The sequence below is a fragment of the Clostridium sp. UBA4548 genome, from assembly GCF_002387895.1.
Lineage (GTDB): Bacteria > Bacillota > Clostridia > Clostridiales > Clostridiaceae > Clostridium_J.
In genome coordinates, this window is the sequence record NZ_DGLI01000051.1 from 1 (window position 1) to 57,671 (window position 57,671).

Sequence of the window (57,671 nt, forward strand, 5' to 3'; positions counted from 1 at the left end):
CAAAAAATAGGGTCTAGTTCAAAAGGCACGCTTTTTATTTGTTGTGTAGCTTCAATTGAAGTATTTTGAACTTTACTATTCAACTGCTTCTTGAAGATGGAAAGTTGCTTTTTGAAATTTAGTTGTTGGCATAAAAAATACCTTCCTTTCCTTTGGCTAGAGTATAATTGTGGATTTTGGGCGACAAAAAAGACACCTGTTGTGTTTGTACCGTAATCAGATTTACGTGCAAAGCACCACATGTGTCGTTAACTCAAGCATATTATTTAATTTCTTAGAGATTATACTATAAAATTTTCTAATAAGTCAATGTAATTACTTCTAAACTTTAAGTAGTTAATTAACTAAAAAATTAAAATCTATTGTAGCATTTGGGAAAGGGATGTATATCTTGAATTTCATCAAAGGTATAATGTTTTGTTGCAAATTGTGCATGATATAAGTATTCAAGTAAGTATATTTCTCCATTTTCTACAGAGCAAAGAATGCCTGAAACTCCTTGGCCATTTGCTAGAGAAACCCCTACAGGTTTGTTTATTAAAAACTCTAATTTTATTTGCCATGGCATGGTGATCACCTCCTGATAAATAGTATATTCACCTTTAAGAGAAGGGGAACCAATCAGGAGGCAAAACTAACAAAAGGAATACTCGTAGCTATTAGAAAGGAGCATAACTTTGTTGTGACCACCATTGATCAAGTAAATTTTCATATTCTCTAGAGAAGATTTCTAAATGTTGCTTTTCCCAACTTGCTAAAATTTTATAAAGTTCTTTAGCTTGTTTAATAGAAGTATTTTTTGCTGAGTTTTCATAAAACTCCACAGCAGCTTTTTCAGTTTGAATTGCTATGCCGAATACTGAAACAGCAATGGTTGCACTTTCCCTATCAAGGTTATCCCATCTAAAGATCCTTGGTGATGGAAGTGGCTCTATAATTGATAAATTAAAATCATCCTCTTTATCATCCTTTATTTTTTCAAAAAGAGTCTTAAGCCAAGTAATATGTTTTACTTCTTCTTCAGCTAAAGAAAGAAATTCATTTTTAACTTCTTCAGCGATTCCTTCCTTTGCAGCAGCTAATTTATAAAACTCTGCTCCCTCAACCTCATTAATTATTGCTTGTTTTAATATTTGAAGTTCTTTAATATCCATAGAAAAACACTCCTTATTTATTATAATAATCATTATTCTTTAATAAATTATATCTCTTAAACTTATTATATCACTATATAATGAATTTACAAGATAATTATCCAAGATAAACCAGTTAAGAACAATAAAATTTAGTTTGTTTCACCTGTAATTATATTATTTCACCTAGGACTAAAATTAACCTTTTCATTGAAAAATACTGTATAATAAACATAAAACATGCAAAAAAATGGGGTTGATTATCATAAAGTCTGTCTATAATATTGGTAAAAAGATTATTACAATTTCTGAAATACAAGAGTACTTTAAAATAGAAAACTACTTAAGTCTGGTTGAACTAATAAAAACTGAAGTGGCTAAGGGAACTTTAAGTGGGGTTGACAAAAGTAAGTTTAATGGAATGGAACCACCACTTTATAATAAGTATAGGATTAAGCTCAAAGAGGAAGATTTATCTCACCTTGAAGAGGAAATAAATTATAGTTTCCCATTAAATTTTAATAGGGAGTACTATCTTAAAAATCTTAAGAAATATGAAAATCATAGAGAATATGTAGAAGCCCTCATTGATTATTTTAGAAATAAAAAAAGTGAGCTACAAATTCCAATGTCCATAAATGAAAGAAGCTTTAGAATTTGGGGACTTGAAAAGTTCTTAAAAGAAGGTTGTGGACAAAGCATATTACATAATGTAGGTTTGAGTATAAGTGACTTAAATATTTACACTACTCCAGAGCCCTTTGTTTATTATTCTTTTAGAAAAAACCAAAATCAAAGGGTTTTAATTCTTGAAAACAAGGACACTTGGTACACCATGAGAAAGCTAATGCTAGAAGGACAGCATAGTTTTTTGGGGGAAGCAATAGATACAATTATTTATGGTAGTGGTAAGAATATAGAAAAATCCTTGGAGGATTATGAAGCTACTGTAGAGGAATATCTTTTTAACCCTTCAAAACTTTTATATTGGGGAGATATTGATTTTGAGGGTATTGGCATCTATGAGAGATTAAAGCAAAGATACTCTGCTACCTTTAAAATAGAGCTTTTTAGAAATGCTTATATTTCTATGGTCAATCTAGCAGAAGGAAGAGTTTTGCCTCCATGTAGTGAAAAGCAAAATAAAAATATAGATGTGGTATTTTTGAAAGAGTTAGAGCCCTATGAACATAGGATTTTAAAGCTGTTAGAAGCAGGGGTTTACATACCACAGGAAATAGTAAATTACAGTGAGCTTAGAGAGGAATGAATTAATGTACGATTTTTTAAATAACTTTCATAAGAGAATGGAAAAGCTTTCTTACTCCTTTTTAATTGATAGTAAGGTTTCCACTTTGACTACCTTTAAAGATAAGTTTACACCCTTAGAGCTAATAAACTTAGTTTATAGTTTAATGTGCTTTGTACTGGATAAATCCCTTAAGGATGAGGAGTGTACCCTGAGCTCCATGTCAAGTCTTTTAGAGGATTTAGTGGTTGGTTATTATGATAAGACCCTTCAGGAGGAAGAGGCTTACAATATTACTCATTTTATTGTTTACAAGATTTTAAGAAATGATGGAAAACCTTTTGTTTTCACTACTTTAGATTACTCCACTGGGGAGAAAAAAACCTTTGATTTTCATCTTCTTCAGCAAAAAACTTCTAAGAAGGATAACAATAAAAGTACTTTTCACTTAACGCAAGAGGGGTACAGACTTTTACTTGGGGCCCTAGAGGTAGATGAAAAAACTCAAATTGATATAAATCAAATGGTATTAGAACTCAGCTTGAAGAAAAAGAACTTTGCACAAGGACTTTTAGCCATTGAAAATATAAATAACCTTATAACTGCTCAAATTAATGTGGTAAACAATTTTATATATAGAACCAGAGAAAATATTTTTTCCATTGAGCAAAGGAGTTTTGAAGAAAACTTTTTAAAGAATATTGATGTTTTAAAAGAACAGAATAATAAGTTTGATGAACTAAAGGAAATTATCGTCTTAGAGGAAGAAAGACTCAGCTTAGCCACCAGTGAGCTTCCTAAGGAAACTTATGAATCCTTGAGGCAACTAGGAAAAATAAAAGAACTTTTAACAAATATTTCTTATAAAGCTTCAGAGTTAATCACTGGTCATTTCCAGTTTAAAGAGGAATACAAACGGGCTTTAGAGGAAGCAAGTTTTTATTATAATAATAAGAGAATTAGCATAAAAGAAGATTTAGTAAAGCCACTAGAGAAAAATCCCGCAGCTTTAGGAAGTATTTATAAGCTTTTTAATCCACTTCTTAATGTTAAATTACCTAAAAGCTTTAATATTAACTATATGCTAAAAGAACAAAAACTCCTTACAAAAGAAGAGGAGGAAGAGGAAACTTTTATGGATATAGAGGAAAGTGAAGATAAAGACCTAGTTGAGAAGCAGAAAAATAGGGAAGAGTATAAGAGCATTGTAACCACTGTTTTAGAATTTTTAGTTAGTAATAAAGATACTGACTTAAAAGCTTTAGTTCAACTTTTTGAAAACAAAAGCACTGAAGAGTATTTGAAACTTGTTCCTTCAATTAGAAAGTTTTCAGAGGTTTTTATCGAACTTTTAAGAATTGGAACCATAGATGTTCAGGAAATGATAAGGGAACAAGAAAACACTTATGACAATGAAGAAATTGAGTTTGATTTAAGAAAACTATTGGTTGACGATATACAACATAAATATAGCCATAGTTCATTTAACACTATGAATTTTTATAAGTGCAGTAATGGAGAAAAAATTACAATAAAAGAAAAAACAAATAACACTTCACAACAGGAGTTTGTAACAATAGAAACTTTAAATTGCCCAAATATTATTATGAAATTGGAGTAAAAAAATCATGTATATATTAGAAGATATAAGGAAAGCAATGAGATTATATAATTATCTTTTAACCCATGGAGAATTATCTGCAAAAGAGGATAAAGAATTATTTCAATGCTTTAGCCATAGTAAAGTAAGAGAAATCCTAGAAGCTTTTGAAGAAGAAGCTAAAGTAAGGATTAAAAAGTTTGATGACACAATTTATTTTATCCCAGAGGTGGACAATGACTTTTTAGGGTATAAGAGATTAGAATTGAAAAAAGAAATATTTCCAAAGGGTGAAATGAAAAACATAGATTTATTTTTAGCTATGTACATAATGATACAACTTACTTCTGAGTTTTACGGAGGCACTGGGAAAAAAGTAAGTTTAAGAGACATAATTCAATTAGGTGAGTTAGATGAAAAGATAACGGAAAGACTAGAGCTTTTTAAAGATATGGAAGATAAATCATTGGATGAAAGCACAGAGCTTGCAATGACAGATATAGCAAAATACTGGTTTAACCTAATTAATGAAGATGATGCCACAGCCTTTAGAACAAGAAGATGGTATATAAGTCAAGTGATGAATTTCATGAAAAAAGAGAACTTAATTAATATACAGGATGACACCGTGATTATACCTACCGCTAAGTTTAATAGATTAGCCACTAATTACTTCTTAGATTTTCAAAGACTTGAGGACATCAATAGAATACTAAGGGAAAGCACTATGATGGGGGAGTAGCATGCCAAAGTTAAATAAAACTAGGATAATAAATTTAAATTACAATGATGGTAAAAGAACCATTTATGATGAGATTTTTGATTATGGACAAGGTAGGAATACCTTATTTTCCATGGAAAACGGCATAGGCAAAACTGTGCTTATACAATTCTTCCTTCAGCCTTTTATAAGAAATAAAAGAGAACTGGCAGGAAGAAGCTTCGAGGATTACTTTACAGGTAATGCACCCACTTACATACTCCATGAAATAGCTTTAGAAAATGGAGAAAAACTTCTTGTAGGAATGATAATTAAAAAGGATAACTCCGAAGAAGATAAAAATAAGCTGAGAATTCTCACCTTCTTAAATAGGTATTCCATAACAAGTGATTTTGACTTAATTAATGCACCCTTTGTAGAGGGTAAGAGGATATTAAAGTTTTCAGAAGCTGAAGAGAAAATAAAGAAATACAAAAGTGGGAAGTTGAATTTTAAGTATTTTAACTTCAATGATAGCAGTAAAAAAAGTGAATACTTTGAAGAGCTAAGAACTTATAAACTAAATTATAAGGAATGGGAAGATATTATAAGAAATATAAACAATGATGAATCTGGACTTTCCAATTTATATGACAAGCATAAAACCGATGAAGCTCTTGTAAGAAATGTGATAGTACCTCTTATTGAAAGTAAAATAAATGGAGAAAAAAATATTATAGAAGCCCTTAAAACAAATTTAAGTGCTTACATAGAAAATTATAAACAAAATAAGGAATCCTTTGACCAGGTAGAGGTTTTAAAACAATTTACCTATGAAATGACTCCAGTATTAGAACTTTTAAAACAGGGAGGATTAAAGGAAGAGGAAAAACATAGCTTATATAAAACTCTTTCATATATTAATAATGCTTGTGAAAAGGAGCTTTCAAAAAAATCCAGAGAAAGGTTTCAGCTAGAAGAACTTATTGAGGAATTAAAAGGAGAGCTAAAAAGAGTTTCCTACGAAGAATATTCCTTAAATTACTATAAACTTCAAGAAGAACAGGAAGTTTTAGAAGTAACCCTAGAACAACTTAGGGACAAATTTAATAATAAGGATGGAAAAAGAAAAGAACTTCTTAAAGAGAAATTTGTACAAGAAGGAGCAGAGGTTTACGAGGAGATTTTAGACAAAGAAGCAGAGCTGGCACAGGTTAGAGAAAGAATAGCTAACTATGAAAAAGATGACTCTGAAATTGCTCAAAACATAAGAAATTACAAATTTTCCCTAAAAGGGATTTATGAATTAGAGGTTCAGGAGTTAAAGGAAAGTGAAATTCAGTTTTTAGAGGAGAAGGAAAAGCTGAATAAGAGTCTTAAGGAAAATGAAGAGCAACAAGGTGAAATGTCCTTAAACCAAAAAGAAAATCTAATAGCAATTACAAAGGCCGAGAGTGTTGTAGAAAACTTTGAAACCTATGAAGCAGATTTTATAGTGAAATATGCGGATTTTGATTTAGTAAGAAATCCTTTGTTAAAAGAATATGAGGATAAGGAACTAGAAGACTTTAATGAAGCCATTGAAAACAATATATGTGATAATTTAAAGGCAGAAGAAGAGCTAAAAAAAGAGAAGTTAGCCTTAGAAGTTGAAAAAGAAAACCTAAGAAAAGCTATTGAGGAAATTAGTGAAGATTTAAGCTTAAACAAAGAAAAACTAAGCTCTAAGAAGAATGAGTTAGGCACTTTTGATAAGGAAAGTAGTAAAATTATCGAGGTTTTAAGGATTAAAAATCTTCCTCTAAATATAGCAGGAGAAAAGGAGAAACTGAAACAGTTAATTATTAATGAAACTCTTAAGCTAGAGGAAACCCTCACTGGTGAGGAAAAGAAATTAAGAAATATAGAAGACACTATACATAGGTATGAAACGGGGCTAATCCAGCTACCTAAGGAGGTTTTAGAAACCTTTGAAAATAAGGGGATTTCCTTTGAGTATGCTTTAAATTGGCTTCAAAATTACAAGGGAAGCAAAGAAGAAAAGGAAGCTTTAATAAAGGAAAATCCCTTCTTTCCCTATGGAATCCTTTTAAGCAACAAGGATATAACCTTATTAAAAGGTGAGAGCCTTGAGGTGTACACCTCTATTCCTATTCCTATAATAAATAAAAGTTATTTAAATAAGAGCATAAAGGTAGAAAAAAATCATGATGTGCTAACCCTTGAAAATGCAGAATTTTTACTAGCTTTTAACAACCTTTTAATAGATGAAGAAAAAAGAATTCAATTAATAAATAGATTAAAAGGGGAGGAAAACCAGCTACAGGAAGAAATCCAAAATATTAAAAAAGCCATAGATAGAAATAAGGGCTATAGCTTAACCTTAAGGGAATACCCATACCTTGGGAATGAAAATGAAATATTAGAAGAAGAAATTAAGACCTTAGAGGAAAGAATTTCAAAACTTCAAGAAGAGTCAAGAACAAAGGGTGAAGCCTTAGTAAATAACGAAAATAAAACAAAGGCTGCAGAGAAACAGCACAGTGACCTTGAGAAAAGTTTAGTTTATCTTAAGGAAAAGAAGGATAAATTTAACCACTTTAAAAAAGAATATAGTAACTTTAAAGATAATAAAGTTAAACTTCAAAGTCTTAAGAAACTTCAGGAGAATTTTAAGAAAATAGAAGAAGAATTAAAGGTGGAAAACAAAGACCTATACAATTCACTAACAGAAATGGCAATTAAATTAGACAATCTTAAGAAGACAATTAAAGATGCAACATCGAAGTTAGAGCTATACAAAAGTGCTAAAGAAGGCGTAGTTATCAAGGAAGAAAAAAATATCCTAGAGGGAAAACTTTTATCCTGTGAGAAACAACTAGGAGAAGATAAAAAGAGAGATAAAAAGGACGAGGAAACCCTACTTAAGGACTTAGAAAAGCAAAACTCAAGACTTAAGAGAATCATAAGTGATGGCGGTTTAAGTCAGGAGTACAAGAAAATAAGTTTTTCAGAAGAAACTTTAGAAGTAGTAAAAAGCAAAATCAAAGCCTTAGAAGGCGAGCTAAAAACTTTAAACGAAGAAACAACTAAGGTAGATAAGAACATAGGCATAATTGAAAGTAATAAGAGTTTTCAAACGGAAAATATGGAGAAGTTAGGCTATAATAATCCCTTGACGAAAGAGGAAATAAGGGATTCTAACTTTAAAGGACGAGAAAAAAAGATTAAAGAAGATTTAGGACAAAATGACTTTATAATAAAAGAATATACTAAAGAAATAGAAAAACTAAGAGTTTTAAAACAAAAGCTTGAAGAGTACAAAGGAAATTATAATGAGGAAGATTATAAGGAGTTTAACTTTGAAAACCTACAAGCAGCAAGCAAAATAGTCTATGAGTATATAGCCTCTTATAACATTCTAAAACAAGAACTTCAAGGCTTAGAAGCTCAAATAGTTAAGGACATAAATAGAATTTATGAAACCTACAGGGATAAGAATAGACTCATTAAGGAGAGGATTTTCAGCTACCTGAACAAAGAAAATAAGCTGGAAAGCTCCAACGAAATAGAGTACTTCCTGGAAACTGTTCAAAGGAAAATCAGTACCCTAGAATTAGAACTAAACCATATTAAAGCTGAAGAAGAAGTTGTAATAAATGATATTTTAAGATATGCAAAACATATTTTAGATGAGCTTAAAACCATAGATAAGAAATCTACTATTAAGCATTTAGGAAAAACAGAAAGACTACTGCAAATAATCCTTCCAGAAGAAGTAGAAGAGGAAGGCTTAAGGGAATACATCAAAGATAAGGTTAACTTTTATGGAACTATGGAAGATTACAAAGCTTTACTAGATAGCGACATTGAAAGTTCAGAGCTATTAAGTAAGCTTATAGGAAATCTAAATAGAATCAGAGTAGAAATTAAAAAAATTGAGAAAACAGGTCTTACCAGAAAAAGCTGGAAGGATGTGCTGTCACAAAACTCTGGAGGAGAAAAGTTTGTATCCATGTTTATACTTCTTTCAAGCCTTATGTCCTATATGAGAAAAAGAGAAGGGGACATAGATAACAAGGAAGAAAAGAAAGTAATAATAATGGATAACCCCTTTGCCAAAACCAACGCAGAGCATCTGCTAGAACCCATGTTTCAAATAGCTGAAAAGTATAACATTCAGCTACTTTGTTTCTCAGGAATAGGAGGAAGCTCAGTTTACAATAAGTTCGATAAGATATATGTGGCTAAGGTAATTTCTGATAAATTTAGAAATAAGGAAAATGTATCCTTCAAAGCAGGAAGTGAAGAAACCTTAGAAATGTCGGACTTTACTATAGGTAAAGAACAGATATCTATGTTTTAGTTGGGGGATGCCATAAAGAATCACAAGAGCATTTATACAGTTGAAGGATTTATAAGTTAACATAAAAAGGGTCTCATACATTATGTATAAAGCCCTAAATAATATGAAAGCTATGGATAACAGATAAGTAAATACCTGTTACCCATAGCTTTATTCTTTTAGGTTAACTCCATAAATAAGCACACAATCTAGTTTTCCGTTTTCTTCTTTGCTAGCCATTAGGGTTATCGCTTTTATTGAAGTAGAAATTCTTTACAAGTTATTGAGGGAGTTTATTGGTTATGTAAATAAACAACTATTTATTTTTGTGTAGTAATCGTTAACAAAGTGTTTATTTGTAGCTGTTTTTATTATGTGGTAATATATAGTAAATTTATTTTTAAGTTAATCTGTGATAATGACTACTTAATTGAAAAACTTTATTTTACACTGATTAGCTACAGGGGTTAAAGTAAAACTTATGGCATGCATCTTTAAAAACTTTTAAGGGAAGTTGAACATATTTATGCATTAGTTAAACTTTAAGTCAGCTTCTTTATAAATCCAGAAGGGGGATATGGGTTAATGAAAAGAAAAAATCTATCAATTATTTTAATTATTGTAATTTTATTAGTAGCAGTTGGTGTGTTTGGAGTTATGAAGCATAATAAAACGCTACAAGCTTCTAAGACTGTTAATGGAAAAATTGACATTGGAGGTTATGGACTAAATGTAAAGGTTGAAGGAAAGGGAAAGCCTATAGTGATTTTTGAATCCGGGTTAGGTGGAGGTTATAGTGATTGGGCAAGGGTGCAACCAGAAATTGCTAAGATTACAAGAACCTTTTCCTATGATAGAGCAGGTCTAGGTGGCAGTGATAAAAGTAAACTGCAAAGAACAGCTTTAAATCAAGTAAAAGAACTTCATGGACTTTTAGAAAATTGTAAAGCTAAGGGCCCTTATATAATAGTGGCACACTCAATTGGCGGTCTAAATGCAAGACTCTTTGCAGATGTTTACCCAAATGAAGTTGCAGGAATTGTTTTTGTGGATTCTTCCCATGAAGATATGCTTAATATCTTTACAAGTAAAGCACCAGAAGAATATGAAGCTATGAAGGCTCAGTTTTCATCTCCAGAAGGGACTTTTGAAGATCTACTAAAAAGCACAGATCAAGTAAGAGAAGTAAGAAAAAAGGATGCTCTAAGAAACATACCAATTATAGTACTTTCAGCAGATAAAAGTGCTATGGAAATTCAAGATCCAATAATTAATGAGTGGCCTAAGCTTCAAGAAGATTTAGCTACCTTATCTGATAAAAGCAAGCACCTTACTATAAAAAATGCCAGTCACATGCTTCAAAATGATAATCCACAAGCTGTAATAGATGCAATTAAAGAAATTATTGAAACAGTAAAAGAGTAATTCAGTGGATAATAAGAGGCTTTTTATCATAATATCCATCAAACTCTGAAAAGGACTAGGGGGATTCTATAAATTAAAGTTTTTACTATCAAATGAGTTCCTTTAACAACATTTTGGAAGCTTCAAGTCTGCCATCTACTAAAGTGGCAGTTGCTCAGTCTAGATAAGTTGCTTTGGTAGCAGTCTAAATCTGCTTCCAAAGTTGTTAACAAAATGAACTTGTTCATTATTTAATTTTATGGAGAAGTTCCTTCAGGATAATTGAAGGAACTTTTCTACATTTCTTTTACAACTGTATATCCATAAAGTAAAGTGGTGAAGCATTTAAAAGTTAGTTTAATTCCTTTAGGTTAACTTTATAAATAGGCACACCATTTAACTTACCATTCTCTTCTTTACTAGCCATTAAGGTTATGGCTTTTACTGGAATAGAAATTCTTTCATACTGGGTTAAGTTGTTAGCCACTATAGAATTTGGAGGCAGTTCTACTCTGCGACCCAAAGTTATATGGGGCATAAAAAACTTATCATAAAAGGGGAGCTTAGCTTCTTTTAATAGAGTGGAAAGTTCTTTGTGAAGCTGAGAAAGCACTGGGTTTTCTTCTATTCCAATCCATAAAATATTTGTCTTCTTTCTTGTAAAAATACCTAAGTTACCTACTAACAATTCAAAGGGATTTACCTTTAAAACTATCTTATCTAGCACCTCTTTTATTTTTTCAATTTGAAGATCATTAGCTTCACCTATAAATCTTATGGTCATATGAAAATTATTCTTTGTTGTAAAACTGCCATGAGTGCAGTGTTTTTTTATAGAGCAGGTTATTTTATCAAAATAATCCTTAACCTTATTTTCAAAATCTATAGCAATATAAACTCTCAAGATTTTATCTTCCTTTCCTTTAAACCATATATTCTAATAAAGTTTGTGCACTCATAATTAAGGTTTTATTGAGACTATCATTAGTAAGATGAATCTTTATTAATGGAAAATATCTATGATAATTATAATTCATATTTAGGAAAGGATGAAGAGGATTTTATAAGTAAGCTGTTGTTAAGGGATATATATTTAGGATTAAATAAGGTGAAATTAAGTATTGGAATTTAAAGTGTACTCTCTGTAGCTACTAATTGAATCATTGAAAAAGAAGGAAGTTTTTGCTTTATAGGAAATCAGAATTATATAAGGGGACCCAAAATTAAAATAGATTAGGTTTATCATTTGGTGAATTTGGTATATAATATCTATATAAATAGGTTTTTCAGGAGGTATTGTATATGGAAAATAAAGAGACTAGTTTATATGATATTTTTCTAAACTATTCCTATAATGATATTATGAAGTTATTTCAAAAATCAAAGACTAAAGAAGAACAAGATTTTTATGTAAATTTAGCGAATATGATATTGCAGAGAGAACAGAAGAAAGTTATAGGTAATAAGTAATAAGTAGTAAAATTACAGTAATTTTACTACTTATTTTTATAAATATAATAAAAACTTCAAATGGAAAAAAGTTTCATTTGAGATATTCTATATATTAGGCTCAGTTCTTAAGATTTCCTACATATTCTTCAAAAATTTTATTATATAACTTAAGGTGTAAAATTCTCTATCAACCTTTGTAACAATTAACTTTAGTCCTGTAATTATTGTTTCTTCAGTAAAGTTTTCTAGTAGAAGCATAATATTTAAGGTATTTAAGCCCCCGTCTTTTGTATCAAGAACTCGTGATTTCTTTACATATTTGTTTTCCATAGCTGTTAAAATAGCAGCTCTTAATTCTTCACTGATTTCAAGTTTAGGCATTTCTTCAAAAATTCTGATGCCAGGAGTGTTTACGGTTAGTTTTTTAGCTTTGCTTATATCAGTAGATAAAAATATTGTATTTATAAATTTGGCATCCTTGAAGTTAGCACCTTCTAATTTAACTGAGTCAAAAATAGCATTTTCAAATACTGCATTTCGAAAATCACTGTCTTTTAAATTTGTTCCAATAAATTCTGCATATTTAAAGCTGCATTTAAAGAATTTAGTGGATTTAAAATGTGCTCCTCTAAAGCTTACAAAATCAAAAATTGAGGCTGTAAAGTCGCAGTTATAACAGTTGCTTCTCTCTAGATTTTTGTACATGAAATTTTTATCTTTTTTCTCTATATTATTGTAGTTGAAATTTCCAGTAGTGGTTTTATTTATAGACATAGTTCTATTCACCTAATTCCCTTCTCGGTATTTTAAATTTAATAGCTTTTTCAATTTCTTCAAGTCTAAAGCTGTCTTTTGGGTCAATGAATAGGCAGGTATAGCCTTCCTCTCCAGCTCTTCCCGTTCTACCAATTCGATGTATATAGCTTTCTACGCTTTCAGGTATGTCATAGTTATATATATGGCTGACTCCGCCTATATCAAGGCCTCTAGAAGCCACATCTGTTGCTATTAAGTATTGGAAATCTCCCTTTTTAAAGGCTTTCATTATTCTTTCACGTTTTGATTGAAGGATGTCACTATGGAGCTTTTCACAGTTGTAGCCTCGTTTATATAGTGCTACCTCTAAATCATCTGCTCTTCTTTTAGTTCTGCAAAAGATTATAGCCATATATGGATTATCTTCATTGAGCACAGTGCACAGAGCATCTTGTTTTCTTCTATCTGTAGTTTCTACCACCTGCTGCTTAATAGCCTCAAGAGTTACTTCTTCTTTATTTATTGTTACTGTTGAAGGTTCTTTCATGTATCTATAAGCCAGTCTTTTGACATCTGAATTTAAGGTTGCAGAGAAACAAAGGGTTTGGTGCTTTTTAGAAGTTTCTTTAATTATTGACTCTACCTCATTTTTAAAGCCCATTAAAAGCATCTGATCTGCTTCATCTAGTACAAAGGTTTTTAATTTACTCAAATCTATGGATTTTCTTTCAAGATGATCAAGAAGTCTTCCTGGGGTTGCAATAATAAGATGGATACCTGTTTTTAGCTTTTTAAGCTGAGATCCAACATCCTTGCCACCATAGGCAGCTAATATATTAATATCCTTAGCTTGCTTAAGCTTTAGAGCTTCCTCAGTTATCTGAAGGGCAAGCTCTCTTGTAGGAGTTAAAATCAAGGCCTGAACTGCATCCACCTTAGGTGAAATATTTTCAAAAATAGGTAGCAAAAACGCCAGGGTTTTTCCTGTGCCAGTTTGAGATTCCACTATAACATCATGTCCATCTTTTATAAGACTAATGCTTTCGGCTTGAACTGGTGTTGGCTCGGTGATACCGTTATTTTTTAATAACTTTACTATATCTTCACTGATTCCTAATTGATTAAAATTCATTATTTTCTACCTCTCTTGTTATAGGGTTCTATTTTAAAATTGTTGCTCCCACTCAATGGAAGCTCAATTATAACCTTCTACTTGACATATCTTTTAATCATATACTATCCATTAGGATTATACAAACAATTTATAAGGCAACTGAAAATAAATAATAATTTAAAGCTGTGAAAGGTATTTTAAGTTAGATAAGGAACCTATTGATGCAGTATGCTCAAAATAGGTGAGGATACTAACTTATTTATTTTTTGAAGATGCCTAAATACACAAATTAAAAAAACTTGCTTTATCTAACAATATATGTTAGTATTAACTTGTATTTAAATTTATAGTTAACAATTCAATAAAATATATTTCGGTTTAGTACTTTAAATGTATAATAGTATGATGATATGGAAATTTTATTAGTGAATTAGTTTGATGAGTTTAAAAATAATAAAATTTCGGAGGTACAGTGAGATGACTGGTACAGTAAAATGGTTTAATTCAGAAAAAGGTTTTGGATTTATTACAGGAGAAGATGGAAATGATGTGTTTGCACATTTTTCTCAAATAAAATCAGAAGGTTATAAGTCTCTTGAAGAAGGTCAAAAGGTTTCTTTTGATGTTGTTAAAGGACCAAAAGGACCTCAAGCTGAAAATATTACATCTATCTAATTTAAAATAATTTAATTAGTGTATATTTCAACCCTCAAATAGTATTCTATTTGAGGGTTTTTTACGTGGATTATGATAAGAGAAATCTAATCTTAAGTATAGGGTGTAAATGTAGAAAAAGATAATAAGAAGGTTAAGTGCTTACCTTGAGAGGTCTTATATATCTTTGAGAACACAGGTAGGAAACTGGGTAAAGAAATGCAGTTTAGTGATAAGATAATATTATGAAGTGAGTTACCTAAGTTGTATTTGGTGACTCACTTTTATTTATGAATTAAGTAGAAGGTTGTTCAAGGAACTGTATGGATGCTATTATAAAGGTGTGCTAATAAGGATTTTAGGTATCTGAAAATAATTATTGCTTATTTTTGAAGATGCCTTAAGGGGGATAGCTATGAAATATACTTATATGAAAGATTATAAGGATAATGATAAAATGCGTAAAAGTCTCAATGAATTAACTGAAAAGACTTTTGGCTTTAATTTTGAACAGTGGTATTCTAATGGTTTTTGGGGAGAAAAATATATTCCACATTCTTTGGTGGATAAGAATAAGGTTATAGCAAATGTGTCTGCTAGTATAATGAGTTTTGAACTAGATGGTATAAAGAAAAATTATATTCAAGTTGGTACAGTTATGACAGATAAAGATTATCGAGGTCAGGGCCTCAGTGGTTACCTTATGCAAAAGGTAATTCAGGAGTATAAAGAAAACTCAGAGGGAATATATTTATTTGGAAATCATAGCGTCATGAATTTTTATCCTAAGTTTGGATTTGTAAAAAGTAAAGAATATCAGTATAGCAAAGATATTTATTCAGTAAATAATGTAAAGAAGATACAGCAGGTGAATATGAATAACCGAGATAAATGGGAAGCTTTTTTCAATGCTGTAAACAATAGTATAAGTAATGATAGGTTTACCATGAAGAACCCAGGCTTAATTGCATTTTGGACAAGATGGAGTAATTCCGTTTATTACCTTCCTGAAGAGGAGGCATATATTATAGCAGAAGTTGAGGGAGAAGACCTTTTTATTAAACAAATAATAGCAAGTCATAAAGTTGACCTTGAATTAGTAATTAGCTCTTTTGGTAGTGATATAAAAAGGGTGACTCTTGGATTTACGCCTTATAACGAAGCTGGGTATAACATAAGTGAATACCACAAAGAGGATTGTACACTATTTATTCTAGGAAAAGATTTAGAAATCATAGAAAATAGAAAGCTAATATTTCCAGCTTTATCGCATGCATAAGCTATATTATAAATTAACCTTATTTGTAGCTTCCCTTAATTTATAGGAGGATTAAATGTATAGAACAAGGAAATGTTTTAGGAACCTTTAATAAGTTAGTAATATAGCAATAAAAGGATGAAATTAATGGTGTACAAGGTTTTATAAATGAATTTAAAAGCTACATATAATACAAATCATAATAGTTGGGGGATGAGAAAATGGCAATAGAGCAAATGAGCGACTTTTTTACTGCTCGTGTTGAGGGTTATGATGATCACATGATTAAAACCGTGGAAGGATGCAAAGAAGGATATATAAAAATGGCAGAACTGCTGCCAAAAGAGGCAAATGAATTATTGGATTTAGGTTGCGGCACTGGGCTAGAGCTTGATGAGATATTTAAGATTAAACCTTTAATTAATGTAACTGGCATAGATTTGACTCAAGCAATGCTGGATAAACTAAAAGAAAAACATACTGACAAGAATTTAGAACTGATTAATGAGAGCTATTTTCATTATGATTTTGAAATTTCTAAATATGATGCTGCAGTATCCTTTCAAACCTTACACCATTTTTCACATGAAGATAAGTTAAAATTATATATAAAGATTTTTAATGCATTAAAACCTAATGGAGAATACATTGAGTGTGATTATATGGTAGAAAGCCAGGAGGACGAGGACTTTTATTACAGTGAAAACAAACGAATACGAGAAGAACAAAATATACCTGAGGGTGAATTTTATCATTATGATACCCCATGTACAATTGATAATCAAATAAAGCTTCTAACTAAAGCCGGTTTTAAAATTGTAAAAATGAACTGGAGGATGGAAAACACTACAATAATTGTTGCTAAAAAGTAATTATATATGGGAAGAATTAAATGGAGCTTTGGCCTCATACTTATTTATGAAGTAAGTATGAGGTTTTGTACTTTATATAGAGATGATAAAATATATTTAGGAAAAAGAATGGAGGAATTTTATATGATGGTAGATATCTTTAGTGCATAGCAAAGGCTATTGCATTATTAAATAATGAACAAGGAATTTGTAGAGTAACTTTGGAGGCAGATTTGGATTGCGTATAAAGACAGCACCTTTGAAGCTTTCAAGATATTGTTAATAATGAAGTGAAATAGCCTTTGCTAATCCTAAAAATTTATATTGGGAGGCGCAAAATGAGCTGTTTTAAAAAACATCAATGGGAGTTAGTTCCTGAAAATTTACCTGTTGTAAAAAGGAACTGTCCTAAGTGTAATGAAAAGACAAATTATATAAGTAGTGAAAAATTTAGAGTAAATGCAAATAAAAACAACCTTGATATTTGGTTAATTTATAACTGTGAGAAATGCAAATCAACTTGGAATATGACCATATATGAAAGAGTAAAACCCAGTAGTATTAACAAGCATGAATACGAGAAATTTCTTTCAAACGATAGAGAATTAGCAAGAGAATACGCCTTTAATTTAGGTGTATATAGTAAAAATAAAGCCGAAGTGATTCTAGATAATATAAACTATAAACTAATTCAAAGAGAATCAGAGGCATATTATATAAAGAAAAATGAGCTTGTTATTGAAGTTGCTTGCAGGTATCCAATAGAAGTGAGGGTAGATAAGATTTTAAGTGATGCACTTGGAGTTTCAAGAAGCAAAATAAAAGAAATGCATAAAAAGGGAATAATATTTATTAGTGATGATAAAAACACATTAAATATGAAAGTAAGACATGGAGTGGAGATACATGTTTTAAAGGGTGTAGAAAGTATAGAAATTTTAGAGGCTATAGTATAGGCTTTTATATATTAATTGCAAACAGTTATTGAAATTATGTGGAAACCTTGATAAAATTTGTATAGTGGTATTTGAGAAAGGGGCAATGCTTTATGACAATGGATTTTTGTTATGCATAGCAGGGGCTATTGCATAAGTATAGATAAATAAGAAGTACAAAAATAGCCTTTGCTAATCCTAAAGCAATATTATATTTAGGAGGAGCATAAAATGAGCTATGCAAATGCCAGGGATATTTTCCCTGATGAGATATTAGAAATAATTCAAAACTACGTGGATGGTGAATTCATTTATATACCTAAGAAAGATGAAAATAAGATGGCATGGGGTGAACTCACTAAGAGTAAAGAAGAACTACTAAGTAGAAATACTGAAATATATAAAGATTATTTAGAAGGAATGTGCACACAAACTCTTTCAGAGAAGTATTACTTATCACGTAAAACCATACAAAGAATTATTTTAGAAAAGAGAAAATGTCAAAACATAGAATGTGCTACCTAGGTTATTTAGGTGGCACATTTTCACATTAGCATAAGATTAATAATAAGGATAATAAATAGAGGATTTTACTTGTTTATGTATAATACCTTGATAAATGGGAGGTGGAGAAAATGAATAACCTTAAATTTTATTACCAAAGCTCTAAGCAAAGACTATCTTAATGTTAAGTCTACAACTTTGTTTAGAGATATAATTATAAAGTAGATAAAAGGGCTTAACATATGGAAGTCTTTGTAGTTAATTCATAAAAATAATATGAGTTAAGGAGAGACATTGAGATGAAATATGTTAGAGCAGAAAAAATTTTACCAGAGTCAATAATAGAAATTATTCAAAATTATATAGATGGTGAATATTTGTATATACCTAGAAAAAAAGGTAATGAGAGATCTTGGGGAGAAAAAAGTGGAACAAAAGATTCCTTAAAAGCTAGAAATAAAGAAGTTTTTAAGAATTATAAACAGGGATATAGTATTAAGGAGTTATGTGAAAAGTATTATCTTTCTGAGAGTAGTATAAGAAGAATAATAAGAAGTGGAGAACTCACTTCTAAAGAAAAACAGCAGAACTTGTAGTCTGCTGTTTTATATTGCCTAGGAAATGAATTTTTAGTGGTGAAATAATATTTTAGAAGCCTTGAAATAGGGGGGCAGTCATAAATAGAAAAACAAGACATACTGTGTAGGTAGCATGCAGGGGTTACATAACGATTTTAAGTCGTATATAGAAAAACAAGTAGACTCAGTTTCTCTAAAAGGAGTTAGAAATTCATACACTTCTGCTATCTCTATACTAATGGGAAGAATTATAGTTTAATAATTAGATAATGAACAACTTCATTTGGTATAGCTGTTTTGGAAGTAGATTTGAACTATCATGTTGCAATTTAATATTCAAACTCAGTATAGAACCGTTTGTGAATATGAATAGACAACGAAATCATGTTATAATTTGTAGGTAAAAGTAGTTAGTAATGTAAACAACTGGGGTAAATGTTCATGGGGAGATAAAGCAAAAATAAGACACCTGTTGCAGTGAAGTTTTTACATAAAGGGGGAGCAGACATGAGAAAGTATTTAAAGAAGATAAGAAAAGAACTGGGGATTTTTATATTTTTAACATTTTTAAGTTATTTATTTTATTCATTAATTCCATATTACACAAAGATTTTATTTGAAGGAGAATACAAAAAAACAATAATTGGTTATACAGTGTGCCTCAGTGCCTTTGTTATACTAGCTTATTTTTGTAATATAACTCAAACTAAGTACAAGTTAAAGTTTGATAAGGTGCTGAAGGAGGATTACTTCAATAAAGTCATAAGCTTAAACTATGAAGACTTTTCAAAGAAGAAAGTGGGAGAATATATATCCTTTCAAGCCAATGACATCACAGAAATAGGCAATGATTATTTAGCACCTTTAATGGGAATTGTTACTCAAACCATAAGGGTAGTTACATATTTTGTTATTATAACCTTATCATTAGATCTTAAAGTAGGGTTAATGTTAATTGGGGTGTCATTTCTTGGAGTGTTGTTTCCAAAATCCTTAGGAACTGAAACCGCTAAAAGGCGAAATAACTATTTGGATTACCAAAAGAAATATTATTCAAAGATTGAAGAAATATTCAATGGCTTTAAGGTTATTAACTTTAGAACTAGAAATAACATTAGAAAGGAGCATAATGATAATTTAAAAAGAGTTTTAGAGGAAAGGTATAAATATGGAAAAGCTAATGGATTAATGTGGGCTTTAAATGGTTTGGGCTCTGAAAGCTTAAATTATATTACCTTTCTATACTTAGGATATTTGACCTTTAAAGGCAATATTTCTGCGGGGTTTGCTATAGCAACCTTTCAATATGCTCAAAGCTTGATGGAACCAGTACATGAAATACTTTATTATATGAACATGACTAATTCTTCAAAGGAGCTAGTTAATTCCTTTTTAACCTTTGTTGAAGGTGATAAGGAGGAAGATAAAAACACACCTATTAATGCCTTTAAGGAAATCACAATGAATAATTTAAGTAAAAGCTACGAGAACTTTAGCTTACAAAACATAAATTTTAAATTAGAACAAAACAAAAAGTATGCTCTAATTGGGTTAAATGGTTCAGGGAAGAGCACCTTGTTTAATATTCTATCAGCATATATTAAAGATTACTCTGGTGAATTTAAAGTTGATGGCAAAGCCATAAAGGAAATTGAAACAAGCTATTTAATTGGAACTATGAATCAAGAGTAATATATATTTTCTCAAAGCTTTCAGGATAATATTACTGTTTTTAATAGTTATGAAAATGTAGATAGTAATCCTTTCATTAGTGATGCTGAAAAGTTAAAAGAAAGTAATAATTGCAGGGTTTTAAGCGGAGGGGAAAAGAAGTTAATAGCCTTATCAAGACTAATTAACAAAAATACCCCAATAATCTTATTAGATGAACCGTTCTCAGCGGTGGATGAAAGCAAAAAGGAAGATCTACTCAATAAAATTTTATCCCTAGACAAAACTGTTGTTATGATAACCCATGACATAGGCGAAAATCTAAAGAGCTTTGATGAAATTTTATTTATGGAAGGTGGAAAGCTAATTTACACATTGCCTTATGAGGAGTTAAAGGATAAAAAAGAATTCAAGGTGCTACAAAATGCAGTAAATATATAAATTTGGAATAATATGGGGTATAATTAATTAGGCATATGAAAATAAATAACAAGTGAAAGATATGAAGGATATTTTCAGTTCACAAGCAAGCTTGTGCGGCAAGGAAGCAGGGGCTATTTATAGTTGGACTATTAATAGGTTCTGTGGACGTAATATAACACAAAAAGGACCAGGATACAGACTTATTTATTTTTAAAAGATGCATTAAATAGAGTTTTGGGGGTAAGGGTATGATTAATAGTGAAATCATAATTAAAAGACTTAAAGAAGAATTAGAACCTCTACAATATGTTCACGCCATGTGGCTTGAGGGGGCAGATGCTATTGGACAAGCAGATGAGTATTCTGATATAGATATTTACATTGATATTGAAGATGAACATGAACAGGAGGCAATTCATAAGGTTGAAAAAATACTTTCAAGAATTTCTGAAATAGATTATAAATATGTAATGAATCATGGTCATCCTAAGCTTCGTCAGAGGATTTACCACCTTAAGGGCAGCAGTGAATATCTTATGATTGATTTCTGTTGGCAGCTACATAGCAGGGATAAAGAGGAGTATGTATATATAAAAGGTAACACAATTGAAGCAGCTAAAGTGATTTTCGATAAATCGGAGGTTATTAGGTATAAAGATTATAAGGAAGAGGACTATAGACGGTTGAATGTAGAGGACCTGGAGGAATGCAAGTACCGCTATAGCCAGCATTGCAGAGTTACAAAATATATTCATCGAGGGATGTATCTTGAAGCTTACGCTTACTACAATAAATATGTATTAGAGCCATTAATCCATGTGCTGCGAATGATATATACACCTGCTCATGCACATTACTATCTAATTCATATTTCTCAGCATCTTCCTAAGAGTGAAGTGGAAAAACTCCAATTTTTTGCACAAGTATCATCACTTAAAGATATTGAGAATAAAATTCCACAAGCTAAAATTTGGTTTTCAGAATTAGTGGGAAGATTAAAATATTTAGGAATGGAATAAGAGAATTTTACAGAGAATATGCCAGGATATATAATGAGCTACCTAAGTTTTTAGGGGGCTCATTTTTATTTATAAATTAAGTATTAGGTTGTTGTAGTAAAAAATTCCATGCTATGATATTTATGAAGCTTGATTTAGTGATTAGTGAATAGATCATAGAATCTACCAGGTGGAATAGTTTTTATTGAAAGGAATGATAAGTGTAATGTCTAAAAGTACAACTACACATTTATATAACCAAGACTCACAAAATGTTTTTACAATAGAATGTAAAGATGTAGTATTAAGGGAATTTCAAACAGAGGATTTTCATGCAATATATAATATTACTTTACAGCCTGAAATCATTGAATTCTTGCCAGATTGGATATGGCCAAAGGAAGGCATAAGAAATTGGGTAAGTGAGTATGTAATTAAAGAAAACCAAAGATGTTTTGAAGTATTTCCTAATTTACCAAATTCCAATGAATATATTCTTCGATTAGGAATAGTGTTAAAGGAAACAAATGAGTTTATTGGCTGGATAACTTCTGGGCTAAAAGAGGAACTACCTCCGCCAAATAGAGAAATAGGATATGCAATATCCAAAGATTACACAGGCAATGGATATGCCACTCAAGCAGCGAAAGGGCTAATAAAATATTTATTTGAGAACACAAATATTGATGTGTTAAATGCTACAGCATTAACTTATAATACACCTTCAAACAAGGTATTAGAGAAAAGTGGGTTTAACTTGTTGGGAACCACAAAGATTGAGGGACACGATTATTACTATTACAAACTTTGTAAAGATCAGTGGAAATTCGAATAGCTTTAAATCTCATACTGGTGTCAAAGTGGTTAGAGATTCCAAAATAGATAAAAATCGCATAATATATAAAGCAATACCAACAGGGTGATAGATAAAGTATATGGGGGAGCTTGTCGTAATGGGAAAGTTAAATTTATAAAAAATATAAAAAATATATTTTCAATGGTATATATTGATAATATATTTAAATGTTGACATGATAATTGCGTTGTAGAGTTATAAAATATTCCAAACTAACTCTTAGAAAGGTAAGCAAATTATGAATGATATAAAAGAAAAATTAATACTTGATTTAAGAAGGATTAGAGAAAATAAGGATCGTATAAATCCAGATGAAAACATACAAGATTATGTTGACTTAATGCTTAAATACATTGGAGATACCAATTTTGAACTTCGTGAAAGATTAATTACCAGCATGTTGTGTAATTGGATCATAGATGACTATATCACAGAAGAAGATATTAAAAAAATATTTTACACTGTAATTAGAGAAGAAAACTTGTTATATGGAATTGGAAAAGAGAATGATGATTCTGTTTATACAAGAAGTATTTCTGTACTACTTGCAGCATGTATTTTGTTTAGACATTTACAAAAGAGTATTTTTAAACAGGATGAATTTGTTCTTATTAAAGATAAATTAATAGAGTATTATTCATTGGAGAAAGATTTTCGGGGATATGATCACAAAAATGGATGGATTCATACTGCTGCTCATGGTGCAGATGCACTGGGAGAATTGGCTTTATGTATAGAAACAGATGAATTAGTTCATAAAGAAATTTTAACAGTAATAAAAAAGGTTATCTTAAATGGGAGATATACATTTACTAGATTAGAGGATGAACGTATTGCTACAACAATTACTAAAATACTTAGTAGAGGGTTAATACCTTATGAATATTTTAAAAACTGGTTAGAAGGATTATGTGCTTGCTCACCAAATTTTGAAAATTGGGATAAGGAAATAAGTTCATGTTCCTCTACAAAGAAATTTTCTCCTATACCCTATAGAAAGTATAATAATATTAGAAACCTTATTCGTTCCCTGTATTTTAGATTAATACATGAGAAAGATAAAACAGAAATAACTGATGCTTTAATAGAAATTGAAAAAAGATTAAATGCCTTTATCGAAGATTAGATTACCCATTGTTAAATCATGAAATGTGATTCTACTAAAGGTAGTCCCATGTCAGAGAGGAAACATAATGATGAATCCCAATGAAGAAGATATTAAAAGCATTCTGCAGTGAGCAGATGAAATTATTTTTGAATCTATCAGAGCAATACTTATAAAAATACTTAAGGGGTCAAAAGAAAAAATTATTAGAAAGAGAACTTCAAAGACAGTTAGATAGTGTATATTTTGAAAGATATATGTTGTCAACTTTTAATAATGTAAAACCATTAGCATTAATATTAAAGCTAATGGTTTTACTATTAATGGTGACATATAAGGATTGTCTGATAAGTTAAAAGATTATTATAGTGATATCATTAAGTTATAAAATAAGTATTTGAAGGAAAAGGAGAGAATAATTTTCTTCTTAATTGCCTTTAGAAACCGAGTTAAGCTTATCTAGTGGCAAGTAATAATCAATGTATTGCCTGAGTACAATGCCAGTTGTTGGGATGCCGGGTGTTACCTCTTGGCAAAGCACTTCTGAACGTATTAAGACTTCAGGCTCATTTATTCCAAATAGTAACCTCATGGCTGTAGAACTGCTGAATCTGGGATTTATTTCGAAAATTACTGGATTGCCATCTTTAAGGCGTAATTGAATATTTATAGCCCCATAGGCTCCCAGTGTACTTGCAACCATGGCACAATAATCAGCAATGGGGTGATAATCATCAGAAACTGCAGCAATAGAAACACCCTCAAGCAAATACCGCCTTAAAGCGATTTTGGAAATCACCTCTCCCTTTTGATTTATGCAAATTCCTACGGTAAACTCCTGATCCTCATCTGTAAGATATTCTTGTATAATTAGGCTTTTCTTACCCTTTATATTTTCAAGGAGCTGCTCCTTATCCTTAACTAGAACAACACCTACTGAGCCACGTCCAAAACGGGGCTTCACTATCAAGGGAAACCCAGTACTTTCAATAAAAGAGGAGAGTGTACCAGCATCTTCAGGATACCTGATAGTTGCAGGAGTTTGAAAACGGTGGTGTGATAAATGGCACATGGTGAGCCACTTATCGGTACAAAGCTCTATCACTGCAGGAGAATTTACAAACACCTTTGCTCCTGTTGATTTTTCAAGAGATTCTCTATTTTTTGAATAAAAGGGAAGCTCCGCTGTAGAGCCGATAAATATGGCTTTAATCTCATGATCGATACAAAGATTTTTAATAAATATATAATAGCTTTCTTCATCTGCTACCTTTGGAGCGATAAAGCTTTTGTGGGCAAAGAATAAACCTAGAGAATATGGGTTAGAGTCAATTGCTATTGTTTCAACAGGAAGCACAGATTCTTTCAGTGACCTAATAATACCATGCCCGTATACGGAACCTGCACCTGTAACCAATACACTGAGAGTACCATTAATTTCATTCATATTTTTGCAAACTGCTGACAATGTAATCAACCTCCTGTTCTGTTAATCCTGGGTGAACAGGTATCGAAACTACCATTTCTGCAGCTATTCGGGCATTTGTGAAAGAACCAAGGATTTCTCCCTGCTGATACAGAGGCTGGTCGGGGATAGCTGTGGGATAATGGATACCATAGCCAATACCCTGTGTTTCCAGGAATTCTATGAAGCTTCTGCGATTGTTGACCCCAAGGGTATATTGGTGATATACATGGTCAAAACCCGGTAAGCATACAGGCTTAATAAAAGCGGGGTTAGTTATCTCCCTTGAATATCTCTCTGCAATAGCTTTGCGTCTTTCATTGAAGTAAGGCAGCTTTCGTAGCTGTTCTATGCCGATTGCTGCATGGATATTGGTCATCCTGTAATTGTAGCCAAGTACATCATGCCTATATTTGGCTATCTGTCCATGGTTTATGAAACTCCTGGCCTTATGAGCCAGATCTTTGTCACAGGTTACAACCATGCCACCTTCTCCACAGGTCATGTTTTTTGTAGGATAAAAGCTAAAAACCCCACAGTGGCCAAAGGTTCCTACTTTCTTGCCATTGATGGATGCACCGTGAGCTTGTGCACAATCCTCTATCACAGGCACCTTGTATTCATTGGCTATTGCCATTATCTCAGCCATAGGCGCAGGATAGCCGTAAAGATGAACTATTAGGATTGCTTTTGCATCAGGATGTTTTTTTATGGTATCTTCCAGCGCTTCAGGCGAAATGTTGTAATCCTGCAGATTAATGTCACAAAACACAGGAATAGCTTGCGCATAAAGTATGGCATTTGAAGTTGCAATAAATGAGAAAGGTGTGGTTATAACTTTGTCCCCTGGTTTAATATCTAAAGACAGCAGTGCCACATGAAGGGCTGTGGTGCCTGAAGAGGTGGCGACGCAATGCTCGCTGCCCTGGAATAGGGCAAAGTCTCGTTCAAACCTTTCTACATATTCTCCATGGGCTAGCTTTCCACTTGAAAGAACTTCACTCACAAGTGTTTTTTCCTCTATACCAAGTAAAGGTTTAGCTAAAGCGATCATCATTACACTCCTCATAAATTTTTTTGCATAGTTCTAGATTTAACCGGTGACCGGATCTGAAACCTATCACATGTCCCTGTAACCTTTTCCCAAGTAGACTAAGATCTCCGATAAGGTCAAGGACTTTATGCCGAGCAGGTTCATTGGGACATTGCCAGGACATGTACTCAGCCCCAGATTTCACTACCAATACATTTGAGCTGACTTTCCCAGTTAGGTTTACAACCTCTTCAACCTCTGACTCAATTATATAAGAACGAGCATCTGACAGCTCTTTAGCAAAGGTTTCAGGAGTTATGTCCATTTCAGCTACTTGAGAAAACTCAGGCACATTGGGATAGTCAAGGACATAGGTTAGTTTAAATCCATGGTAGGGAAGAGCTATAAGAAACTTTTCATATTCCATATCCCCTAAACTTTCACGCTTATATACAATAATGGGCTTAAGTATTTTTATGGTTTCCTTCTGGGCATTTTGCTTTACTATCCCAGCTCCTGTCAGGGCTCTTTTGAACTCTTTACTACTGTAGTCCTCTGTTACGGGCAGGCTGGCCTGTTCCAGCTCAATAAATACGTTGTCTAGTCCTAATCCTGATATGGCTGCCAAGGCATGCTCTGTGTGTTCAATGCGAACATCTCCATCAACAAGAGAAGTCCATCTGTAATCAACCTTTGCTTTTTCAAATGAGCATTTTACTTTAGGGCAACCAGGCAGGTCATTACGGATAAATATTATACCAGTACTTGGCGGGGCTGGATAAAAAGTTACCTTTGCATCAGTTTCCCCAGCAATGCTGGTACCCATTACAGAAACTCTTTGTTTAATAGTTTTCTGATTATCCATTTCAATTTCAATTCCTTTCAACTAAATTGCAAAAATCAAGAATTTGTCTGGCCCGTTCCTTATAAGTATGTTTTAAATAAACCTCCCGCTGACCATTGCGCGCTATCTCTTGCCGTGCTGCGGTATTTTTAAGAAAATAATTTACCAGGTTAACTGTATCTTCTGGGGAAGAGGCACAGGATAGGTGAACATTATTTGTAAACAGCTTGGTGACAGATTGTGTTGGTACCGTAAGCAAAAAACCGCCGGAACCCAGCACTTCAAAAGTCCGAGAGGTTAACATGTCATGGTCATTTTGTAAACCTAATATAATTCTAGCTGAATTATATACTTTATTTGTTTCCTCATAAGGTAGTTCACCTTTAATCATATGAGTTGGGATCTTAAAACCCATTAACTCCTCATTAAAATGGTCCCAGCGCTTACCCCAAATAGCAATGTTATAGCCCTTTTCCACCAAAGGCTTAAGTAATATCTGAACGCTATTCTTACGATATGACTTCCACTCTCTTCCTCCATTGCCTATTAAAACTACATCATAATCATATTTACTGCTTGGACGTTCATTCTTATTGAACTGAGGATTGCAGCCAAAATCCAGATGCTCGGCAGGAAGCCCAAGCTCCCTGTATTTATTTACACTACCAGGATGTATGGTCATAACTGCATTAGGTTTATAGGTTTCAATACACCTGAAGGAACACTTTTCCGTCCATCTTGGATCTTCAGTTGCCCAATAGACATGTTTTACCTTATATTTAGAAGCTCTTTTCGTAAGCTCGTCTATATGCTCACGGCTATACCTGCGATAAGCCCATCCCATTGTTATCATAATATCAGGCCTAAAGTGGTCAACTGCCTCTTCTATAGATCTTCTACTTAAATCCCTCAGGATAAAAACAGGGCAGTTCAGGTCTCTAAAGCCCTGGGGCAGCCCAAGAGTATATTTAGAACTATGGGCAAAAAACAGTATTCTTTTCATAATTACACCTCTTTCAATAAAAGCTTGCGTGTGCCCTTTGGCCCACAATTAAATAACATATCAACTATAGACAAATTGGGTATAAAATTGCCCCAAAGTTGCGGATATGCTATAGGTTCATAATCCAAATACTCTAATTTAATACCTTGTTTTTCAAAAATCTCTGGCTTAATATATGCCTTTCCTCCAATACCGGACAGGTAACTGTCAGCAGAAAAGTGTCGGCAAATTGCAGCTATTAGTTCATTTTTTCGAAGCTCAGAAAATTGAGGTAAATCTGATGTAAACACAAGCTTTGTTTTAAGTTCAAGCAGTTCATGTACCAGCTTGATAAAACCTATGTTAGTATCTATAAGATATCCGGTATCTTGCAATACCTGCTCCATTATGGGGAAAACTTCTTTGAAATAAGGTGCCTTTGCATAGTTTACTTGGAGTGCCATAAGATGATTGCTTTTAAAGCCTGGTATCACAGTAACTTCATTAAACCGCTGCAAGCCCATGCCTTTGCGTTTCACCGGTACAGTTAGCAGCTGAGTCCCTTGGGAAGTTTTGATAAGATTCCTATTATCTAGTGAACTGCCTGTTTGAAACTGAGCAGTATCTAAAATAAAAAAAATATCACACTGCGCCATCTTAACAAAATACCCAGGCCAGGGAATATAATTCGGTTGATGACCTGCTAATTTCATTGCCTTACTCCTTTCAATAATGAACAAGTTCATTTTGTTAAGATTCATTTTAATGAAGCACTTTGGAAGCAGATTTTTACCGAACAAACGAAGTTTGTTACATCAAAGCAACTTATATCCGCTGAGCAAACTGCAAGTCTGCTAAGCAGACACCTTAGAAGATGGCAGACTTGAAGCTTCCAAAATGTTGTTAAGTTATTTGTTATGGTTTACTTCATACAAATAGCATTCCCTGAGTACACCATGCCCTCCATAGCCTTCTTTGAAACGGAACAGCCCTGTATTGACTCTACTTCCTTTTTCCTCAGTGGAAATACCCCAATCTAAATATGAAAAACCATTTTTTATTCCCCATTCCATCATATGACCAAAAATAAGGTTTAAGGGTCTAAGGTGCTGAAAACCATCGTGGTGGGCAATATAAAAACAGTTTATAACTCTGTCGTTCAGTAAAAATGCCAAAACACCCGCTGCAGGAGTTACTCCTTCATATGCTGCAAAGAGTTTTATCCTGTCTGGATAAAGGGTTTTTAGATGTTTGATTTCATCTAATGTATGTGCGGGCTTTGCATTATGATTATGTTTAAGTTTATATTCCAAAATAGGCCAAAAATCATTTATATCGGCATCTTCTACCACTGATAATCCACTTTTCAATGCCTTCTGATAGTTTCGAAAAGCTGAGTCACTCATTACCCGCTTTACTAAAGATTCCTCACCTTTTTTTAGCTCAAGTACTGTGGCTAGCTCTGTATACTCAAGCCTAAACCCAGAAAACCTTAAAGCAAAGTCAAGTTGGCCCGAAAGCTCCTTATGATAAACCTTCGGAACAGGCTTTAGTCGTATATAGTCAAAACCAGCCATGGTGCTGTATTCCACAAGGGAACTTACGAGCTCCAAGGATTTTTTAGTACTTAGACTGGACTTTATTATGAGTCCTCCATGGGAAGCGCCAGGATGGGAAATCAGGATTCTTTTATCCTCTTGTTGTACTACGGCAGCAGGAAGAACAGCAATGATTCTCTTATCCTCCATAAATATTAGGGAATGATCTGAAAATCTGCTTGAAGGATGATAACCAAGGAATTTTCTCTCCTGCATAAGAGTGCCGTTAACTGAGGAACCCACAAACTCCTCCCACTCATCCTGAAGTTCTTTTGAATAGTTCTTTACAATTAACATAATTTCACCACACTTTCTTGATTATAATTCTTATGGTATTCATCAGTTGATGATGATTTTTTCTCCTCCTTTTTCAAGAGAGTCAAAAATGCAATCAATTATTTTTGCCACAAATTCTATATTTTCTCTGCCACTAATAGGTTCCTTGTTTGCTCTAATGCATTCCATAAAATGAAGACACTCCTGTGTCAGAGGTTCCGAATTGTCTTCCACTGCCAAAAAATGTTCTTGCTCACCCTTATGGAGGATTTGGATTTTTCTATGGGCAGTCTGCGTATCGTCAAATACCAATTTTGTTTTCGAACCAACCAGTGTCATTTTCCTGGTTTTTTCTCTATGAATAAAGCTAGCAAATATAGACGCTATTTTACCATTGGGGAAACCCATCAGTATGTTGATAACATTGTTGTAAGGACTCTGAGTATATCTTTCACCATGGGCAATTACCCATATAGGGTCCATCCCGATGAGGTGGCGGGAAAGATAAATATCATGAATTGCCAGATCATGAAGAACATCTACTTTTGGAGCTTGAGAAATGGAACTGGTTCTGGACATGTTGAAGTAACATAAATCATCAGTAATATCTTTTTCTTCCAGAAGCTCCTTTATCTTTTTCACAGCAGGATGGTAAATGAGTGTATGGCCCGCCATTAATAGGGTATTTTCAGCAGCAGCCAATTCAATTAGATCATCACTATCTTTCCTGTTAATTGTCACGGGCTTTTCTACGAGAACAGCTTTGCCTTTGCTTATTGCTTCCTTGGCCAATATGTAATGACTTTCAGGTGTTGTGGCTATAATAACCCCTTGTACCTCACTGTCATTGAATATATCTGTTTTATTTTTAGTGAACTTGGTCTGAGGGTAAACAGCAGCTGCCTGATTTAGCTTTTCATAGTCTAGGTCGCAGGCCCACTTCAATTCACAGTCCTCTATTGCATTTACAGTTTTTAGATAATTTTTTCCCCATCTTCCACAGCCTATCAAAGCAAGCTTCATCATTCCAATCACCTCTCAATTACATACTAATTAAATGCCGGATCACCATGTATTAATATATTCATCACTAATAGAATTTGTTACTTACATTGAGGATCCTCACCTGGTAAAACCAAAAAAATAAAAGGGGCTAGTAACTGAGTTCAGAAGGTTCAAGAGGAAGCATTACACTTCTAGACTTAAGAGATAACATCACCAAAGTAGATGTTTCAGCAGCTATGGATGTGGTTATAGCATCCGACGGAGATTTGAAATCCAAGGATGCAGCTCAGATTGCTGAGAGGAATGTTACTGATCCTGTGGTGAGGGGAGCCTTTGTAATAGCAAACGAAACTAATAGGTGATTTGTGATATAAGTTACGGCTTAAGTGATAATTAAAAGGTATAATAAACAATTAACGGATGTTTCAAGTATTGTTGGCTTATATAATAATGTAAAAGTTTATAAATTTAATTTTATCACGAAGGGAAGAAAGATATGAAAGTTGCAATTTTAGTAAACGAAGATACCATGGATAGATGTACTGGAAAAGGATGTTTTAACGCCTTTAATAAAAGAATTGATTCCTTTAAAGGTTATGATAATGAGGTAGAACTAGTAGCATTTACCCATGTAGGGGGAGACTTAGAACGTAAAATTGAAAAATTAATCAATAGTGATGTTGAAGTAGTACATCTTTCAACCTGCCTTAGAGCAAGGTATGAAGGCTATGATAATTTAGCTAATCGCCTTGCCCAGCATTTTAAAGTTGTGGGATATACCCATGGATCAGAAAATCGCAAGAATAGAGCTACAATAAGTTTGGAGCAATGCAAGGAATGCAAACTATAAATATGGTGAATCCTACCACAAATGATGATGGTTATTAGAGATATGTTTTTGCATAGGGCCAGGTGGTATGTGGAGTGTTTATAGAGAGAGTTTCTTATGTTTCCTTGGACTTATATTTTTAAGGAAATTTCTTGCATATGAATTGTATTCACACATATGAAGGATGCCTGCATATATTGGCAATAGTATAAAGTTAAAGGGATGTTATAATATGTGGAATAGTAAATACATTCAGGATGAAATTGAAAGATACTTACCACCTATGGCTGAAATTGTCTTACTGAATAAGCCTTATAAAAGTCCAGCAGTAGGTATGGCAGATTTGGATGGAGACGGTGAAATAGAATTAGTTGGTGCATATTATTGGCAAGGTGAAATTTATATTATTGTATTAAAATGCTCTTATAATGATTGGTATGTGGCAGATACAAGAAAAGGCAAGGGCTATAATATAACATATTTTGGAGTGGCTCCAATAATTAGTAGGAAAGAAAATAACTTAATAGTGGGGTGGCAGGTTGGAACAATATGGTCAGATCTTAGTGTTTATGAATGGACAAATAAAGGTTTAAAGGATTTAATTAATGGAAACAAATATTTTAGTAGGATAGAAGTAGAAGATATAAAAGGCACTGAAGGCAGTGATGGACTGTATGAACTAGCCCTCTGGAGTCATGATACTGGAGATGCTTATAAGATAGATATATATAGGTGGCTGAATGGTAAGTTTATATTGGCACAAGATTTATATCCACAATATTATAAGAAAGTAGTTAATTACTATAAGAAGCTGTTGGAAAAAAAGGATTCAACTACTTATTGGTATTACCTGGCAGATGCCCAAATCAAAACAGGTAACACTAAGGAAGCATTGAAGTCCATTGAGAGGGCTTTAGCCTATGAATATCCCTATCCATCAAAAGAAGAGTTGATTAGTTTAAAAAATCAAATACTAGAGAATAGAGTTTATCCCAATCAGTTAGGGATAGATTTTTCATCAGTAAAATCTATTAACTCTGAGACTAAGAGAGATTTAAACCTTGAAGAAGCTATAAAAAAGGAATTTGATTTAAATGAAGAAGTGAAAAATATAAGATATTATTATAATAAAATAGATCTTAATGGAGATGGGATTCCAGAAGTATTCGTATATCTAGTTGGCCCCTATGTCTGTGGTACTGGTGGATGCAGTGGGGTAATTTTCAAACAGGAAAATGGTGAATATAAAGTGCTGTCAAGATTTTCGCTTGTGAGAAATCCAGTGATTATAAGTAACACTAAAACAAAGGGATACAGAGATATAATTATGTATGTAGCAGGTGGAGGTATAGAAAACTTCTATGCACTGGTCAAATATGATGGTACAACATATCCATCTAATCCATCTATAGAACCTAAGGTGAAACCGGGTACAAAAGTAGATGGAGTAGCAATTATTGCTGATGATATATCCAAAAATCCAGGAATAAGCCTGAGAGTTAGTGGTTAATTAATCCCAGGCGTAGGATTTCTCACTGTATAAGAGTTAAGATTAACTTGTTTTTCATGAATGAATATCCCAAAAATTACCGATACAGTAGTTAGAGTATTCCATATCATGAACAATACAGAATGATTTATGATTATATACTCACCTGCTCATGCACATTACTATCTGAACCATATTTCTTAGCACCTTCCTAAGTTTGAATTGGAAAAGATTAAAAGAATTAGGATGGAATAAGAGTAGTTTACGTGTAATATATGTCTATTTATTATATAAACTCTTTAAAATAATGCAAGTTAAAAAGTCGCAAGTTTTATCGTAAAATCCACTATAACTAAAATAAAGTGGTGTAGTGGATTTTTATATTTATAGAATGATTAGCAAATTAATATTAACCTGAATATAATGTAATATTAATTTAAGGAGAAATATATAATGAATAATAGTATAAAAAAAGATTATAGGCCAATAGGGCCAACTAATTTGTACACTTACTTTATTGCAGAAAACCCAGTTACTTCATTTAATCCTATAAGTGTATATCCTGAAATAAGTGAAAGTGCATTTATAGGGCCATTTTCAAGTGTAATAGGTGATGTAGTAATAAAAAAGAATGTATTTGTCGGTGCTAATGTAGTGCTAAGAGCAGATGAGGGAACTCCATTTTATATAGGCAATAATTCTAATATACAAGATGGGGTAATATTTCATGGGCTAAGAGATGCTAAATACTCTGTAAATGGTATAGGGTATTCGATATATATTGGTAATAAAGTGAGTATAGCTCACGGAGCATTGATTCATGGACCAGCTATTGTAGGAAATAATACATTTGTTGGATTTAATTCAATTGTATTTAACGCTATAGTAGAGGACAATTGCTATATCGATACTGGAGCAATAGTAACAGGGGGAATTAGGATAGCTGCAAATAGATATGTTCCAATTGGTGCAATTATAAATACACAAACTAAGGCAGATAATCTTTTAGAAGTACCAAAAGAAAGATCAGATTTTTCAGAAAAGGTTATTAAAGTTAATGTAGAGCTTTCAGAAGTTTACGACTTGAAATTTGGTGATACACGTTGTAGTTGCGGTCTTTGCTGTAATCATAGTACCTTAATTCACAATTAGAAAAAAATCATAGTTAATAAGTTGTTTTCTCATTAATGCAAGCAATACTCTATACATTTGTCTGTTATAAAAGGTAGGATATGCAAATATTCTATTTTTTTTTACGGGCAAAAAAACCGCACTTGGTACCGTTAAGGTGCTCCATATCATAAATAACACAGAATGATTTATTATTATATAACTTTAGATATTTATCCATATAATTTATCAAGGAATAGATTATATTAGCAAGTATATAAAAGGATATACTGTTAGTAATCTAGCTGAGGAATTTTTCCTTTCAGAGAGTAGTATTAAAAAATTACATATAAAAATAACAAATAGGTACAAGCTACCACTCTTACAATGGGTGGTAGCTTTTGTGTTAAGAATGATATAGAAACGATTATTACCTTTTATTTTCATATGGAGAAACATTAAAATTATATAGGCATCTTCAAAAAATAAATAAGTCAGTATGCTCGGCTATTTTGTGTTATACAGCGTCAACAGAACCCTTAGATAGCTCTACTATCTGCGGAACCTGTTTCATTGTCGGCGCAAGCTTGCATGTGAACACAAGCTTGCTTGTGAGCTCAAAATATCCATCACATCTTTGACTTGTTATTTATTTTCAGATGCCTAGAATGCATAATTCATTAAAATTATGAGGGTTAATATGTTTTGGGGAGTGGGATAGATTTGATTGAAAACAGAGGTCTTATAGATGGTAATTATAAAAGAATATCCATTTTTAGTGTTGTTAAATTATGTGCCACATATTCACCCATGCTTTTTATAATATGCTCTGCATTAACGGTGATGGATGGGTTACTAGTGCCTATAATGATGGTGATTGTTGGGGATTTTATTGATTCTGCAATAACATTAGCATCGAAGGATCCTCAAACTTATATAATGCTAAAAAATACTATGTTTATGGGGATGGGCTATTTCTATATGCAGTTTAGTGAAGAACTAAAAATTTACTTTTATCAATTATTCGAAGATGCATTGAGAAATAAATTAAAACCAGAAATTATAAAAAAGCAATTTTGTATAGATTATTTATTATTCGAATTAACTGAAACACAGGATTTAGTATTAAGAGTTACTAATAACATAGAGAAGAGATTCACTGAAATTCTCAAATCAAGTAATTTGATTATTTCTATAGCTATACAAGTAATCGCTATTTTATATGTATTGTATAAATATAATTGGTGGATAGACACAATTTTTATTTTTATTATAATTCCAATAATTTTCCTGACTTTTAAGGGGGGGAAAGCGATTTATGAGTCAGAGAAAAAAGTAGGTTTTATAACAAGACAGATGAATTATATATCTGATGTATTGTCAAATAGAGAAGCTAGTGCTGAAAGAACCCTATTCAATTATTCGGAGGTACTAAATAAAAGATATAAAGCTGCCCATCTTTATAGATCAAACTTTAATACAAAGAAGCTAGCAAGCGAAACTTTAAGAATCAAACTATGCAATATAGTGATGAATATATTTATCATTTTAATAGTTGTGTCCTTATCTCGACAAGTATCCAATAAACTATTAAGTGTTGGTTTATTTACATCAATACTAGGTAATATGATAAATTTAACAAAAGTCATTTCTGTTCAAGTATCAGAACTTTTCTTTGAGTTTTCTTCACATAAGGAATATGTTAAGGACTTTAAGAAGTTTATAGCATTGGAAGAAAATAAAGAAGTATTTAATCATAAATATGAAAAGTTGAAATTTGAAAGTTTGCACATTAAAAATTTGTATTTCAAATATAAAGACTCAAAAGATTACATAATCAAAGGGTTAAATTTATACATAGAAAAAGGTAAATCATACTCTTTAGTGGGCTTAAATGGGGCAGGAAAAACAACTTTGATTAAAATATTAGTAGGTTTATATAGAGATTTTGAAGGCGAGGTTTTAGTCAATGGTAAGAATATAAAACTTTACAACTTCAATGAACTGCAAAGTATGTTTTCCATTGTTTCTCAAGACTATGCCAAATACTATGTTTCTCTAAAAGATAATATTGCCTTTGGAGATCATGAAGCGGACATTAATTCTGTAATAAAAAGCCTTGAGCTGAGTGACTTGATTAATGATTTGCCAAGTGGGGAAAATAGCTACTTAGGAAAAATCTATGGTAATGGAATAGATATCTCAGGGGGACAGTGGCAAAGAATCGCTATAGCTCGAGCTCTTTATAAAGATAATCCATTTATTATTTTAGATGAACCAACATCAAGTTTGAGTCCAACTGCTGAGAGCAAAATTTATAGTAATTTTTCAAAAATAGCTAAGGATAAAACTTTATTGATGATTAGTCATAGGTTAGGCTCAACAAAAATATCAGATGAAATAATAGTACTTGATTGTGGCACCATAGCTGAGCAAGGTTCTCATGAAGAATTGATGAGAAAAGATAATATATATGCAAAATTATTTAACAAGCAAAGAGAGATGTATTATGAATAAAGGAAAAGGAATGTCTAATATCAAGGTTTTTTTAAAATTAATTAAATATACATGGCTCGCAAGTCCACTTACCTTTTCGGTGCTTATAGTTGCTTCACTACTATTTAGTGTCTTACGGTATTCAGAGATAGTAGTATTACAATTACTATTTGATAATATATTAAAGGTTGCCAATGGGTGGACCTATGATATTATGATAACACCTATATTAGCTATATTAGTTATCTTAATTCTAAATCCAGTTGTTGAATGGTTAGAATTTTTAGCACAAGGCTATTTTTGGAGACGAGGTAATGGATACATGCAATCACTGTTTCATCATCGCATAAATGAAATGGATTTAATTGATTATGAAGATGTAAAAAAGTTTGATGACATTAAGAAGGCAAGCTTAGGAAATCAAGAAGCACCAAATGGAATTCGTATTATTGTACAAATATTATTTTTATATTTACCTTTTATATTAATAACATCATTATATCTGATTTCTATAAAACCTATGTTGGTATTTGCAATAGTGCTAATATTTGTTCCAGTACTAGCTTCTGAATTAATTAGAATGGGTTTTAATTATGATTTTGAAGATAAAATAGCCAATAGAAGAAGAAAGACTGAGTACTTTGAAAGTTGTATTGTTTCTAAAGAATATTTCAAAGAAACCTTAGTTAACGGATCATTTAACTATTTTTATAGCCTGTTTGTGAATTCTAACAAAAAGTTTAGTAAAGAATTTGTTGATGTTAAAAACAAGCTTCTAAAAATTGCTATAGTTATGCGAATTATAAATACCTTAGGATACCTTAGCATACTAGCTCTATTAGTATACTACTTATATAATGGTTCTATCTCAGTAAGTCAATTTGCAGCTGTTTATTATTCCATAGATAAAATTACCACTATGTTAAGGAACCTTATTGCAAACATTGGTGAAGCTTTGGCAGGAATTTCAACTACATCTTTCCTTGTTAGATTTATAAATGAAGAAAAAGAAATTGAAATTGGAGAAGAACTCTCTAAAACTGGAGATATTGTATTAAAAGATGTGTCTTTTATATATCCAAATACAAAGAAGAACGCTTTATCAAATATAAACCTAAGGATAAAAGCTGGTACATCCTTAGCAATCGTTGGGGAAAATGGTTCTGGTAAAAGTACATTAACAAAAATAATCATGGGTTTGTATAAACCATCCCAAGGAACAGTGCAGTATGATGGGAAAAATATAGAAAAATACTCTAAGTCCTCTAAATTCACAAATATTAGTGCAGTATTTCAAAATTTTATAAAGTATAAATTATCAGCAGAAGATAACATAAAAATTAGTAATTTTTCGTCGCAAGACTCAATTGGAAATGTTTCTTCACAGATTAATCTAAGCTTTGAAGATTTAAAAATCAACAATGAAACTATTTTATCTAGAGATTTTGGTGGACAAGAGCTTTCAGGAGGTGAATGGCAACGGCTAGCAATTGCACGTGGCTTATATCGGCCACATAATTTAATTGTTTTGGATGAACCCACTGCTGCTATTGACCCTATTGAAGAAGCTAACGTGTTTTGTACTTTTAAGAAATTAAGTGATGATAGGACGTGTGTCTTTGTTACTCATAGATTGGGATCAACCCAAATTGCCGATAAAATCATTGTAATGGAGGACGGCAAAATAGTGGAAGAAGGTACAAATCAAGAGTTAATTAATTTAAAAGGAAAGTATTATAATTTATTAGAATCTCAAGCTAAATGGTATAAACGCTAATCTGTACTTAAAATAACGAGTTATTTATTGAAAAAAATATATCCCTTAGATGCTCATTATAAAGATGAAAAGTCTATGTTATACTTGTTGATGTGCCCCCTATCATAAATAACACAGAATGATTTATGATTATATAACTATAGATATTTAGTGATATAATTTATCTAGGAATAGGAGATTACAAATAATGGAGGCACCGATATGAATAAGTTACATGTATTAGAGTTGAACTTTGAATTTAATGGAAATAAGGAGACCATATATCCTGTGTTGTTAACTGATAACAAGGAAATGGTTTTAATTGATTGTGGATATCCTAATTTTTTAGTATTAATTGAAGAATGTGCAGCTAAAAATAATATAGATATAAACAGTCTAACAAAGATAATTATAACGCATCATGATTTTGATCATATGGGGGCATTAGGAGAATTTAAGAGAAAGTATCCTCATATAAAAGTAATGGCAGCAAAAGAAGAAGTTCCATACATTGAAGGAAAGAAAAAGTCTTTAAGACTACAGCAGGCTGAAGCTTTATATGAATCATTACCCGATGAAGAAAAACCACAAGCAGAGATTTTTCATAAAACTCTTGAAGCAGTAGAAAATTGTAAAGTAGATGTGGCTTTAAACCATGGTGACTTTTTAGATATTGCTGGAGGGATTGAAGTTGTAGCCACTCCAGGCCATATGCCAGGACATATATCTCTTTATCATAAACAGAGTAAATCTATGATTGTAGGTGATGCATTAGTTCTAGAAAAGGATGAACTAGCAATTGCATTGCCTAAATATACCCTGAATATTAAAGAAGCCTTGAGGTCAGTTGAAAAACTCTTAAATTATGAAATAGATAGAATTATATGTTATCACGGGGGAGTATATACAAAAGACATAAAAAGAGCACTTAAAGACATTATTGCAGATTTGGACTAAAGGGGAAAGGTCTTAATCATGGGGGAGATATAAATAAATGGATAAAGCATCAAAGCTAATAATACTAAGAGGTAATTCAGGTAGTGGTAAAACTACAACGGGTAAGGCCTTACAAAGAAAATTAGGCCATGGCACAATGCTAATTTCACAAGACATTATTAGAAGAGAAATGCTATATGTGAAAGATGGTCCAGATACAGAAGCAGTTGAACTATTAAAGGAGCTTGTAAAGTATGGGAAGAACCACTCCAAGATTATAATTTTAGAGGGTATTTTAAATTCAAGTTGGTATAGTAAACTATTTGAAAATTTGCATGAGGAATTTGGAAATGGAATCTTTGCATATTATTTTGATATACCCTTTGAAGAAACCTTAAATCGTCACAAAGAAAAACCTAATGCTCATGAATTTGGAGAAAAGGAAATGAGGGACTGGTGGAAGGAAAAAGATTTATTAGGCATCATTACTGAGGTATGTATACATAAAGAATTAAGTTTGAATGAAGTAGTGGATATGATTTACGGAGAAGTTACAAAGTAAAATTTGAAGTGGGGAAAAAGTTATGGGGGTAAAGAAATGAATTTTATGAGTATTAGAAGAGAATCTGAAAGACTTGTGGTAAGGCCAATGAGGGACACTGATTTTGAAACTATTCTCAAGGGCTTAAAAGACCAAGCACCAAGACAAAACAGACACGAAGAGGAAACAGAGCTAACGGATATTTTCACAGAAGATTTTTGTAAAGAAACTGCAGATAAGTTAGAACAATATGCAAAAAATGATAGGTGCTATGAGTTTAGGGTTTTCAAAAAGGAAGATGGTAGTTATGTGGGTGGAGTTATCGTAAAAACCATTAAACGAGGTGGTTTTCAATGGGCAGAAGTTGGGTATTGGCTACTTAATCAGCATTGGGGGAAGGGGTACGGAAGTGAAATGGTAAAGGTTATGAATGATATAGCTTTTAAAGAACTTGGCTTCCATCGATTAGAGGCTCATGTAAACTTAGATAACATAGCTTCTCAGAAGACAGCAGAAGCAGCAGGAATGAAGTTTGAGTGTATAAGGCAAGGATTTATTTTCGAAGATGATGAATGGACTGATAATATGGTTTATTTTATTAATAACACAAATTCTAAGGAACTATAAGCAATGAATTTAATAGAAAGTATTCTTAAGGCTTAAAGAAATATCTTTAAGCCTTTCTTTATTTTACTAAACTTTTGTGTATTGAAAAATGATGTGATAGCAAGGCTTAAGTAGTATATCCTGTTTTTAAGCTATGGTTTATAAGAAATACTTTATGCTAGCTACCATAAACAGTATTATAAACAAAAAACATTAGATTAAAGTAGATTCATTTAGGCGTAATCAAAGCACCTAAATTGACACAAAATTTGAGTAAGTCAGAATGATATGGTAAAATTAAACAAATAACAAGAATTAATCCATTAATTAAGTCTCATATAAAAAAAATAGGGGTGTTATAAATATGTAAGAAAGAATCAATTAAAAGTTTAAATTGAAAGTTATATAAGGAGATGTTAGTTAATGGATTTAATGTGGAACTTAGATAAAATTTATACTTCGTTTGATTCTGAGGATTTTAAAAATCATATGGAATTAATTAAAGAATATATACACGCTATAAAAAGATTAGATATTCATAGTTGGGCAACGGATAAAAGCTGCGTTTTAAAAATTGAAGAGTTTTTAAAAACTATCAATGAGTATAAAAAGATATATTCGAGATTATATTCCTATGGATACTTAGTTTTCAATGCTGACTGTGAGAACGTGAAAGCAATGAATTCATTAGATTATTTAGAGAATATGAACTCAGAACTTACTGATATATTTATAAAATTCAGCTGGTGGCTTAAGGATATTGAAGATTTAAATGAAATAACAAGTGCTTCTGAATATCTTTCAGAACATGAGTTTTACCTTAAGGAGCTTATGGTAAAGTCAAAGTATCTGCTAAATGATAAAGAAGAAACTATTATTTCTAGGATGAAAAATACTGGATCTAAAGCTTGGGAAAGACTTTATATGGAATTAATTGCTACCACTGAAGAGAGCATTACTATTAATGGAAAGGTGGAAGCTTTAACAATAGCTGAACTTAGAAATATGCAGTATGAAAGTGATGGACATTTAAGGAAGGCAGCTTATTATAAAGAAGCTGATTTATGTAAAGGGCTATCACAAGTTTGTACAAAATGTATAAATGCAATTAGTGGGGAAGCTTTAGCTATTTGTGAATTAAAAGGGTACAACTCACCCTTAGAAAAGGTTTTAATAAATTCAAGAATGGATATTGAAACATTAAACACTATGATGAAGGCAATAAAAGATGCCTTGCCAGTGTTTCATAAGTATTTCGTAAAAAAAGCTGAAATCTTAGGATATGACTCCAAACTTCCTTTTTATGAAATATATGCACCTGTTTCTAAAAGCACTAGAAAAGTAACTTACATGGAAGCTAAGGATTTAATTGTATCCAGCTTTAACACTTTTAGCGAAAACCTTGGTAGTTTTTCAAAAAAGGCTTTTGAAGATAAGTGGATTCATGCTGAGCCAAGTAAAGGAAAGGGTAATTTTGGCTTATCAGTAGATATTTTTCCAATAAAAGAAAGTAGGATAAGCACTAATTTCAGTGGAAACTATGTGGATGTAAGCATATTAGCCCATGAGATTGGACATGCATATCATAGCTCCAAACTTTATGAAGAAACCATGGTAAATACAGATTATCCAATTCCTATTGCAGAAACAGCTTCAATTTTCTGCGAAACAATATTAAATAATGAACTAGCAAAAATATTGCCTGGCAGTGAAACTCTAACTATTCTTGAAAGAAGTATTTCTGATGCTGCATACTATATTGTAGATTTTTATGGAAGGTATTTATTTGAAAGAGAGCTATTCAAGAGAAGGAAATCAGGTCCATTGTCTCTTGAGGAATTAAATGAATTAATGATTCATTGTATGAGAAAAGCTTATGGCGATAGTATTGAAATTGAAACTATTCATCCTTACATGTGGATGAATAAGCCAGGATATTTCATGGTTGATAACGAATTTCTTAATTTTCCATATTCATTTGGAGTATTGTTTTCAAAAGGGTTATATGCAGAGTATATAAAAAGAGGGCAAGGGTTTGTTCATGAATATGATAAGTTTCTAGGTGAAACAAGTAGAAGTACTGTTGCAACCCTGGCAAATATAATGAGTATAGATGTTAACTCACTAGATTTTTGGAGAAGTTCTTTAAGTCTTATTGAAAGCGATATTGAAAGATTTATCAACATTTAATAAGCAAGGATACTGATTCATAACGAATAACCCTTATAAATAGTACCAAAGCCATAGATAAATGGAGATAACTTCTCATTTATCTATGGCTTAATTACGGTGTTCTAAGATAAAAATTCACTTTATCTATCTTAAAGTTATCATTTTATATTGTTAACATCTTTTAAAAGCTTCTCAAGGTTCTCGATAGATACAAGCTCCTCATTACATTTCTTGCTATTTAAGCAAATATCAAAGCCTATGGAACGGTAAGCCCCTTCAGAGGTATTAGCTGTTTTACATATAGGGGAAACAAAACCTACTTCACTTGCATCACCTTCATGATTACAAAGGATACATCTATGAGCATTATTAGAGGTTTGATTTGAAATTCTACATGCCATACCTACAAGCTTACCATCCATATTGTAAGCTATAAATAATTTTCTAATGGATTCATCAATCCAACCTAAATATACATTTTTTAAGTTTTGCTCCTCTTGGGTTGGTAGCTTAAATTTCTTTTCCTTCTTAAATAGTCTGCCAATTTGGGCATTTGTAATAACTGGCATCCCATATACATATTCATTTAACTCATCTAAATACTTATCAATGTGATAGGGGTTAGTTATTCTACTAATATTAAGGAACTCTTTTTCTTCCACTGATAAATCACTAAAAACACTTAGTATTTTATCTTGTATATATCCTTTAGTAGCTTCAATAATATTAATATCTACACAACCTATAAAAGCATTACTTAAGTCGATTAAACATTTTTTTATATAATTATACTCATGTTTTTTTATAAAAGCTTCCATAGAAGCCAACACCTCTTTTCTTAAAAATTTCCAAACAAAACCTTAGCCTTGTCCAAAGCAACTTGTTATTTGAGTCAATAGTACCTGCTTAGTGCAGCCTGTTTTCATTTACTTTAGTTAAAATCAGTCATATATTATAAAGTCCATCTATGAAAATATTCATACTTGAACATGAGGAAACTTAAATAATTACTAGACTATTAAACAAGAAGGTTATTGTTGGGCCATAACTTATTTATTTAATTTTTTTAAACTCATAAGAATTTATGAATGAGAAATTTCAAGGACTAACCACAATAAAATCATATCAGAGTTAAGTGAAGTCCTTCAATCTAATTAATGGTTCTGTAATGTTTAAGAGCAAAATATTTATGGAACTTATCTTATAGAGGTTTAAAGGAACAGAGAATATATAAGGGGATAAGGTCTTTAGGGACTGGGTTTTATTAGAAATAAAGTATGTTAAAAGGCGACACAGGTGAATATGTAGCAATTTTGTAAGAGGATCCTTAGTAATAGACTTTAGTATGATATTCACTACTTTGTTGAAATTAAATATGCTTCCAAAGTCTTTTGAGAAAAGGAGATTTTTGATTATAAAATTGATATTGCGGGAAAAACCTTGTATAATGTAATTATTATATTAAAACATAATTGGGAATAAGTATTTTTGAAAGGTATAAATAACTATGATTTATAAAAATGAATCTGGATTAAGATATACTCCTTGCGAAGGCCATAAGAACTAAATCGGCTATGCTTTGCTTGGAGGGGACTTTATTAAAATAGCTGATGTTGAATTTTATGGTACAGTAAGTTCTTTTTTCATGTATATTAAAGGGCTTTATTTAGTGTGCAAATTTTCAGCATCATGTTATTTGAACAAGGCTTTTCATATATTTGTTTCTTCGTATATTAAGGGAAACTGTTGCAAACATAGCTTTGTAACAGTTTTTTTGGTCTTTGCTTCAAGAAAAAAATAAGTTTTTCGAAGGAGTAAAGATATGAAATATATTAATGCACATAAAATTCTACCTAAAGATATAATTAAAGTAATTCAAGAATACGTGGATGGAGAATATTTATATATACCTAGAAGAGAAGAAGAACAAAAGCGATGGGGCGAAGAAAGTGGCTCAAGAGAAGCGTTGAAAAGAAGAAACATAGAAATATATGATAAATATCTAAAGGGCGCTAAGATTATAGAACTTAGCGAGGAATATTACCTTTCAGATAAAAGCATAAGAAGAATTATCAGTGACCAAAAGAAAATTATATTGAAAATAAGTGGTGACCCATAGAAATATGCCTAATGGTATTAATAAGCTGCTTTATATAAGTGCTTGAAAATATTTCGTAAGGAGTAAAAACAAGCATATACATTTAAACTTAGATTTAAGTGAACCTAATTAAAAATATTAGAATTGATGCAGCTATTTATGTGAATTTATTAGGCTATAAATTGAAAAATAAGTTAAAGATACTCTTTATATATTGTAAAGGGTATTTTTTATTGTTAAAATTAATTATATGAATATATTTACAGAAGTTCCTGTATATTCAATAAAGGGGATAGTTGTTATGAGGGAATTGAAAAAGGATGAATTTAATAACATTGTGCAGTTATTAAATGTAGAAAAAGTACACTATACATTTGCATATTCAGTGGCCGAAGGAAAACAACCTGGCCGAATTTTTGTAGATAATCCAGTGGAGCCAAAGTGTTGTTTATTAACTTGTAAAAGTGGAAAATATTTAGTTGCAGGATGTACAAGCAATATTGGTTTCAATGAATTTTTGAAGGTTTTTTTACTTCATAAAGAAAACCATGGTAATTATTTTGACATCTACAGTTCCTCAAAGGAATGGGTTGTTAAATTAGATGAGATCCTTGGAGATAATGCAGCAAAATTGAGTAGACAAGTATTTAGCTGGGATCATGAAAGCTTATCTGTAATTTCAAAATGGAGTGAAAGCCTACCATCAGGATTTGAACTAAGAAAAATGGATGGGGTTTTGTTCCAAAAATATGCAAAGGAAATAGATTCATCATACATGGACTTGTGGGAAACTGAGGATAACTTCCTCTCCAATGGGGTTGGCTTTTGTATGTTAAAAGATGGTGACTTTGTTAGTGTATGTAACTCATATTATGTAAGACAAGGCTATGCAGAAATTGATATAGTAACAAAGAGTGAATATAGACAACAAGGCTTTGCGCTAGCTACCTGCGCTGAATTTATAAAGTATTGTGTAAGCAACAATATTGATCCTGTATGGGATTGTGATAATGGAAATGAAAACTCTAAAAACTTAGCAAAGAAACTAGGCTTTAAGAGAGTAGAAACCTATGAAATGCATTGGTGGCATAAAAATAAAACTTTTGTTGAAGAATATTTAAAAAAATATCAATATACAGTATAAAGCAACTGTACAGCTAGGTAATTAATTTAAAAGTTTAGCCCTAACCATGGATATATCTTGGTTAGGGCTTTTAGAATTACATAATTCTATTTAGCTATAGGATTCCATCATGGAGTTTTAATTTGTTCAGTATTATGAAAAAAAGGCTGTGCACTAATTATTTAGTGCCACAGCCTCAATAAATTCTTAGGGAACCCGGGGAGGACTCAGGTACAAATTAAATATTAACACGGCTTCACTAAGATGCATTAAATTTTGTTTTTAACTGTATTTTTAAAGCCAACATAAGTTGCATAAAAGTATCCACCGTATATTACAATAAGACCTAAACCTATCATAAGAGAAGAACTTCCAAGGAGGCTCTTGTTATAGGCTCCAAACAGTTTATTAGTTACACTTATGCCAACTATTGAATGTATAATGGCTAAAGTTAAAGGTACCATAAAATAAATCAAGTTCTGAACTAATATTGACTTATTTATCATTTTTTCAGTAACACCTATTTTTCTAAGAGAGTTATATCTATCTAGACTATCACTTGCCTCAGATAATTGCTGTAATGCCAGCACAGCAGCACTGGATATCAAAAATACTATTCCTAAATATATACCTAGAAATACAACCATTGCTGAGGAACCATACACCATGGAATGTAGTTGTTCTAGTGTATTTCCGAATAACAGTATAGATTGCCCATTATAGGTTCCAGTATCTAAAACATCAGTAAACAGCTTTGAAAACTTCTCTTCCGATTTTTCAAAGTTACTGTTATCAAACATTACATTAAATTTAGAGCCTTCTGCCTTCAAATCTCCCTGAAAGTTATCTGGGATTATGAAATAAAGGAATTGCAAATTAGCTCTATTGCTAACTATATTCTCTTTTATTGGAGTGGTATTTTTTATTGTGTAAGTTTTATTCTCTAACACTACAGATTTTTCATTCTTTATAAATTTACTAAATATTTTATTGTTATCCTCATAGTTGGATACAACTAAAATTTCATTTTCTTTTAAGTCTATAGGAGACTTATCTAAAAGCTGAGTTATTGAGTTATACTCAGAGAGTTTTATAGCAGATATAGGGTGATCGGAATAGGAATCCTTAAGTTCCTTAATTTCTTTTTCAGTTAAATACTTACTTAGTAATTCACTTAGATAAATAGGAAGTTTGTATTCAGTAAAAAAGGAATACTTTTCAGTAGCATCAAGCTGAAAATTTATTTCATCAAGAGCCTTTTTAACATCCTTTGTTTTTTCATCATCTTTACTAGGATAAAGAGCACCAGAGGCGTGAAAAGAAGTATTTCCCTTTAAGGATTTGTCAAAGATGCCCTTATAGCCAAACATAGTAAATAAAAGTGTGATAGTTAAAAACAGCATAAGACATATGGTGGTCATGGATAAAAAGTTAGTAGTTATTTTATTATTAATTTGTCTTAATACAAAGATATTTAAATTTTTAAGATATAGTTTTTTATTCTTTTGTATAACTTGGATTAAAAAGTTAGAGAGACTAAAAAAGCATAATAGAGTTCCCACAACCCCTAAAACAATTGAAATAATAAAAAGAGGATCCTCAGGCTCTAATCCAACCTTTAACACAAAAGTGTAAGCAGCTATAAGGGATGCCAGTGAGAAAAGGAATATAACTACTGAAACAACAGGGTTTGTAACCTTTATTACTTCATTTTTCTTTGCTGCATTTAGCATATCTATAAGCTTATATTTAGAAATAATAACTTGATTAAATATCATTACTAGAATAAATATTATCCCAAAGTATAGTGCAGATTTAACTATTGCACTCATTGATATAATAAATTTATAGTTAGTCATATTTACTGCTAAAAGCTTAGCTGTAACAACAGATAAACCTTGGGACACAATAATGCCAAGTAGAATTCCAACAACTAGAGATAATAAGCCAATAAGAAAAGTCTCAAAAATTAAAATTCTAGAAATTTTACCCTTTGACATACCTAAAGTCATGTAGATACCTAATTCTTTTTTACGTTTTTTTATAAGAAAATTGTTGGCGTAAACTATAAGTCCTCCTAGAATAAAGGATACAAATACGGAGGCTCCAGCCATAAGTTTGTTTATTGTTATCATATACTCTGCAGTGCTCTTACTTATATCCAGCAGAGATTTTTGTGCTTCAATAGAATTAAAGCTATAAAATATACATACTGCAAAGGTTAGAGTAAGAAAATATATAGAATAATCCTTGAAGCTTCTTTTTACATTGTTCATTGCTATTTTAGAAAACATCGCTAGCATCTCCTCCAAGTAAAGTCACAACTTCAATTATTTTATTAAAGAATTCCTTTCTAGTATCATTCCCGCGAAGTAGTTCATTAAAAATCTTACCATCCTTAATAAATAAAATTCTATGAGCATAGCTTGCGGTAAAGGCATCGTGAGTAACCATCAGTATGGTAGCTTGAAAATCCTTGTTTAGCTTTTCAAAGGAGTCCAAAAGAAGTCTTGAGGACTTAGAGTCTAAAGCTCCAGTAGGCTCATCAGCCAGTATCAGTGAAGGCTCAGTAACTAGAGCTCTAGCAGAAGCCACTCTTTGTTTCTGACCCCCTGACATTTGAAAAGGGTATTTAGTTAAAACATCTAAAATTTCTAGCTTTTCTGCTACTTTTTTAATAAGTTTATCTATTTCACTAGGTGTTCTCTTTTGTATTGTGAGGGCTAAAGCTATATTTTCATAGGCAGTAAGAGTATCAAGAAGATTAAAATCCTGAAAGATGAAGCCTAACTCATCACGTCTGAATTCCTCTAAAGCCTTAGATTTAAGTGTGGTAATATCCTTGTTATTTATGATGATATTACCTGTTGTAACAGTATCTATAGTTGAAATGCAGTTTAATAGAGTGGTCTTACCACTACCCGAAGGTCCCATTATTCCCACAAATTCTCCCTTATCCACATTAAAGCTTATATTATCTATGGCTTTTGTTATGTTGCCTTTATTACCATAGTATTTTTCAATTTTTTCAACCCTTAAAATATTCTCCATTACTTTTCCTCCATAATTCTTCTCCCCTAAAGGGGGTTATTCATCTGAGTAACTTGTTGATACTTTAATTTTTCACCTGAAATTTCACCATCTTTTCGATGATATCATTGCCAGCATTATAGATTGTAACTCCATACTCACCTTCTTCAAGCCCTTCAGGAACTGATAGCTTAGCATTAAAATATCCACCTTTAGTTATTTCTATATTTTCTTCTGTTTTAAATCTATTCTGTGTTAATACTTCACCTTTGTACCATACCACCGTTGCCTTTTTAATAGCCAGCTTTTTACCCTTTGCAGAAAGATAAACCGTATCCTTAGAGGTAAAAGTATTAGTAGGTGCGGTAGGCTTTCCTTTGTCATCTACACTTTTAGTCGTTGTAATTTCTACAATTTTAGGGCCATTAAAATACTTATAAGCTGCGCCCCCTCCACCTATTATTAAAACTATAATCAATACAGGTATTAACAATTTTTTCATAAAAAGTTCCTCCAAACTTTAATTTTTATTTTCTCTACGGTTATTATTTTACTAGGACTTCACTTGGATACATATTAGTTTATATTTCATTAAAGTTACATTTTTGAAAGATTTGAAAGATAGGGTGAGTTTCGTAAAAGAAAAAATAATGGATTTATAGCTATCATAATTCACAATAGCTATGAATCCATTATTAACACAATTAATTCATTAAATTAACTTTCCCTAGGGGGAAGATAATACTAACCTTTGTACCTTCTCCAAGCTTTGAAGTTAAGCTAAGACCGAGACCCAGTTGATCACAAAGCTTTTTGCATAGATAAAGCCCTATGCCAGTAGACTTACCAAGCTTTCTTCCATTATCTCCAGTAAAGCCCTTTTCAAAAACTCTATTAACATCCTTGTTTATTATACCTATACCATTGTCCTCTATAGTAAGGACTATATTGTTTTCATTTTGAACAGTATAAACTCGGACCTTACCTTCTTTTTCCCTACTATATTTAATAGAATTTCCTATGATTTGATTTAAGATGAACTCAAGCCATTTTCCATCACTGAATACAATGCCTTCCACAGCTCCTATGTCCACTGAAATTCTTTTATTTATAAAATCCCTAGAATTCTTCTTAATAGTATTTCTTACTACAGTAGCTAAGGACAGCTCTCTAATAATATAATCCTTGCTTACATTATTACTTCTTGAGTAATAAAGCACTTGTTCAATATAATCCTCAATTTTCCTAACTTCATAGTTAATACTCTTAGTAACCTTATCCTCATTGTTTTCTATTATTAGCCTTGTGGAGGAAATTGGAGTCTTTATTTCATGAACCCAGGTTTCTATATACTCCCTATATTCACTTTGCATATCTCTATATTTTTTAACATGTTCATGCATACTTTTGTTAGCTTCCTTCAACACATCATACACAGCTTTGCCTTCAATAAAATCTGGTTCTTCTATAATTTCAGATAGGAGATACTTTTTATCTAGGGAATCCATAATGCTAGTTATCTCATTATAGAATCTTTTCGACTTAACATATTCTGCAATAATAAAAGAAAAAAGGGGGAGAAACCATATAGAAAAAACAAGAAGAATTATATTAGCACTAAAGTTAACAAGGACCATTATGGCACTTATGATAATGAATAATATAAAGTTAATTAAAAGAAATAAAAACCTGTCTTTTAAATAATCTTTTAAACTCATGGCAGTATATACCCAAGTCCACGCCTAGTTTCTACGGTTTCCTTCATTCCAACTTCCTCTAGTTTCTTTCTTAATCTTGTCACATTAACAGATAAGTTATTATCATCCACAAAAATATCTGAGTTCCACATAAAATCCATTAGTTCATCTCTGGACACGATTTTACCTTTATTTTTAATCAAACAGGAAAGTATTTTGAGTTCATTTTTGGTTAATTCCACAGTACTTTCCTTGTAAGTAATTGAACTATTTGATAAATTAAGTTTTAAATCATAATAATACATGGTGTCTTGAGGAGCGGAGCCTTGAGCTCTTCTTAAAATAGAAGCAATTCTTGCTAAAAGAATTTGAGTGTTATAAGGTTTTGTAATAAAATCATCAGCACCTAAATTCATACTCATAAGTTCATCCATCTCACTGTCTCTGCTGGTTACCACAATAATAGGCATATCTGAAGTTTTTCTTATCTCTCTACATATATGATAGCCATCAAATATAGGAAGATTTATATCTAAAAGCAATAAATCTGGAGCTTCTTTTAGTATGTAATCCACAATGTTTTCAAAACTTGATGGAGCAAGAACCTCATAGCCGTATCTTGTTAAAAAGACTTTTAGTTCTTCCCTTATGGTTTCAGTATCTTCTATAATAATTATCTTTGACATAGATTCACTTCCTTTGTAAAAATCTATCAGCTTAAGGATATTATAGTTTATTATAAGTATTACTGCAAAAAATAAATCTAGGTATATAGAATTTACTTCAATTCAAATTATAAATTCCAAGAAGTGCTTCCTCTAAAACATAGCCACTATTAAAAAAGGATTCTTTTAAGCTCAATGTGCTGTAACTATATAAGTATTCCTAAGATAAGTGAATTCCTATGCTGAAAACATGCATGAGGCTTTGAACTTGTTTATATATTAATACACCATAGGAAAAGTTAAAGTAATTTATACAACTATTTTAAGCAGAATAATATAAGGTAATAAAACATAGGGGTATTTATGGTTAGGTATAAAAGAGTGAGATACTTAGTGGCTTTTAAGGTTTTCAGAATTTAAGATCTGCTTCCTGTAAACTTTCATTAGGGAAGAAGTAATTTGGATAAATATTTTAAAAGATTTAAATATAATAATGATTAGTTTAGAAGTGATAGTTAAGAAGCTGGCAGTGTCTTCTAAAAAACGGTCAGTGGATTTATAATAAAAATATAAGCTGCTGACTGTTTTGGTCAATGAAGGAGGATATAATGAATCAATCTTATTTTCAGTTGCCAATAGACAAACAAAAGAATTTAATTAATGCTGGATACAAAGTATTTGCGGTATCCCCCTATAATAAAGCTTCTATGCTTTCAATTTCTATGGAAGCTGGAATATCTAAGTCCTTGCTGTTTTATTACTTTAGAAATAAGGAGGAATATTATTTATTCTTATTCGATACTGCCATAGAATTTATAAATGAATACAAGGTACAACTAATCGGAGAAAAAGCATATGACTTTTTTGATTTAATTAATATAAAAATCCAAGGAAGAATGAAAATCATAGCTGAGTATCCATATTTATATAAATTTATCACGAGAGCCTACTATGAAACTAATGAAGGTGTAAAAAGTAAATTACATGAAAAGAAAAGAATAATAATGAGTACAGAAGAGGAGGAGTTTTTGAAGGTTGTTGATTATAATAAATTTAAAAATCCTGGAGATATAGCAATTTTGCTTAAATTAGTACTTTCTGTGGCTGAAGGTGTCATGAGAGGCAGAGAAGATTTAAATACTGAAAAAATTCTTCAGGGGGTTAGAGAGTTTGAAGTTATGATGGAATCCTTGAAGAAGCATTATTATAAAGAAGATTATTTAAATTTATCGGAAGGGAGATAATCAAATGGACAAGAGTATGGAGCATTTAACATTTCATAATTTGAATTGTGAAATTCATTATTGGTATAGAAAAGGAACAGAAGATAAATGGGTTATATTTTTTCATGGTGCTGGTGTTGATCATGAAATGTTTGAAGAGCAATATAAGATTTTTGATGACACCTATAATATAATTGCATGGGATAATCGTGGACACGGTTTATCTAAATTAAATCCAGAAGCAAAGTTTTCCTTTAAAGATATGATTAGCGATTGTAAAAAAATATATGAAATTTATAATATAAACAAAGCAATTCTTATTGGACAATCTATTGGAGGAAATTTAGCCCAGGAGATAGACTATATTTATCCCGAACTTGTAGAGAAATTAATACTAATTGATTGTACAAAAAATACTGGAAAACTAACATTTATGGAGAAATGTTTATTAAAAAGTAGTAGGTTTATATTTAACTGTTACCCTTGGAAGGTTCTAATAAAGCAAAGTGCTAATGCCTGTGCCAATAAAGAGGAGGTAAGGGAATATGTTAAACAATGCTTTAATAGAATGGATAAAAAAACCTTCATTGATGTTATAATGGAGGCAACAACTTGTCTTCATTATGACCCAGAATATAAGTTCAAAAATCCTGTACTGTTGCTCTGTGGGGTAGATGAAAAAACAGGCAATATAAAAAAGGTTGCTGAGCCTTGGGAAAAAAGTGATAGCAACTGCACTCTACATTTTATTAGTAATGCAGGTCATAACTCAAATCAAGATAATCCAGACAGGGTTAATGAACTTATTAGTAATTTTTTAAGAAGTTAATTATTTTTCTATTAGCTAGTTTTGATTTAATGCCATGATATTAGTAGTTCAACGTTAGCATAGTCACTGAGAAATACACTTCAGGCTATGATTATGTAGCCCTAACTATTGATATATTGGTTAGGGCATTTTTATAAGTGAAAACACCAAACGATAAGTGATAAGAGAATAGAATCATTGTATATAGTATTTAACAAAAGTGTTATATTATATATAAAACAATTAATTTACATCCATGTTTTAACGTTAGCATAGGGAATTATTTATGGGGGAGATTTTAATTATGAAAGAGTTATATACAGAGCGTTTAATAATACGCAGATTTTCTAAAAATCATGGGGAAGATTTATATGAATATTTTTCTAATCCAAAGGTACTAGAATTTGAGCCATATAAACCTTTTACGAAAGAGGAAGCTTATGAAGAAGCTAAAAGACGCGAAAGTGACGAGAGATTTTTTGCTGTATGCTTAAAAGATGGGAAGCTTATAGGAAATCTATACTTTTCAGAAGGAGACTTTGGAGCTTGGGAAATTGGTTATGTTTTTAATGATAAATACTGGGGAAAAGGCTATGCTACAGAAAGCGTCCTTGAACTAATGAAATATGCATTTACCACTCTAGGGGTAAGAAGAATAATTGCACATTGTGATCCTAAGAACCCTAATTCGTGGAAGTTACTTGAAAGGGTGGGTATGAGAAGAGAGGCAATGCAGCTCCAAAATGTTTATTTCTTTGAAGATGAAGAAGGTAATCCTATATGGAAGGATACTTACCAATATGCAATTCTTCAGTCTGAATTTATAAAGTGATAAATTAAAAGTTGGCAATAGAATGGGAGAATAATATGCTTAATTTGCAAATAAATTATCCATCATTTAACTATAAAAACTATATTGAATCTGTCTATGAATTTTGTAAAAATAATAAATTCTCACTGATTTTAAAAGGGTCTTTAGCAAAAGGTACAGCAACAAAATTTTCAGACATTGACTTAATAATTTTAGGTAACCTGGATAGTTCTAAAGTTGATGAGATTATTTCACTCTATGGTAATCCTGTAATGACAAACTTTACTGAAAATCCTAAAGGTATATTAATTTTAGTTTATCAGGATAGCACTTCGGTAGATTTGGAAATAAGAGAAACAATTTTTCAGAAAGACTTGGAAAACAGTATAGTTCTTTTAAGATATGATGAAAACTTCATTATAGACAATAAAAATATCATAAGAAAACAGATAGAATCTAACTATATGCCAAATAGACCAGAATGGTATAAGGTGCTAAGATTACTTCATAGAGGAACTATAAAATATCTATCAAATAAAACTCGCAGTGCCTATGAACTTTTAGATGAAATTAAAGAGGCGCTTATTTCATTAGGAATTAGGAATTTAAGTTATAGCAATAACTTTGAAGAGGATATAAAATTAATATTTCATAGGTTTTGCAGGGAATTCCAAGTGGATTCACAAATAAAAGGCTTGTTTCACAATCTTTTTAAAGAGTTCTCTCTTAGGGTTATTGATAATGAATAAAATTAATTTCCCTCTTTAAAGTCTTTAGAGATATAACCAAAATTTTAGCCTTACTAAACTAATTTGAACTTAGCTTAGTAAGGCTTTATTTTTCTCTAGGCACTTTCCTTATTTTTATGCTTTTCATCAATATACTTTTTAACCGCAAAGGCAAAGGCAATTAAGGCGGCCACTCCACATACAACCCAAAGACCTAGTTTGGAAGCCTTGTCTATGTTTTCACCTAGAACAGAATATACAATGGTTGCTGGAAGTTGCCCCAGTCCTGTGGACCATAAGAAGTTCCAAAGGCTCATGGTTGTAAGTCCAGCAGCATAACTTACTGCATCAAAGGAAATAAAAGGCAGAAGCCTTGCAATTAAAATTGCATAAGGACCATATTTATCAAAAAATTTATCTGAAATATCAAGAGCCTTAGTGCCTACAAACTTTTCAGCAGTAGGTCTTCCGTAAAGTTTTGAGATATAGTAGCAGAGGATAGCACCAAGCATAGCACCACTCCAAGATAATATTGCACCAAAGAACCAGCCAAATAACCAAGCGTTGGCAAAGGTTATTATAAAGGCAGGAAGAGGGGCGGCGATGGATTGGAACATCATAAGTATAAGTGATACCACTGGGGCCCATGCTCCAAAGGATTTAATATATTCCTTCATAGTACCTATATCAAGCATAGAAAATAAAACTATCATCTGCTTTACAGTTGACCTTACCTGTGGAATAAATAAATATAGGCATATAATTAGAAGTAGAAAACCCAATTTAATTAAAGTAGATTTTTTTAGTTTCAATATAATCCCTCCAAATTTTAGTTGAAGTGTCTTAAAAGTTAACGTGCATAGAGCACTGCTTTGCTAAAATCTAAAACTAGATGTACTAAAGAATTAATGGGGTAAAAATTCGTGCCTGAAGTAAACCCTTTTAGTTCAATATTTTTAGACCTTATAGAATAATAAACTCTGTCACCGGCATAGCTTAAGCTAGAAATTATTCCTTCAATAGAATCGGAAAGCCTTTCTTTAGAAATATGTATATATTCCATATGAAGCATGGCTGTAACTTCACTTCTATGAGAAGCAGTATCTTTACCTAAAACTTCATAATTATGTCCAATATTAAAGCTTCCAAAACAGCAGATAAATACCTGATCTTCTATAGTTCCTTCTATATAATTTTTTTCACCAAGAAAATTAGCTGCTTCTAAAGTTTTAGGCCGCTCATAAATTCTTTGAGGAGTATCACACTGTTCAATACTTCCATGAAGTAGCAGTGCAATTTTATCAGAAAGCATAAAGGCTTCTTCCTTGTCATGAGTAACTAAAATAGTAGTGATACAAAGACTTTGGTGAAGGTTTCTTATAAGTTCACGCATTTCCTGTCTTAGAGTTATATCAAGGTTTGAGAAAGGTTCATCTAAAAGAAGTACCTTAGGATTTACAGCTAGAGCCCTTCCTATAGAAGCCCTCTGCTTTTGTCCTCCTGAGAGCTGATCAGAATATTTTTTTTCACAACCCTCTAGCTTAAGAAGCTGAATTATTTCTTGTACCTTTTCAGCCCTTACTTTTTTATTAACTCCAGCCATTTTCAATCCGAAACCGATATTTTCCTCAAGATTTAAATGAGGAAAAAGTAGAGGTTCTTGAAAAACAATAACCGTACCTCTCTTATCCATAGGAGTTTTCTTAATGGATTTGCCATAAATAAGTATATCACCAGCTTCAATAGTATGAATTCCAGCTATTACTTTTAAAAAGGTACTTTTGCCGGAACCAGAGGGACCAAGTAGAGAAAGAAATTCTCCTTCTTCAACAGAAAGATTAATGTTACGAAGTACCTTTTGTCCATTAAAGCTCTTAGAAATATTAATAAGTTCAATTTTTTTCATAGTTTAATCACCTTAAATATATAAATGTCCTTCTAGTTTGTAATAGTGTTTAACCATCTTTTCAAATATAAGAAGAAAAACAAAGGAAACAGATATAAAAACCATGCTCAGGGCTCCAGCCATAGTATGGTCTCCTTCTTGTATGAAAGGAAACATAACAACTGCTAAAGTTATAATTTTTCCGCCACCAATTATCAGGGTAAGAAGGTACTGGCTAAAGGATACCACAAATATAAGGCTGGAGGCAGAAAGGATTGCAGGAATCAAAATAGGTAGAGTAACATTTAAAAAAGTTTTTAGTTTTGAAGCGCCAAGGACTCTAGCCTGAATTTCATAGCTATTTCCAATTGCCTCATATACATTTTTAAGCATTCTCACTCCATAGGGCAAGCAAGGAAAAATGTGAATTATAATAACTCCCAGCAAGGTATCTGCTAAACCTAATCTTATAAAAAACACATGAATACCCGTCACAATAGTTATTGAAGGTACTATAAGAGGAGTCAAAATCAGGATTTCAATAAGTCGCTTTCCTTTAAACTTATAAACTCCAAGGGCCTTTGCAGCAGGGATGGAGAGTAAAACCGTAATAAAGGTTACTGAAAGAGAAAGTCCTATGCTTAAGAGGATTACTCTTAGCAGGTTTTGACCATTGCCTAATATATATTGGTAGGCCCTAAGATTGAAGCTTTGAGGTAAAATACTTGGCCAATTCCACTTGCCTGAAATACTCCATAAAAGGAGCACAGTTATTGGAAACAGGCTTAAAAAGGCAAAGCTTAAGGCAAAACAATTTGCAGCATGCTTAAATACTTTATTCATACAACCCTCCTGTATTACTTTGTTGAGAGCAATAAG

At 31.7% G+C, this 57,671-nt stretch carries 55 protein-coding genes and 1 pseudogene; 34 read left to right on the plus strand and 22 right to left on the minus strand.

Features of this window, described 5'->3' with window-relative positions; genetic code table 11:
- From B3040_RS19055 to B3040_RS19065, 3 genes are all read right to left on the minus strand, one after another.
- On the minus strand, positions 1-242 hold a 242-nt coding region (locus B3040_RS19055), incomplete at its 3' end, for a hypothetical protein (protein WP_291576771.1).
- A 110-nt stretch (positions 243-352) separates the two neighbouring features.
- On the minus strand, positions 353-568 hold the full coding sequence (locus B3040_RS19060; RefSeq protein WP_291576772.1) for a hypothetical protein: 216 nt from the start codon (positions 566-568) through the stop codon (positions 353-355).
- Between the two features lie 91 nt (positions 569-659).
- The gene (locus B3040_RS19065) at positions 660-1,154 is read right to left on the minus strand and encodes a ferritin family protein (RefSeq protein ID WP_291576774.1); all 495 of its coding nucleotides are present in this window, start codon (positions 1,152-1,154) and stop codon (positions 660-662) included.
- A 229-nt stretch (positions 1,155-1,383) separates the two neighbouring features.
- On the opposite strand from B3040_RS19065, the gene B3040_RS19070 reads away from it, so the two are divergent.
- The 5 genes from B3040_RS19070 (at position 1,384) to B3040_RS19090 (ending at position 10,452) form a co-directional block, all read left to right on the plus strand.
- Positions 1,384-2,403 carry a Wadjet anti-phage system protein JetD domain-containing protein gene (locus tag B3040_RS19070; protein WP_291576776.1) on the plus strand — a complete coding sequence of 340 codons (1,020 nt, stop codon included), beginning with the start codon at positions 1,384-1,386 and terminating at the stop codon, positions 2,401-2,403.
- Positions 2,384-4,003: a hypothetical protein gene (locus B3040_RS19075; RefSeq protein WP_291576778.1), complete on the plus strand. Its 1,620-nt coding sequence runs from the start codon at positions 2,384-2,386 to the stop codon at positions 4,001-4,003. Before B3040_RS19070 ends, B3040_RS19075 begins: the two co-directional genes overlap by 20 nt.
- A 7-nt stretch (positions 4,004-4,010) precedes the next feature.
- Complete coding sequence (locus tag B3040_RS19080; RefSeq protein WP_291576780.1) at positions 4,011-4,724, plus strand: DUF6063 family protein; 714 nt, start codon at positions 4,011-4,013, stop codon at positions 4,722-4,724.
- A 1-nt stretch (position 4,725) separates the two neighbouring features.
- Positions 4,726-9,048 (plus strand): hypothetical protein, encoded by a 4,323-nt coding sequence (locus B3040_RS19085; RefSeq protein WP_291576783.1) that lies wholly within the window; start codon positions 4,726-4,728, stop codon positions 9,046-9,048.
- Between the two features lie 564 nt (positions 9,049-9,612).
- A complete protein-coding gene (locus B3040_RS19090) occupies positions 9,613-10,452 on the plus strand; it encodes an alpha/beta fold hydrolase (protein WP_291576785.1) in 840 nt (279 codons plus the stop codon).
- Between the two features lie 331 nt (positions 10,453-10,783).
- On the opposite strand, the gene thpR is transcribed toward B3040_RS19090, so the two are convergent.
- Positions 10,784-11,335, minus strand: coding sequence for an RNA 2',3'-cyclic phosphodiesterase (gene thpR, locus B3040_RS19095; RefSeq protein WP_291576787.1), 552 nt, complete (start codon positions 11,333-11,335; stop codon positions 10,784-10,786).
- A 398-nt stretch (positions 11,336-11,733) separates the two neighbouring features.
- On the opposite strand from thpR, the gene B3040_RS19100 reads away from it, so the two are divergent.
- Entirely contained in the window at positions 11,734-11,901 is a 168-nt protein-coding gene (locus B3040_RS19100; protein WP_291576789.1) for a hypothetical protein, read from the plus strand.
- Positions 11,902-12,018: 117 nt separating this feature from the next.
- Here B3040_RS19100 and B3040_RS19105 read toward each other — a convergent pair whose 3' ends face one another.
- Positions 12,019-12,657: a pentapeptide repeat-containing protein gene (locus B3040_RS19105; protein WP_291576926.1), complete on the minus strand. Its 639-nt coding sequence runs from the start codon at positions 12,655-12,657 to the stop codon at positions 12,019-12,021.
- Positions 12,658-12,661: 4 nt separating this feature from the next.
- A complete protein-coding gene (locus B3040_RS19110) occupies positions 12,662-13,771 on the minus strand; it encodes a DEAD/DEAH box helicase (RefSeq protein WP_291576791.1) in 1,110 nt (369 codons plus the stop codon).
- A 459-nt stretch (positions 13,772-14,230) separates the two neighbouring features.
- Here B3040_RS19110 and B3040_RS19115 point away from each other — a divergent pair, with 459 nt between their 5' ends.
- From B3040_RS19115 to B3040_RS19170, 12 genes and pseudogenes are all read left to right on the plus strand, one after another.
- On the plus strand, positions 14,231-14,428 hold the full coding sequence (locus tag B3040_RS19115; RefSeq protein ID WP_017416437.1) for a cold-shock protein: 198 nt from the start codon (positions 14,231-14,233) through the stop codon (positions 14,426-14,428).
- Positions 14,429-14,822: 394 nt separating this feature from the next.
- On the plus strand, positions 14,823-15,686 hold the full coding sequence (locus tag B3040_RS19120) for a GNAT family N-acetyltransferase (protein WP_291576793.1): 864 nt from the start codon (positions 14,823-14,825) through the stop codon (positions 15,684-15,686).
- Between the two features lie 200 nt (positions 15,687-15,886).
- A complete protein-coding gene (locus tag B3040_RS19125; RefSeq protein ID WP_291576795.1) occupies positions 15,887-16,537 on the plus strand; it encodes a class I SAM-dependent methyltransferase in 651 nt (216 codons plus the stop codon).
- Between the two features lie 317 nt (positions 16,538-16,854).
- Complete coding sequence (locus B3040_RS19130; protein ID WP_291576798.1) at positions 16,855-17,472, plus strand: DUF1062 domain-containing protein; 618 nt, start codon at positions 16,855-16,857, stop codon at positions 17,470-17,472.
- 210 nt (positions 17,473-17,682) lie between these two features.
- Complete coding sequence (locus B3040_RS19135) at positions 17,683-17,976, plus strand: CD3324 family protein (RefSeq protein WP_291576800.1); 294 nt, start codon at positions 17,683-17,685, stop codon at positions 17,974-17,976.
- A gap of 278 nt (positions 17,977-18,254) precedes the next feature.
- On the plus strand, positions 18,255-18,551 hold the full coding sequence (locus tag B3040_RS19140) for a CD3324 family protein (RefSeq protein WP_291576802.1): 297 nt from the start codon (positions 18,255-18,257) through the stop codon (positions 18,549-18,551).
- 489 nt (positions 18,552-19,040) lie between these two features.
- A pseudogene (locus B3040_RS19145) lies at positions 19,041-20,417 on the plus strand (ABC transporter transmembrane domain-containing protein); the annotation flags it as partial.
- A gap of 18 nt (positions 20,418-20,435) precedes the next feature.
- On the plus strand, positions 20,436-20,645 hold the full coding sequence (locus B3040_RS19150; RefSeq protein WP_291576932.1) for a hypothetical protein: 210 nt from the start codon (positions 20,436-20,438) through the stop codon (positions 20,643-20,645).
- Positions 20,646-20,697: 52 nt separating this feature from the next.
- Positions 20,698-20,841 carry a hypothetical protein gene (locus B3040_RS19155; RefSeq protein WP_291576804.1) on the plus strand — a complete coding sequence of 48 codons (144 nt, stop codon included), beginning with the start codon at positions 20,698-20,700 and terminating at the stop codon, positions 20,839-20,841.
- A 34-nt stretch (positions 20,842-20,875) separates the two neighbouring features.
- Positions 20,876-21,646 (plus strand): nucleotidyltransferase domain-containing protein, encoded by a 771-nt coding sequence (locus B3040_RS19160; RefSeq protein ID WP_291576806.1) that lies wholly within the window; start codon positions 20,876-20,878, stop codon positions 21,644-21,646.
- 193 nt (positions 21,647-21,839) lie between these two features.
- Positions 21,840-22,460 (plus strand): GNAT family N-acetyltransferase, encoded by a 621-nt coding sequence (locus B3040_RS19165; RefSeq protein ID WP_291576809.1) that lies wholly within the window; start codon positions 21,840-21,842, stop codon positions 22,458-22,460.
- A 259-nt stretch (positions 22,461-22,719) separates the two neighbouring features.
- On the plus strand, positions 22,720-23,607 hold the full coding sequence (locus B3040_RS19170; RefSeq protein WP_291576811.1) for a DUF2785 domain-containing protein: 888 nt from the start codon (positions 22,720-22,722) through the stop codon (positions 23,605-23,607).
- A gap of 406 nt (positions 23,608-24,013) precedes the next feature.
- Here the strand turns inward: B3040_RS19170 and B3040_RS19175 are convergent, their stop codons facing one another.
- The 7 genes from B3040_RS19175 to B3040_RS19205 form a co-directional block, all read right to left on the minus strand.
- On the minus strand, positions 24,014-25,054 hold the full coding sequence (locus tag B3040_RS19175; RefSeq protein WP_291576813.1) for an ATP-grasp domain-containing protein: 1,041 nt from the start codon (positions 25,052-25,054) through the stop codon (positions 24,014-24,016).
- Positions 25,026-26,108, minus strand: coding sequence for a DegT/DnrJ/EryC1/StrS family aminotransferase (locus B3040_RS19180; protein ID WP_291576816.1), 1,083 nt, complete (start codon positions 26,106-26,108; stop codon positions 25,026-25,028). The genes B3040_RS19175 and B3040_RS19180 overlap by 29 nt, the downstream gene beginning before the upstream one ends.
- Positions 26,089-26,949 carry a UDP-3-O-acyl-N-acetylglucosamine deacetylase gene (locus B3040_RS19185; RefSeq protein WP_291576818.1) on the minus strand — a complete coding sequence of 287 codons (861 nt, stop codon included), beginning with the start codon at positions 26,947-26,949 and terminating at the stop codon, positions 26,089-26,091. Before B3040_RS19185 ends, B3040_RS19180 begins: the two co-directional genes overlap by 20 nt.
- A gap of 7 nt (positions 26,950-26,956) precedes the next feature.
- Positions 26,957-27,931: a CgeB family protein gene (locus tag B3040_RS19190; protein WP_291576820.1), complete on the minus strand. Its 975-nt coding sequence runs from the start codon at positions 27,929-27,931 to the stop codon at positions 26,957-26,959.
- Between the two features lie 2 nt (positions 27,932-27,933).
- Positions 27,934-28,623 carry a WbqC family protein gene (locus B3040_RS19195; RefSeq protein ID WP_291576822.1) on the minus strand — a complete coding sequence of 230 codons (690 nt, stop codon included), beginning with the start codon at positions 28,621-28,623 and terminating at the stop codon, positions 27,934-27,936.
- 195 nt (positions 28,624-28,818) lie between these two features.
- Positions 28,819-29,805: a GNAT family N-acetyltransferase gene (locus B3040_RS19200; protein ID WP_291576824.1), complete on the minus strand. Its 987-nt coding sequence runs from the start codon at positions 29,803-29,805 to the stop codon at positions 28,819-28,821.
- Positions 29,806-29,847: 42 nt separating this feature from the next.
- The gene (locus tag B3040_RS19205) at positions 29,848-30,810 is read right to left on the minus strand and encodes a Gfo/Idh/MocA family protein (RefSeq protein ID WP_291576826.1); all 963 of its coding nucleotides are present in this window, start codon (positions 30,808-30,810) and stop codon (positions 29,848-29,850) included.
- Between the two features lie 134 nt (positions 30,811-30,944).
- Between B3040_RS19205 and B3040_RS19560 the strand changes: the two genes are divergently transcribed.
- From B3040_RS19560 to B3040_RS19250, 10 genes are all read left to right on the plus strand, one after another.
- Positions 30,945-31,151, plus strand: a complete 207-nt coding sequence (locus tag B3040_RS19560) for a DUF2922 domain-containing protein (protein ID WP_414632552.1) — start codon at positions 30,945-30,947, stop codon at positions 31,149-31,151.
- A 134-nt stretch (positions 31,152-31,285) separates the two neighbouring features.
- Positions 31,286-31,639 (plus strand): CGGC domain-containing protein, encoded by a 354-nt coding sequence (locus B3040_RS19210; protein WP_291576829.1) that lies wholly within the window; start codon positions 31,286-31,288, stop codon positions 31,637-31,639.
- A 211-nt stretch (positions 31,640-31,850) separates the two neighbouring features.
- A complete protein-coding gene (locus B3040_RS19215) occupies positions 31,851-33,128 on the plus strand; it encodes a tetratricopeptide repeat protein (RefSeq protein WP_291576831.1) in 1,278 nt (425 codons plus the stop codon).
- Between the two features lie 432 nt (positions 33,129-33,560).
- Positions 33,561-34,259 carry a carbonate dehydratase gene (locus tag B3040_RS19220; protein WP_291576833.1) on the plus strand — a complete coding sequence of 233 codons (699 nt, stop codon included), beginning with the start codon at positions 33,561-33,563 and terminating at the stop codon, positions 34,257-34,259.
- Positions 34,260-34,940: 681 nt separating this feature from the next.
- A complete protein-coding gene (locus B3040_RS19225; protein ID WP_291576835.1) occupies positions 34,941-36,734 on the plus strand; it encodes an ABC transporter ATP-binding protein in 1,794 nt (597 codons plus the stop codon).
- Positions 36,727-38,490, plus strand: coding sequence for an ATP-binding cassette domain-containing protein (locus tag B3040_RS19230; protein WP_291576837.1), 1,764 nt, complete (start codon positions 36,727-36,729; stop codon positions 38,488-38,490). Before B3040_RS19225 ends, B3040_RS19230 begins: the two co-directional genes overlap by 8 nt.
- 201 nt (positions 38,491-38,691) lie before the next feature.
- Positions 38,692-39,426: an MBL fold metallo-hydrolase gene (locus tag B3040_RS19235; RefSeq protein ID WP_291576839.1), complete on the plus strand. Its 735-nt coding sequence runs from the start codon at positions 38,692-38,694 to the stop codon at positions 39,424-39,426.
- A gap of 37 nt (positions 39,427-39,463) precedes the next feature.
- Positions 39,464-39,967, plus strand: coding sequence for a kinase (locus B3040_RS19240; RefSeq protein WP_291576841.1), 504 nt, complete (start codon positions 39,464-39,466; stop codon positions 39,965-39,967).
- Positions 39,968-40,003: 36 nt separating this feature from the next.
- On the plus strand, positions 40,004-40,573 hold the full coding sequence (locus tag B3040_RS19245; protein WP_291576843.1) for a GNAT family N-acetyltransferase: 570 nt from the start codon (positions 40,004-40,006) through the stop codon (positions 40,571-40,573).
- A 402-nt stretch (positions 40,574-40,975) separates the two neighbouring features.
- Complete coding sequence (locus B3040_RS19250) at positions 40,976-42,742, plus strand: M3 family oligoendopeptidase (RefSeq protein ID WP_291576845.1); 1,767 nt, start codon at positions 40,976-40,978, stop codon at positions 42,740-42,742.
- A gap of 140 nt (positions 42,743-42,882) precedes the next feature.
- Here the strand turns inward: B3040_RS19250 and B3040_RS19255 are convergent, their stop codons facing one another.
- Positions 42,883-43,542 (minus strand): FusB/FusC family EF-G-binding protein, encoded by a 660-nt coding sequence (locus tag B3040_RS19255; protein WP_291576847.1) that lies wholly within the window; start codon positions 43,540-43,542, stop codon positions 42,883-42,885.
- 1,004 nt (positions 43,543-44,546) lie between these two features.
- On the opposite strand from B3040_RS19255, the gene B3040_RS19260 reads away from it, so the two are divergent.
- Together B3040_RS19260 and B3040_RS19265 are read left to right on the plus strand one after the other, a co-directional pair.
- Entirely contained in the window at positions 44,547-44,843 is a 297-nt protein-coding gene (locus B3040_RS19260) for a CD3324 family protein (protein ID WP_291576849.1), read from the plus strand.
- Positions 44,844-45,123: 280 nt separating this feature from the next.
- On the plus strand, positions 45,124-45,966 hold the full coding sequence (locus tag B3040_RS19265; protein ID WP_291576851.1) for a GNAT family N-acetyltransferase: 843 nt from the start codon (positions 45,124-45,126) through the stop codon (positions 45,964-45,966).
- Positions 45,967-46,214: 248 nt separating this feature from the next.
- Here B3040_RS19265 and B3040_RS19270 read toward each other — a convergent pair whose 3' ends face one another.
- The 5 genes from B3040_RS19270 to B3040_RS19290 form a co-directional block, all read right to left on the minus strand.
- Positions 46,215-48,239 (minus strand): ABC transporter permease, encoded by a 2,025-nt coding sequence (locus B3040_RS19270; RefSeq protein ID WP_291576852.1) that lies wholly within the window; start codon positions 48,237-48,239, stop codon positions 46,215-46,217.
- Positions 48,229-48,996 (minus strand): ABC transporter ATP-binding protein, encoded by a 768-nt coding sequence (locus B3040_RS19275; protein ID WP_291576854.1) that lies wholly within the window; start codon positions 48,994-48,996, stop codon positions 48,229-48,231. The genes B3040_RS19270 and B3040_RS19275 overlap by 11 nt, the downstream gene beginning before the upstream one ends.
- 64 nt (positions 48,997-49,060) lie before the next feature.
- Entirely contained in the window at positions 49,061-49,477 is a 417-nt protein-coding gene (locus tag B3040_RS19280) for a hypothetical protein (protein WP_291576857.1), read from the minus strand.
- Positions 49,478-49,679: 202 nt separating this feature from the next.
- Positions 49,680-50,693, minus strand: coding sequence for a sensor histidine kinase (locus B3040_RS19285; RefSeq protein WP_291576859.1), 1,014 nt, complete (start codon positions 50,691-50,693; stop codon positions 49,680-49,682).
- The gene (locus tag B3040_RS19290) at positions 50,690-51,358 is read right to left on the minus strand and encodes a response regulator transcription factor (protein ID WP_291576860.1); all 669 of its coding nucleotides are present in this window, start codon (positions 51,356-51,358) and stop codon (positions 50,690-50,692) included. The genes B3040_RS19285 and B3040_RS19290 overlap by 4 nt, the downstream gene beginning before the upstream one ends.
- 587 nt (positions 51,359-51,945) lie before the next feature.
- Here B3040_RS19290 and B3040_RS19295 point away from each other — a divergent pair.
- The 4 genes from B3040_RS19295 to B3040_RS19310 all read left to right on the plus strand — a co-directional run bounded on the left by B3040_RS19295 (position 51,946) and on the right by B3040_RS19310 (position 54,928).
- Positions 51,946-52,581: a TetR/AcrR family transcriptional regulator gene (locus B3040_RS19295; RefSeq protein ID WP_291576862.1), complete on the plus strand. Its 636-nt coding sequence runs from the start codon at positions 51,946-51,948 to the stop codon at positions 52,579-52,581.
- A 4-nt stretch (positions 52,582-52,585) separates the two neighbouring features.
- Positions 52,586-53,389, plus strand: coding sequence for an alpha/beta fold hydrolase (locus B3040_RS19300; protein ID WP_291576864.1), 804 nt, complete (start codon positions 52,586-52,588; stop codon positions 53,387-53,389).
- A gap of 283 nt (positions 53,390-53,672) precedes the next feature.
- The gene (locus B3040_RS19305) at positions 53,673-54,200 is read left to right on the plus strand and encodes a GNAT family N-acetyltransferase (RefSeq protein ID WP_291576866.1); all 528 of its coding nucleotides are present in this window, start codon (positions 53,673-53,675) and stop codon (positions 54,198-54,200) included.
- 35 nt (positions 54,201-54,235) lie between these two features.
- A complete protein-coding gene (locus tag B3040_RS19310) occupies positions 54,236-54,928 on the plus strand; it encodes a nucleotidyltransferase domain-containing protein (RefSeq protein ID WP_291576868.1) in 693 nt (230 codons plus the stop codon).
- Between the two features lie 95 nt (positions 54,929-55,023).
- Here B3040_RS19310 and B3040_RS19315 read toward each other — a convergent pair whose 3' ends face one another.
- From B3040_RS19315 to B3040_RS19325, 3 genes are read right to left on the minus strand one after another with little or no spacing between them, the layout of a single operon-like run.
- Positions 55,024-55,722, minus strand: a complete 699-nt coding sequence (locus B3040_RS19315) for a TVP38/TMEM64 family protein (RefSeq protein ID WP_414632553.1) — start codon at positions 55,720-55,722, stop codon at positions 55,024-55,026.
- A gap of 35 nt (positions 55,723-55,757) precedes the next feature.
- On the minus strand, positions 55,758-56,813 hold the full coding sequence (locus tag B3040_RS19320; RefSeq protein ID WP_291576870.1) for an ABC transporter ATP-binding protein: 1,056 nt from the start codon (positions 56,811-56,813) through the stop codon (positions 55,758-55,760).
- A 12-nt stretch (positions 56,814-56,825) separates the two neighbouring features.
- Positions 56,826-57,635, minus strand: a complete 810-nt coding sequence (locus B3040_RS19325) for an ABC transporter permease (RefSeq protein ID WP_291576872.1) — start codon at positions 57,633-57,635, stop codon at positions 56,826-56,828.
- Between the last annotated feature and the right edge of the window lie 36 nt (positions 57,636-57,671).

Bases quoted from the DNA above. Each gene is read 5' to 3' on its own strand.
- B3040_RS19160 (WP_291576806.1), top strand. From the start codon at position 20,876: ATGATTAATAGTGAAATCATAATTAAAAGACTTAAAGAAGAATTAGAA.
- B3040_RS19115 (WP_017416437.1), top strand. From the start codon at position 14,231: ATGACTGGTACAGTAAAATGGTTTAATTCAGAAAAAGGTTTTGGATTT.
- B3040_RS19320 (WP_291576870.1), bottom strand. From the start codon at position 56,813: ATGAAAAAAATTGAACTTATTAATATTTCTAAGAGCTTTAATGGACAA.
- B3040_RS19195 (WP_291576822.1), bottom strand. From the start codon at position 28,623: ATGAAATTAGCAGGTCATCAACCGAATTATATTCCCTGGCCTGGGTAT.
- B3040_RS19180 (WP_291576816.1), bottom strand. From the start codon at position 26,108: ATGATGATCGCTTTAGCTAAACCTTTACTTGGTATAGAGGAAAAAACA.
- B3040_RS19185 (WP_291576818.1), bottom strand. From the start codon at position 26,949: ATGGATAATCAGAAAACTATTAAACAAAGAGTTTCTGTAATGGGTACC.
- B3040_RS19170 (WP_291576811.1), top strand. From the start codon at position 22,720: ATGAATGATATAAAAGAAAAATTAATACTTGATTTAAGAAGGATTAGA.
- B3040_RS19070 (WP_291576776.1), top strand. From the start codon at position 1,384: ATGGGGTTGATTATCATAAAGTCTGTCTATAATATTGGTAAAAAGATT.
- B3040_RS19135 (WP_291576800.1), top strand. From the start codon at position 17,683: ATGAGCTATGCAAATGCCAGGGATATTTTCCCTGATGAGATATTAGAA.
- B3040_RS19100 (WP_291576789.1), top strand. From the start codon at position 11,734: ATGGAAAATAAAGAGACTAGTTTATATGATATTTTTCTAAACTATTCC.
- B3040_RS19285 (WP_291576859.1), bottom strand. From the start codon at position 50,693: ATGAGTTTAAAAGATTATTTAAAAGACAGGTTTTTATTTCTTTTAATT.
- B3040_RS19295 (WP_291576862.1), top strand. From the start codon at position 51,946: ATGAATCAATCTTATTTTCAGTTGCCAATAGACAAACAAAAGAATTTA.
- B3040_RS19265 (WP_291576851.1), top strand. From the start codon at position 45,124: ATGAGGGAATTGAAAAAGGATGAATTTAATAACATTGTGCAGTTATTA.
- B3040_RS19200 (WP_291576824.1), bottom strand. From the start codon at position 29,805: ATGTTAATTGTAAAGAACTATTCAAAAGAACTTCAGGATGAGTGGGAG.
- B3040_RS19235 (WP_291576839.1), top strand. From the start codon at position 38,692: ATGAATAAGTTACATGTATTAGAGTTGAACTTTGAATTTAATGGAAAT.
- B3040_RS19110 (WP_291576791.1), bottom strand. From the start codon at position 13,771: ATGAATTTTAATCAATTAGGAATCAGTGAAGATATAGTAAAGTTATTA.
- B3040_RS19130 (WP_291576798.1), top strand. From the start codon at position 16,855: ATGAGCTGTTTTAAAAAACATCAATGGGAGTTAGTTCCTGAAAATTTA.
- B3040_RS19230 (WP_291576837.1), top strand. From the start codon at position 36,727: ATGAATAAAGGAAAAGGAATGTCTAATATCAAGGTTTTTTTAAAATTA.
- B3040_RS19165 (WP_291576809.1), top strand. From the start codon at position 21,840: ATGATAAGTGTAATGTCTAAAAGTACAACTACACATTTATATAACCAA.
- B3040_RS19325 (WP_291576872.1), bottom strand. From the start codon at position 57,635: ATGAATAAAGTATTTAAGCATGCTGCAAATTGTTTTGCCTTAAGCTTT.
- B3040_RS19210 (WP_291576829.1), top strand. From the start codon at position 31,286: ATGAAAGTTGCAATTTTAGTAAACGAAGATACCATGGATAGATGTACT.
- B3040_RS19125 (WP_291576795.1), top strand. From the start codon at position 15,887: ATGGCAATAGAGCAAATGAGCGACTTTTTTACTGCTCGTGTTGAGGGT.
- B3040_RS19240 (WP_291576841.1), top strand. From the start codon at position 39,464: ATGGATAAAGCATCAAAGCTAATAATACTAAGAGGTAATTCAGGTAGT.
- B3040_RS19105 (WP_291576926.1), bottom strand. From the start codon at position 12,657: ATGTCTATAAATAAAACCACTACTGGAAATTTCAACTACAATAATATA.
- B3040_RS19060 (WP_291576772.1), bottom strand. From the start codon at position 568: ATGCCATGGCAAATAAAATTAGAGTTTTTAATAAACAAACCTGTAGGG.
- B3040_RS19140 (WP_291576802.1), top strand. From the start codon at position 18,255: ATGAAATATGTTAGAGCAGAAAAAATTTTACCAGAGTCAATAATAGAA.
- B3040_RS19080 (WP_291576780.1), top strand. From the start codon at position 4,011: ATGTATATATTAGAAGATATAAGGAAAGCAATGAGATTATATAATTAT.
- B3040_RS19260 (WP_291576849.1), top strand. From the start codon at position 44,547: ATGAAATATATTAATGCACATAAAATTCTACCTAAAGATATAATTAAA.
- B3040_RS19275 (WP_291576854.1), bottom strand. From the start codon at position 48,996: ATGGAGAATATTTTAAGGGTTGAAAAAATTGAAAAATACTATGGTAAT.
- B3040_RS19310 (WP_291576868.1), top strand. From the start codon at position 54,236: ATGCTTAATTTGCAAATAAATTATCCATCATTTAACTATAAAAACTAT.
- B3040_RS19290 (WP_291576860.1), bottom strand. From the start codon at position 51,358: ATGTCAAAGATAATTATTATAGAAGATACTGAAACCATAAGGGAAGAA.
- B3040_RS19305 (WP_291576866.1), top strand. From the start codon at position 53,673: ATGAAAGAGTTATATACAGAGCGTTTAATAATACGCAGATTTTCTAAA.
- B3040_RS19205 (WP_291576826.1), bottom strand. From the start codon at position 30,810: ATGATGAAGCTTGCTTTGATAGGCTGTGGAAGATGGGGAAAAAATTAT.
- B3040_RS19250 (WP_291576845.1), top strand. From the start codon at position 40,976: ATGGATTTAATGTGGAACTTAGATAAAATTTATACTTCGTTTGATTCT.
- B3040_RS19245 (WP_291576843.1), top strand. From the start codon at position 40,004: ATGAATTTTATGAGTATTAGAAGAGAATCTGAAAGACTTGTGGTAAGG.
- B3040_RS19065 (WP_291576774.1), bottom strand. From the start codon at position 1,154: ATGGATATTAAAGAACTTCAAATATTAAAACAAGCAATAATTAATGAG.
- B3040_RS19215 (WP_291576831.1), top strand. From the start codon at position 31,851: ATGTGGAATAGTAAATACATTCAGGATGAAATTGAAAGATACTTACCA.
- B3040_RS19270 (WP_291576852.1), bottom strand. From the start codon at position 48,239: ATGTTTTCTAAAATAGCAATGAACAATGTAAAAAGAAGCTTCAAGGAT.
- B3040_RS19255 (WP_291576847.1), bottom strand. From the start codon at position 43,542: ATGGAAGCTTTTATAAAAAAACATGAGTATAATTATATAAAAAAATGT.
- B3040_RS19220 (WP_291576833.1), top strand. From the start codon at position 33,561: ATGAATAATAGTATAAAAAAAGATTATAGGCCAATAGGGCCAACTAAT.
- B3040_RS19280 (WP_291576857.1), bottom strand. From the start codon at position 49,477: ATGAAAAAATTGTTAATACCTGTATTGATTATAGTTTTAATAATAGGT.
- B3040_RS19120 (WP_291576793.1), top strand. From the start codon at position 14,823: ATGAAATATACTTATATGAAAGATTATAAGGATAATGATAAAATGCGT.
- B3040_RS19300 (WP_291576864.1), top strand. From the start codon at position 52,586: ATGGACAAGAGTATGGAGCATTTAACATTTCATAATTTGAATTGTGAA.
- B3040_RS19190 (WP_291576820.1), bottom strand. From the start codon at position 27,931: ATGAAAAGAATACTGTTTTTTGCCCATAGTTCTAAATATACTCTTGGG.
- B3040_RS19085 (WP_291576783.1), top strand. From the start codon at position 4,726: ATGCCAAAGTTAAATAAAACTAGGATAATAAATTTAAATTACAATGAT.
- B3040_RS19090 (WP_291576785.1), top strand. From the start codon at position 9,613: ATGAAAAGAAAAAATCTATCAATTATTTTAATTATTGTAATTTTATTA.